The organism is Alphaproteobacteria bacterium, from assembly GCA_030740435.1.
Classification (GTDB): domain Bacteria; phylum Pseudomonadota; class Alphaproteobacteria; order UBA2966; family UBA2966.
The window spans coordinates 1-51,435 of the sequence record JASLXG010000149.1 but is presented as its reverse complement, the minus strand read 5'-3'; the positions used below and the strand labels follow the sequence as shown (position 1 = coordinate 51,435).

Sequence of the window (51,435 nt, the reverse complement as noted above, 5' to 3'; positions counted from 1 at the left end):
GCCTGCACCGCAGCGATGATCCGAGACCGAAGAGCGAGAGGATGACTGCACCCCATCTGGTAGCCTCCTTTGATACGAACACAACATCATGTGGAGACACCAGTGAATCAGCACATCCGATTCAATGCAATCTTGAAATGCTCTAGACCAGCAAACCGCCGACACCATCATCGACGACGCCATCCGCGAACTGGGCAAAAGCGCGCACTGAACCGATTTCGGGCTGGCGGCCGCAAGGCGAAAAAAACACCCCCTCCCTGCCCTCCCCCCTTGTGGGGGCGGCAGCCGCAATCGACGCGGGAATGGCACAAGAAAACCGCGCCCGTGGCGCCTACTCCGCCGCCTGGTCCGGCCCGGGCGGGCGCCAGCGCAGCACCGGGTGGCGGGCCGCCTGGGTCTCGTCGATGCGGCGGCGGGGGGCATGGCGGGGGGCTTGCTGAAAAAAGTCGACGTCGCCCGACTTGGCGCGCTGGGCCAGGCGGCGCATGGCGGCGATGAACTGGTCGAGGCTTTCCTTGCTTTCGCTTTCGGTGGGTTCGGTGAGAAGCGCGCCGTGCACCACCAGGGGAAAATAGATCGTCATGGGATGGAAGCCCTCGTCGATCAGGGCCTTGGCGTAATCCAGGGTGGTGACGCCGGTGTCTTTCAGGAATCGCTCATCAAACAGCACCTCGTGCATGCAGGGCCCGGGGAACGAGGGCGTGAGGTCGCCGTCGAGCTCGGCTTGCAGGTAGTTGGCGGCCAGCACGGCGTCCTCGGAGACCTGGCGCAGGCCCTCGGCGCCCAGGCTGAGCATGTAGGCATAAGCCCGCACGAACATGCCCATCTGGCCGTGGAAAGCGCGCATGCGGCCCAGCGACTGGGCGGCCTCGTCGGTGGCGTGTTCGCGGAGCGCATAGCCCTCGCCGTCCTCCACCACCCAAGGCAGCGGCGCAAAGGGCACCAGGGCCTGGGATAGCACCACCGGTCCGGCGCCCGGGCCGCCACCGCCGTGGGGCGTCGAGAAGGTCTTGTGCAAATTGATGTGCATGGCGTCGACACCGAGGTCGCCGGGCCGCACCCGGCCCATGATGGCGTTGAGGTTGGCGCCGTCGCAATAGAAAAAGCCGCCGGCCCCGTGGATGGCCTCGGCCACCTCCAGCACCTGGTCCTCGAAGAGGCCGCAGGTGTTGGGATTGGTCAGCATCACGGCCGCCACGTCGTCGCCCAGTTTGGCCTTGAGCGCCGCCACGTCGATGCGGCCGCGGTCGTTGCCGGGCACGGCATCGATGGCATAGCCGCACATGGCGGCGGTGGCGGGATTGGTGCCGTGGGCCGAATCGGGCACCAGCACCCGGGCCCGGCCGTCGCCCCGGGCCTCGAGGGCGCGGCGGATGGTCATCAGGCCGCAGAGCTCGCCATGGGCCCCGGCGGCCGGCGACATGGCGATGCCGGGAAGGCCGGTGATGACCTTGAGCCAGTGGCCGACGGCAGCGATCAGGGCCAGCGCGCCCTGGGTGGTGGCGGCCGGCTGCAGCGGATGCAGCTCGGCGAAGCCGGGCAGCCGGGCCAGTTTTTCGTTGAGCCGGGGGTTGTGCTTCATGGTGCACGAGCCCAGCGGGTAGAGCCCGGCATCGATGGAATAATTGTGCCGCGAAAGCCTGACGAAATGGCGCACCACCTGGGGCTCGGAAAGGCCGGGCAGGCCGATCTCGCGGCTGCGCCCGAGATCGCCGAGACGGTCGTTGAAGGGCTCTGGTTCCGCGAGGTCGACGCCCGTGCGTCCCGGCGCGCCGAGTTCGAAGATCAAGGGCTCCTCGTGGTCCAAGGCGCGGCGGCGGCCGGCGGTCATGACAACTCCTCCGCCAGGGCCCCGGCCAAGGCCTCGATCTCGTCCGCCGTGTTGGTTTCGGTGGCCGCCACCACGGCCAGGTTGGCCAGGCTTTCCCGCTCGGGATAGAGGCGTGAAAGCGCCACCCCGGCCAGAATGCCGCGTTCCGCCAAGGCCTCGACCACCGGGCTGGCCGGCCGCCCCAGGTCGATGGTGAACTCGTTGAAGAAGCGATCGTTCACCAGCGCCAACCCGGGCACCCCGGCCAGCCGCTCGGCCAGGTGCACCGCCGTGGCGTGGTTGAGGCGCGCCAGCCGCCTCAGTCCGTCCTCGCCGAGCAGCGTCAGGTGGATGCAGAAAGCCAGCGCGCAAAGGCCCGAATTGGTGCAGATGTTGCTGGTCGCCTTGTCGCGCCGGATGTGCTGCTCGCGCGTTGCCAGGGTCAGCGTGAAGGCCCGCAGGCCGTCGGCGTCGAGGCTTTCGCCGACCAGGCGCCCGGGCATCTGGCGGACGTACTTTTGGCGCACCGCCAGCAATCCCAGATAGGGCCCGCCGAAGCCCAGCGGGTTGCCCAGCGACTGGCCCTCGGCGGCGACGATGTCGACGCCCATCTCGCCCGGCGATCTGAGCGCCCCGAACGAGACGGCCTCGGTTACCACCACCAGCAGCAGCGCGCCCCCCTCGTGGCAGGCCGCGGCCAGCGGCGCCAGGTCGCCGATGCGGCCGAAGAAATCGGGATACTGCACCACGACGCAGGCGGTATCGCCGTCGATCCTGGCCGCCAGGTCCTCGTCGGCGCGCGGCTCGGGCGGGGCCAGGTCGAGCTCGAGGTCGATGAACTGGCTGGCCGTCTGGGCCACGGCGCGATAGTGGGGGTGCAGCCCGCCCGAGATCACGGCGCGGCGGCGCCGGGTCACACGGCCGGCCATCAGGATGGCCTCGGTGGTCGCCGTCGAGCCGTCGTAGAGCGAGGCGTTGGCCACCTCGAGGCCGCTGAGCAGCGCCACCTGGGTCTGGAATTCGAAGAGGAACTGCAGCGTGCCCTGGCTGACCTCGGGCTGGTAGGGCGTGTAGGCGGTGAGGAATTCGCTGCGTTGGATGAGGTGATCGACGCTGGCCGGCAGGTGATGGCGGTAGGCGCCGGCGCCGATGAAAGCAGCCAGGCTGTCGCTCGCCCGGTTTTGCGCCGCCAGCGTCGTGAGCGTCCGTTCGACGGCCATCTCGCCCTGGCCGGCGGGCAAGTCGAGCAAGCCTTCGAGCCGTGCCGCCGGCGGCACGTCGGCAAACAACTCGTCGACCGAGGCGGCGCCCGCGCGCTCCAGCATGGCGGCCCGGTCGGCTGGCGTCAGCGGCAGGTAGCGCATCAGTCGAGGCTGTCGACGTAGGTGGCGTAGGCGGCGCCGTCCATCAGGCCTTCGAGCTCGTCGGCGTCATCGAGGCGGAATTGGAAGAACCAGCCCTCAGCCTCGGCCGAGGCGTTGACCTTGCTGGGATCGTCGGCCAGGGCCTGGTTGACCGCCGTTACCTCGCCGGCCGCCGGGGCGTATATCTCACTGGCCGCCTTGACCGATTCGACCACCGCCGCCTCGTCGCCCTTGGCGAAGCGGGTGCCGGGGGCGGGAAGATCGACGAAGACGATGTCGCCGAGCTGTTCCTGGGCGTAGTTGCTGACGCCGACGGTACCGATATCGCCGTTCAGGCTGATCCACTCGTGGTCCACGCTGTATCGGGTCTCAGACATGATCGAACCTTTCCGATTGCAAACTCTTCAAGTCTTGACGTAGCGGTGCGGCACGAAGGGCAGCGCCACCACCCGGGCCGGCTGGCTTTTGCCGCGCACCATCAGGCCGAGTTCGCTGCCCACTTCGGCCCGCTCAGCGGCGACGCTTGCCATAGCGATGGGTCCATTGACGCTGGCCCCGAAGCCGCCGCTGGTAACCCGGCCGACGACGTCACCCCCGGCCACCACCTCGGCCCCTTCGCGGGCCAGGGCGCAGCCCTCGGGGCAGAGGCCGACGCGGCGGCGCGCCGGTCCCTGGGCCAACTGATCGAGGATCACCCGGGCTCCGGGAAAGCCGCCATCGCGCCGCCGGCGTTTGGCGATGGTCCAGGCCAGCCCGGCCTCGATCGGCGTCGTCTCGGCGTCGAGTTCGTGGCCATAGAGGCAGAGCCCGGCTTCCAGCCTCAGCGTGTCGCGGGCCCCCAGGCCGATGGCCTCGACCTCGGGCTCGGCCAGCAGCAGGCGCGCCAAGGTCTCGAGATCCCGGTTGGCCAGCGAGATCTCGAAGCCGTCCTCGCCGCTGTAGCCCGATCGTGAGACGCGGCAGGCCAGGCCGGCGATCTCCATCATCGCCGCCGTCATGAAGGTCATCCCGCCAACCGCCCCGTGGCGGGCCAGCACGGTGGCGGCGGCCGGGCCCTGCAGCGCCAGCAGGCCGCGATCCTCGAGCACCTCCAGCGGGCCGCCCAGGCCGTCGAGATGGGCCCTGAGATGGGCCACGTCGGCTTCCTTGCAGGCGGCGTTGACGATCAGAAAGAGATGATCGCCGGCATTCGTCACCATCAGGTCGTCGCGCACGCCGCCGGCCTCGTTGGTCAGCAGGGTATAGCGCTGGCCGCCCGGCACCAGGCCGGCGATGTCGCCCGGCACCAGGCGCTCCAGCGCCGCTGCCGCTGGGGCGAGCGGCCCGGGCAGCACGATCTGGCCCATGTGGGAGACGTCGAAAAGCCCGGCGCTGGCGCGTGTCTGGCGGTGCTCGGTGAGGATGCTGGCGGGGTACTGGACCGGCATCAAATAGCCGGCGAAGGGCACCATGCGGGCACCCAGCTCGAGGTGCAGGTCATGGAGCGCCGTCTTTTGTGGGTTCTCGCTCACCGGTCCCTCCGACCCAAGGTTACGCCAAGGCGCTGTCGACAATACTCGTTGCCGGAACGCGACCTTAGCCCCCTCTGTCCGGGACCTGAGAGATTAGCCAGCCGCCGCATATGCCGCCTGCCGGTTTACCCCTTCGGTGGGGCGCCGGGTCGAAGCCGGCGCCCGCTCTCCAGAGTGCCATCCGCCTGCGGTCCTTTTGCCTGAGAGTTTCCGGGGCGGTTGCTCCTTCGGCGCCGGCGAACCGATCTCTCCCGCAGGCCTCATCTGTCTGGTCACGAGGCACCGGAGGTGCCGCGCGATGTTGGTGATGATAGACGGCCGGGTGGCCAGGATCAATCTTGCGAAATTCCCGCCGCGCGGGCCGCCGTGCGGCTTGGCCGCCGCACGGCTTAGCGGCCGCGGCGGCGGCGGTTGTATTCGAGCTGGTCGGGGGCGAGTTGGAAACCGATCAGCACCTCGAAATCCTCGGCTTTCTGGCCTTTGGCCAGGGGGATGATTTCCTCGATCTGCTCGACCACGCCGGTGCGCCGGCGGTTGGAGCCGAATTCGAGGCGGCTGGAAAAGACCTCCTTGGCCATGACGCCGCCTTCGGGGCCGGTGACGGCGACGAAAAAGGGGAACTCACCGACCCGGCCGCGAGCCGCCGGGCCCCGCGTGGCCACCAGATCGAAGCTGGCGACAACCTCGACCCGGCCCTCCTTGAAGACGCACTGCAGTACCAGGTTGGAGATCGTCGCCTCGTAGCGCACGTCGATCAGGTCGCGGCCATCACCTTCCTTGAACTGGGTCAGCCGTTCGGCCTCGCCCAGCAGCATGATGGCGGGGCAGGGGATGTTGGTCTGCTTGGAGAGCAGCCCGTCCGGGCCGCAGCCGGCCAGCAGCAGCGCCAACAGCGGCGCGGCAAACACCCCCCGGTGCGGCCTCAGCATGCCCTTTCCTTTCGCTTCTCGAGGCTGGCGCCCGTCGCTTCGCCCTTTGCTCCCGGGGACTGTATGTGAGCCCCGGACGCCACGCAAGGAAAGCCAGCGCGGGCCATGACCCGGTGAGAAATCCGGGCCTAGCCCGCATTTCTCACCGGGTTACGGCCTGCGCGTCGCTGTCGCGCCGACAGGGTAGGCCCAGGGACCTTTGGCTGCGCCGCGCGATGTGGGACATCGGGCAAGCAGCGTGACACACCCTGTCGGTGCGACAGCGGCGCCCGAAGGGTCGCCCCCAGCCGCGCGTCCGCTTTGGCAAAAGACCGAAGCGCGTAGTCCCACTACGCTCTTCGGTCTTTTCCTTTCGGATCGCATCACCTGGGGGCGACGCAGGCCATGACCCGGTGAGAAATGCGGGCTAGAATGCTGCCTCAGTTCCCCGGGTTCGATCGCCATGCCCAAAGCGCCACTCACCGTATTGCTTGCCAGCCCCCGCGGCTTTTGTGCCGGCGTCGACCGGGCCATCCAGATCGTCGAGGCGGCGCTGGAGCGCCGGGGCGCCCCCGTCTACGTGCGCCACGAGATCGTGCACAACCGCACCGTGGTGGCCGGGCTCGAGCAAAAAGGCGCGGTCTTCGTCGACCAGCTTGACGAGGTGCCCGATGGTGCCGTGGTGATATTCTCTGCCCACGGCGTGGCCAAGACGGTGCCGGCCGAGGCGGCGCGGCGTGGTTTGGAATGGCTCGACGCCACCTGCCCGCTGGTCTCCAAGGTCCACCGCGAGGCCGAGGCCCACCATGGAGCCGGACGTCAGTGTCTGCTCATCGGTCACGCCGGCCATCCCGAGGTGATCGGCACCATGGGCCAGTTGCCCAATGGTGCCGTGCTGCTGGTTGAAAACGTGGCGGCGGCCGAAAGCCTGGTGCCGGGCTCGGCGGACTTGGCATACCTGACCCAGACGACGCTGTCGGTGGACGATGCGGCCGAGATCATCGCCGTGCTGGAGCGCCGCTTTCCGGGTATCCAGGCGCCGACCAAGGAGGACATCTGCTACGCCACCACCAACCGCCAGCAAGCCGTGCGGCAGGCGGCGGCGCGGGCCGACGTCTGCCTGGTGGTAGGTGCCCCCAACTCGTCGAATTCGCTGCGCCTGGTGGAGATGGCGAGGCGCCACGGCTGCCCCCGGGCCGAACTGGTGGAAAGTGCCGCCGATCTCGACTGGGCGTTGCTCGATGGTGCTGCGACGCTGGCCCTCAGCGCCGGTGCCTCGGCTCCCGAACACCTGGTCGAGGAGTTGCTGGCGGTGCTGGGCCAGCGTTTCGAGGTCAGCGTCGAGCTCCTCGAGGCGGTCCGCGAGGACGTCCGCTTCAAGCTCCCCCTGGCCCTCACGGCCTGAGCCATGGCCGTCTACACCGAGGTTTCCGACGAGGAGCTGGAGGCTTTCGTGGCCCAGTACGACATCGCCCGGGTGGTCTCGTGCAAGGGCATCGCCGAGGGTATCGAGAACTCCAACTACCTGCTGCAGACCGAGACCGGCAACTACATCCTGACGCTCTACGAAAAGCGCGTCGAACCGGCCGATCTACCTTTCTTCCTGGGCCTGATGGAGCATCTGGCGGGGCGCGGAGTACCTTGTCCGACGCCGCTGGTGGGTCGCGACGGCGAGGCCCTGCGCGAGCTCGCAGGACGGCCCGCCGCCATCGTCAGCTTTCTCAACGGTGTCTGGCCGCGCCGGCCGCGACCCGACCAGTGCGGCCAGCTCGGAGATGCCGTGGCACGCTTGCATATCGCCGGCAGCGATTTCGCCCTGAGCCGGCCCAACGCGCTCTCGGTGGCGGCCTGGCGGCCGCTCTTCGAAAGCTGCGCCGGGCGCGCCGACGAGGTGGCGCCGGGTCTGGCCGAGGAGATCGCCGCCGAGCTCGAGGTGCTGGAAAGGGACTGGCCCAGGGATCTGCCGGCCGGGGTTATCCACGCCGACCTCTTTCCCGACAACGTTTTCTTTTTGACCAACCAGCTGTCGGGGCTGATTGATTTCTATTTCGCCTGCAACGACAGCTTCGCCTACGAGCTGGCGATTTTGCTCAACGCCTGGTGCTTCGAGCCCGACCGCCAGTTCAACGTCACCAAGGCGCGGCTGATGCTGGCCGCCTACCGCCGCCGTCGGCCCTTTTCCGAGGCCGAGCTCGAGGCCCTGCCCCTGCTGACCCGCGGCGCCGCGCTGCGCTTTCTGTTGACCCGGCTCTACGACTGGCTCAACCACGTCGAGGGCGCCCTGGTGAAACCCAAGGACCCGCTGGAATACCTGCAGAAGCTGCGCTTTCACCAGAGCGTGCGCGGCCCCGCCGCCTATGGTCTGGAATGGCGACCGTGGGCAATCTAGTCGAGATCTACACCGACGGGGCCTGCTCGGGAAACCCGGGGCCGGGCGGCTGGGGGGCGCTGCTGCTTTACCAGGGGCACGAACGCGAGCTTTCGGGCGGCGAGCCCGAAACCACCAACAACCGCATGGAACTGATGGCCGCCATCCAGGCCCTGGAAAGCCTCAAACGGCCCTGCCGGGTGCGGCTCCATACCGACAGCACCTATGTGCGCAGCGGCATCACCGAATGGATCGGGCGCTGGCGCCAGAACGGCTGGCGCACGGCGGCCAAGAAGCCGGTCAAGAACGCCGATCTCTGGCAGCGCCTGGAGGCGGCGCTGGGCGAGCACCGGATCGACTGGCGCTGGGTCAAGGGCCACGCCGGCGATGCCGGCAACGAACGCGCCGACGCCCTCGCCCGCGAAGGCGCCCTAGCGGCAAAAAACCTATAGCTGCTCGAGGATTTTTTCCGCGCTGGAGACCTCGAAGGCACCGCCTTCCTCGATATTGAGGACGCTGACCACGCTGTCCTCGGCGATCAGCGAATAGCGCCGGCAACGCCGGCCCAGGCCGCGCTCCACAAGATCGAGCTCGATGCCCATGGCCTGGGTGAGCGCGGCCGAGCCGTCGGCCAGCATGACCACGTCGTCGCCGACGTTCTGCTCCTTGCCCCAGGCCGCCATGACGAAGACGTCGTTGACGGCGTGGCAGACGATGGTGTCGACGCCCTTGGCTTTCAGCGCCGCGGCGTGGCTCACGAAGCCGGGCAGGTGCTGGGCCGAACAGGTCGGCGTGAAGGCACCGGGCAGCCCGAACATCACCACCAATTTGGCGGCAAAGAGCTCGCGGCTTTTGACCGGCGCCGGTCCGCCATCCCGCATCACCGCCAGCGTGGCCTCGGGAATCCTGTCCCCCACCTTGATCGTCATACCCTTGGTCCTTCCCAGATAAGTGCGTGTGGCGTTCAACTCTTCACAGAGATTACTGAGATACGCCGATCGCGCCCGTTGTCCAGTGCCGGTTCAGGGTGCCACGAAAAGGCTTTTCTCGAGCGCCCGGGGGCCGTCGACCAGGGTCAAGGTGAGGCGCCCGCCGGCAAAGGGGAGGGCGCCCAGGTCGGGCTCGACGGTGAGGCGCAGGATGCCCCGGTTGGGCCCCAGCCGCTCCAGTGCCGGCGGTCCGAAGGCGTAGGCGGGCGCTCCCTCGACGAAAAGGTCGGGTTTTTTCAGGGCCCCTTGCGAGCGTACCGAGACGGCCAGCACGGGCGGCTTGCCGGCCTGCAGCTCGGCCCCCTCGATGGCCAGGCCGGTGTCCCCCGGCAGGCGTGCCTGGAAGCGTTCGATCAGCCGCCGGTGGACCTCTGAGGCTCCGGCCACCCTGTCGCCGCCGGCCCGGGCTGGCAGGTCGAGCACCAGCGTTGCCTCCAGGGGCACGCAGATCTCGCGGCAGACGGCATAGCTGACCTGGGCCCGCAGACCGAGCCCGGCGCCGGGCCGCTGGAGCTCGACGCGGATCGGCAGCACCACCTCGCCGGCATAGCCGAAGCTGGCGATGCCGGCCTGGGAAAAACGCTTGGGAGCCGGCCAGCCGAGTTCGGCCCGGGTCAGGTTCCGCGATCCCGCCCAGCTCACCCTGAGCGGGATGCCGGCAGCGCCCGGCGTGCGCCAGTAGGTCTTCCAGCCGCTCTCCAGGCGGATCTGGAAGCCGAAGTCGAGGATGCTTCGCCCGGCCACCGCCGGGCCGGCGCTGAGCAGACGAATCTGGGCCATATCGACGCTGATCCAGGGCGTCGCCTTGGCCAACGCCGGCCCGCCGCCGCACAGCAGCAGCCCCAGCAGGCCGAAAAACGCCGCGAATTTCCGATGGCAATCTGTTCCCCGCGAATCCATATCTAGAGATACAGCGGATGTTAAGGATTGGCCAGATATGCTAGGGTTCGTCGATCGACGGATACGGTCCTGACCGCGGTTGCGAGGCGCCATGAGCGAGGATGGATATCTTCCCGGCCAGTTGCTGGTGGCCATGCCCACGATGGGCGATAGCCGCTTCCAGCGCACGGTGATCTACATGTGCGCCCACTCCGCCCAGGGCGCCATGGGGCTGGTCATCAACAAGGTGCTGGACAACATCACTTTCCCCGATCTTTTGGAACAGCTGGGCATCAAGGCGCCGACGCTGGAGCAGCGCATCCAGGTCCATTTTGGCGGCCCGGTGGAGCAGACCCGCGGCTTCGTGCTGCATTCCAGCGACTATCTTCAGGATGCCTCTCTGGTGATCGACGAAAGCATTGCGCTGACCGCCTCGCTCGACGTGCTCAAGGCCATCGCCAACGGCGAGGGCCCGCGCCACTCCATCCTGGCGCTGGGCTACGCCGGCTGGGGGCCGGGCCAGCTCGACGCCGAAATCCAGGCCAACGGCTGGCTCCACGCCCCGGCCGACTTGCGCCTCATATTCGAGCCCGACCTGGAGCGCAAATGGCAGGCCGCTGTGGCCTCGGTGGGCGTCGATCTTTCGCTCTTGTCAGGCGAGTTCGGCCACGCCTGAAGGGCCGTTCCCAGAGATTCAGAATTGCGGGCTAATGCGCCCGGCTGATGGAGAAATCGATGACGTCGGTCAGCGCCCGCTTGCCCGGGCTGTCGGCGAAGATGCCCAGCGCGTCGCGGGCGATGGCGCCGTAGTGGCGGGCGCGCTCGATGGTGTCGGCCAGCGCGGTATGGTGCTCGAGCAACTGCACGGCGTGTTGCAGATCGCCTTCCGTGTGATCGCGGCGTTCCAGCGTGCGGCGCCAGAAGCTGCGCTCCTCTTCGTTGCCGCGGCGAAAGGCCAGCAGCACCGGCAGCGTGATCTTGCCCTCGCGGAAATCGTCGCCGACGGTCTTGCCCAAGGTCGCCTGGCGGGCCGAATAGTCGAGCACGTCATCGATCAGCTGGAAGGCGATGCCGAGATTGCGGCCGTAGGAATCCAGCGCCTGCTCTTCGGTCGGCGGACGTTCGCCGACCACGGCGCCGATGCGGCAGGCGGCGGCGAACAGCGCCGCCGTCTTGGCCGTGATAACCTCGAGGTAAGCCTCCTCGCTGGTTTCGGTGTCGTTCGAAGTGACCAGCTGCATGACCTCGCCCTCGGCGATCACGGCCGAGGCATTGGAGAGAATGCCCAGCACCCTGAGCGAGCCGTCCTCGACCATGAGCTGGAAGGCGCGGCTGAAAAGGAAGTCACCGACCAGCACGCTGGGTTGGTTGCCCCAGATCGCGTTGGCGGTGGCGTTGCCGCGCCTGAGATCGCTTTCGTCGACCACGTCGTCGTGCAAGAGCGTCGCCGTGTGGATGAATTCGACGCAGGCCGCCAGCTTGATGTGGCGCTCGCCCGGATATTCGCAGAGCCGGGCGCTGGCCAGCGTCAGCAAAGGACGCAGCCGCTTGCCGCCCGAAGCCACGATATAGCCCGCCAGTTCGGGGATCAGCGGCACCCGGCTTCCCATGCGGGATACAATGACCTTGTTGACCTGGGCCAAGTCGTCAGCCACCAGATTGAGCAGCGAATCGACGCCAGGCCGGATCTCCGGCGCGGCCGAGGTGGTGATGGGGATGACACTAGCCAACGGAAACCACTCGCTTGACCTGATTTCAGCGCGAGGCGAGCATAGAAGCCGGTTTCGCGGCCGGTCAAGCCCAAGGCGGCCGCTCCGGCTGCGTCCTATTGACGCGCCCCGGCGGGGCAGAGAGGCGCCATGGTCGAGCTTTTGCGTACCAACGATCCGATTTTGCTCTCGTGGCTGGGTGCGCTGCTGGCCGACCAGGGCATCCCGGCGGTGGTGTTCGACGGCCATACCGCGGTTCTCGAGGGCTCCGTCACGGCCATTCAGCGGCGCCTCATGGTAAGCCGTGACGATGCCGCTTCGGCGCGGCGCCTGATGGCCGAGGCGGGGGTCGGCGATGGCGGGGACTGAAAACCCGGTCGAGGCCGGCGTCAGGCGGAACAGCCTGCTCGACGGTCGCCTCGAGCTGTGGCAGCCGAGGCAGGGCTATCGCAGCGCCATCGATCCCATCGTGCTGGCCGCGGCCGTGGCGGCGGCGCCCGGCCAGCGCGTGCTCGATGTCGGCACCGGCGTCGGTACGGCGGCGCTGTGTCTGGCGCTGCGCCAGCCCGAATGCCATATCAGCGGCCTCGAGATCCAGCCCGATCTGGCGGCCCTGGCGCGGCGGAACGCCGAGGCCAACGGCTGCGCCGCGCGCTTTGCCGTCCATTGTGGCGACCTGGCGGCGCCACCGCCTGGCCTCGATCCCGGTTTCGACCACGTCATGGCCAATCCGCCCCACCAGGCGGCCGAACGCGGCCCGGCCTCACCTCATGCCGGCAAGGACTTGGCCAACCGCGAGGGCGCCAGCGGCCTGGCCGACTGGCTCGGTTTCTGCCTGACCATGGTGGCGGCGCGCGGTTCCGTCACCGTGATCCACCGCGCCGACCGCCTCGACGAGGTGCTGGCCGGGTTGGCCGGCCGGGCCGGTGCCGTGGTCGTCATCCCGCTTTGGCCCAAGGCCGGCGAGGCCGCCAAGCGCGTTGTGGTGCAGGCCCGCCGTGGTGCCAGAACGCCGCTCAGGCTGGCCCCGGGCGTGGTGCTGCACCAGGCCGACGGCAGCGCCACACCGGCCGCCCAGGCGCTGCTGCGCGACGGCCAGGCGCTGGTTGCATAGCCCGGCGCCCGTCCCTATTTTGATGCCATGCCGTTGCCTTCCTTCGTTGCCAGGCTACCGCTCGGATCCCTGTGGCCGCTCAGGCGTTGGCGCCGCCGTCCGGTGGTGGCCGTGGTCCGGCTTGATGGCGTCATCGGCCGGGGCGGGCGCTTTCGCGAGGGCCTCGACCTGGCCACGCTGGCCCGGCCGCTGGAGACCGCCTTCGGCCTCAGGCGGCTGGCCGCGATGGCGCTGGCCATCAACTCGCCGGGCGGCGCGGCGACGCAATCGAACCTGATCTACAAGCACATCCGGGCCCTGGCCGAGGAACACGAGGTGCCGGTTTTGGCCTTTGCCGAGGACCTGGCGGCCTCGGGCGGCTATTGGCTGGCCTGCGCCGGCGACGAAATATTCGCCGACGAGAATTCCATCGTGGGCTCGGTCGGCGTGATCTTTTCCGGCTTCGGTTTCACAGGGCTTATGGAGAAACTGGGCGTCGAGCGCCGGCTGCACACGGCGGGCGAGAAAAAATCACTGCTCGACCCCTTCAGCGAGGAGAAGGCGGCCGACGTGAAGCGCCTGGCGGCGTTGCAAAAGGATATCCACGAGAGCTTCAAGGAACTGGTCCGCCAGCGCCGCGGCGAACGCCTCAAGGGGGGCGCGCGAAAAATCTTCTCGGGCGATATCTGGAGCGGCCGTCAGGCCCTCGAGCTGGGCCTGATCGACGGCCTCGGCGATTTGCGCAGCGTCTGCCGTGAGCGCTTCGGCGAGGAGGTGAAATTCCGCCAGATCGGGGCAGAACGCCGGCTGTTGCGTAGGCTGCTGGGCCGCGGCAATCTGGGAGCGGCGCGTCCCCTGGCGAGAGCGCCGGCGGGCTGGGCCGACGAGCTCATCGCGGCCATCGAAGACCGGGCGCTGTGGGGCCGCTTCGGGCTTTAGGGCGAACGGGAGAGGAACGAAAAAAATGTTCGGTTTCGGCCTAACCAAGCTGTTGGTTCTGATCGTCATCATCGGCGGCGTCTGGTACGGCTTCAAGCTGATAAGCCGGCGCAACGAGGCCCGCGAGGGCCGCGGCCCGGGGCGGGTCGCCGGCCGGCGCAAGAAGTCCAAGGCCCGGGTCGATGCCGACAGTCAGGAAATGATCGAATGCGACGTCTGCGGCATCTTCGTGGCCGCCGTCGGCGCCACCTCGTGCGACCGCGCCGACTGCCCTTATTGATTGGGGCTTTCCCGAAAGGGTCTCTGCCAAAAGGGTCTCTGTCCCCGAAACTTCCTTCATCCTTTTAGGCGACCGCCTGTAACCCCTTCTTCGCGACCAACGTCAGGAGCTTCAAGGACGCGCCACGGGGATGCCTCTCACCCCGCTCCCACTGGCTGACAAGGCCCGTGGTGACATTCAGGTAGCGAGCGAAGACCGCTTGACTTGCCTTCTCACGTAGCCGGATGTCGCGGATTTCCTCCGGCGTCAGTTCTTCGACCGGAGTGAAGCACATCTCATCGAAGGCCTTCATGGTCTGTTTTGCCATGACGCCTGCCTCTGTCAGGCCGAGCGCCGTCTCGTGAACCGAAGCCAGCGGGTCACTTTTGTACTGCTTAACCATTGCGGAACAGCACAATGGAGCGGAAGCCACCGGACTTGCCTTGCCCCTTCCGCGCAATCCGCTGCTTAATCACGCAGCCGCCCAGATCGGCGTCGACCAGCCCTCGTTCCGCCCGCTGGATCGCATCGCATAACGCAGCATCATCGATGCCTTCGTGTTCGGCAAAACGCGCAAAGGGTTTCGTTTTGAAGATGCGCATCAAGCTCACCGCGCCACAGCTATCATACCTAGCATTATAGCACTAAGTATGATGATTTCAATTCTGCGAGTGCTGAAATGTCAGTAACAGATGATATGTCCGCATTAGGTAACACGTGATCTGTCCGCATTTCCCGCCTCCTGCGCAGCCACCCGATGCGCACCTCTTGGCGCCGACCTTGACCGGTTCTGGAGCCACGATTACTGTCCGGCGCAATTGACCGGGACGCCCGCGCCCCGGCGCCACAGGGAAATTCGCCACAAGGAAATTCGTCGATGGCGACCTCCGAGGCCCGCGCGCCGTCGTTTCAGCGCCTCATACTGACGTTGCAGGAGTTCTGGTCGGACCAGGGCTGCGTCTTGCTGCAGCCCTACGACCTGGAAGTGGGCGCCGGCACCTTCCACCCCGCCACGACCTTGCGGGCGCTGGGGCCCAAGCCCTGGAAGGCGGCCTACGTGCAGCCCTCGCGCCGGCCCAGCGACGGCCGCTACGGCGACAATCCCAACCGGTTGCAGCACTACTACCAGTTCCAGGTCATCCTCAAACCTTCTCCCGACGACATTCAGGAGATCTATCTGCAAAGCCTGGCCGCGCTGGGCATAGATGCGGCGCACCACGACATCCGTTTCGTCGAGGACGACTGGGAAAGCCCCACGCTGGGCGCCTGGGGGCTGGGCTGGGAGGTCTGGTGCGACGGCATGGAGGTGTCGCAGTTCACCTACTTCCAACAGGTCGGTGGCATCGACTGCAATCCGGTCTCGGGCGAGATCACCTACGGCCTCGAGCGCCTGGCCATGTATGTCCAGGGCGTCGAGAACGTCTATGACCTCGACTGGAACGGTGCCGAGGGCGAGGCGGGCATGACCTATGGCGAGGTTTTCCTGCGCAACGAACGCGAGTTCTCGGCCTACAACTTCGAGCACGCCAATACGGACGTCCTGCTGCGCCATTTCGAGGACGCCGAAAACGAATGCGAGAACCTGATCGCGGCCGAACTTGCGCTGCCGGCCTACGACCAGTGCATGAAGGCCAGCCACCTCTTCAATTTGCTCGAGGCCCGCGGCGTCATCAGCGTCACCGAACGGGCCGCCTACATCGGCCGCGTGCGGGCCCTGGCCAAGGCCTGTTGCGAAGCCTGGCTGGCCGGTGGGGAGGCCTGAACGGGTGGCCCGGTTCCTGCTCGAAATCCTCTCCGAGGAGGTGCCGTCGCGCATGCAGCGCCGCGCCGGCGAGGACCTCGAGCGGCTGATCTCCGCCGGCCTCGAGGCGGCCGGCATCGGCTATGACGAGGTTTTTGTCTTTGCCACGCCGCGGCGCCTGGCGCTGCTCGCCTATGGTCTGCCGCGGCGCCAGCCCGACGTCCGCGAGGAACGCAAAGGCCCAAAGGCCGACGCCCCGGAGAAGGCCATCGCCGGTTTTCTGCGCGCCACCGGGCTCGAGCGCGATCAGCTCGAGACGCGCGAGACGCCCAAGGGCCCGGCGCTGTTCGCCGTCATCGAGCGTCCCGGGCGGCCCACCGCAGACGTGCTGGCCGAGGTCGTGGGCCAGGCGCTGGCCGGCTTTCCCTGGCCCAAGTCGATGCGCTGGGGCAGCCACGACGTGCGCTGGGTGCGGCCCATCCACGGCATCGTGGCGCTCTTCGAGGGCCGTCTCGTGCCGCTCTCGTTCGGGCCCATCGTGGCCGGCCTGGAGAGCCGCGGCCACCGCTTTCTGGCGCCGGCTCCCTTCAGCGTCGACTCGCTGGCCGATTATCGCCAAAAGCTTGCGGCGGCCCGCGTCATGCTTGATGCCAATGAACGCCAGGCGCTGATCCGCCAACAGGCGACGGCGCTGGCCAGTGCCGAGGGCCTGGCGCTGGTGACGCACGAGGGATTGTTGCAGGAAGTCGTGGGCCTGGCCGAATGGCCGGTGGTGATGATGGGCCGCATCGATGCCGACTTCATGACTTTGCCGCCGGAGGTCCTGGCCACCGCCATGCGCACCCACCAGAAGTATTTTTCGCTGCTCGGTCCCGACGGCCAACTGGCAGCGCGCTTCATCTTCGTGGCCGACAACGAAAGCGCCGACCCCAGCGCCATCGTGGCCGGCAACGAGCGCGTCTTGCGGGCCCGCCTGGCCGACGCCAAGTTCTTCTGGGACCAGGACCGTCGGGTGACGCTGGAGAGCCGCCTGGCGGCGCTCGATGACATCGTCTTCCACGCCCGTCTCGGCAGCCTGGGGCAAAAGGCCGAACGCATTGCCGAACTGGCCCGTTTCGTGGCCCAGGCATTGGGCGACGCTGATCCGGACGCCGCAGCTCGCGCCGGGCTGCTGGCCAAGGCTGACCTGAGCACCGAGATGGTCGGCGAGTTTCCCGAACTGCAGGGAATAATGGGCAGATACTACGCCCTTCGGGGTGGCCAGCCTGAGACCGCGCACCAGTTAGCCATGAGCGGCGACACCGTCAAGGAGCCCGAGTCTGAGGACGTGGCGCAGGCCATCGGCGAGCACTACGCGCCGCAGGGGCCCGGCGATTCCTGCCCCACCGATTCACTGAGCGTGGCTGTCGCACTGGCCGACAAGGTCGACACCCTGATCGGCTTTTTCGCCATCGATGAGCGGCCCACCGGCTCGAAGGATCCTTTCGCGTTGCGGCGGGCGGCCCTGGGAATCATTCGTTTGATCCTGCAAAACGGCATCCGGCTCGATTTGCGCGGCGTGCTGGGGGAAGCATTGGCGCGATACGCCAACGCCCTCGATACGCTGCCCGATGCCGGCCAGGTGATCGAGATCGTCATGGCCTTCTTCGCCGACCGCCTGCAGGTCCACCTGCGCGCCGACGGCGTGCGCCACGATCTCATCGCCGCCGCCTTCGCGCTCAGGGAAAACGATCTGGTGCGGCTGCTGGCCCGGGTCGAGGCCTTGGCCGGTTTTCTCGCCAGCGACGACGGTAGCAATCTTTTGACCGCCTACCGCCGGGCCAACAATATCGTCGAGATTGAGGAAAAGAAGGACGGCTGCCGCTATGAAGGCGACGATCTAGAGGAAGATTCGCTGATCGAGCAAGCTGAACGCGACCTCTTGGCTCGGCTGAACAAGGTCAAGGAGCTCGTTCTCGAAGCCCTGGAGGAAGAGGATTTCGGCCGCGCCTGCCAAGCCTTTGCAACGCTGCGCCAGCCCATAGACAAGTTCTTCGATGATGTCACGGTCAACGTTGACGACCAGGAGCTGCGAAAAAACAGATTGCGCCTGTTGGACAAAGTAAGGGTTTGGTTCCTGCTGTTGGCTGATTTCTCGCAAATAGAGGGCTGAGTAGCGTCATGAGCAAGTGGGTCTACACGTTCGGCAACGAAGCCACCGAGGGCGGTGCCGAAATGCGTGATCTGCTCGGTGGCAAGGGTGCCAATCTGGCCGAGATGGCCGGGTTGGGGCTGCCGGTGCCGCCCGGTTTCACCATCACCACCGAGCTCTGCCGTGCCTTCTACGACGCCGAGCGCCACTACCCGGATGATCTCGAGGACCAGGTAAGGGCCGGCATCCGTCATATCGAGGCCAGCGTCGGTGCCCGTTTCGGCGAGGCCGAGAAGCCGCTTCTGGTCTCGGTGCGTTCGGGCGCCCGGGCCTCGATGCCGGGTATGATGGACACTGTGCTCAACCTGGGCCTCAACGATGCCACCGTCGAGGGCCTGGCGGCGGCCAGCGGCGACGTTCGCTTCGCCTACGATTCCTACCGCCGTTTCATCCAGATGTATGCCGCCGTGGTGCTTGGCGCCGATGCCTTCCAGTTCGAGGAGCTGCTGGAAACCCACAAGACCGGCCGTGGCCTGACCCTGGATACCGAGCTCACCGCCGAGGACTGGCGCACCATCGTCGAGATCTTCAAGCGCCAGGTCCGCCAGGACACCGGCGCCGACTTCCCCCAGGACCCTACGCTGCAGCTCTGGGGCGCCATCGATGCCGTCTTCGGCTCCTGGATGAACCGCCGTGCGGTGACCTACCGCAAGCTCAACGACATCCCCCAATCCTGGGGTACCGCGGTCAACGTCCAGGCCATGGTGTTCGGCAACATGGGCGAGGACTGCGCCACCGGCGTCGCCTTCACCCGCGATCCCTCGACCGGCGACAAGCGTTTTTTCGGCGAGTTCCTGCTCAACGCCCAGGGCGAGGACGTGGTCGCCGGCAGCCGCACACCGCAGCCCCTGACCATGGAGGCGCGAGAGGCCGAGGGCTCGCGCCTGGCCTCGATGGAAGAAGCCATGCCCGAGGTCTTCGCCGAACTGGTCGAGGTCTACCGCTCCCTCGAGGCCCACTACCGCGACATGCAGGACATCGAGTTCACGGTGCAGCGCGGCCGGCTGTGGATGTTGCAGACCCGCAGCGGCAAGCGCACCGCCGCGGCCGCCCTGAAGATCGCCGTCGACATGGCCGAGGAAGGCCTGATCGGCCAGGCGCAAGCGCTGGCCCGGGTCGAGCCGGCCTCGCTCGACCAGCTGCTGCACCCCACGCTCGACCCCGAGGCCGAGCGTGAGGTGCTGGCCAAGGGCCTGCCGGCCTCGCCCGGTGCCGCCTCGGGCCAGGTTGTGTTCAGCGCCGACGAGGCCGAGGCCCGGGCGGCTGATGGCGAGGACGTCATCCTGGTGCGCATCGAGACCAGCCCCGAGGACATCCACGGCATGCACGCCGCCCGCGGCATTCTGACCACGCGCGGCGGCATGACCAGCCACGCCGCCGTGGTGGCCCGGGGCATGGGCCGCGCTTGCGTCTCCGGGGCCGGGCTGATCCGGGTCGATTACGTGGCCCAGACGCTGAGCGCCGGCGACCACACGGTGGCCAAGGGTGATGTCATCACCATCGACGGCAGCTCGGGCGAGGTCATGTTGGGCCGTGTGCCGACGGTGCAACCCGAGCTCAGCGGCAGCTTCGACCGCCTCATGGAATGGGCCGACGAGGTGCGCCGGCTGGAGGTGCGCTGCAATGCCGACACGCCCGCCGATGCCCGCACGGCGCGCGAGTTCGGCGCCCAGGGCATCGGGCTCTGTCGCACCGAGCACATGTTCTTCGAGGCCGAGCGCATCGTCGCCATGCGCGAGATGATCGTGGCCGAGGACGAGGCCGGGCGCCAAGTGGCGCTGGACAAGCTGTTGCCCATGCAGCGCCAGGATTTTGTCGAGATTTTCCGCATCATGGCCGGTCTGCCGGTCACGGTGCGTTTGCTGGATCCGCCGCTGCACGAGTTCCTGCCGCACACCGACGAGGAGAAGGCAGCCGTCGCCGAGGCCGCCGGGGTGACGCTCGAGCATTTGCGCCAGCGCGTGCTGCGGCTCGAGGAGAGCAATCCCATGCTCGGCCACCGCGGCTGCCGCCTGGGTATCTCATACCCCGAGATCTACCGCATGCAGGCCCGCGCCATTTTCGAGGCGGCACTCGAGGTCGGCGCCGAGCTGGACCGGCCGGTGAACGCCGAGGTGATGATCCCGCTGGTCGCCAGCCGCCGCGAGTTCGAATTCCTCAAGGCCGAGATCGACGCCGTCGCCGAGGACGTGGCAGCGGCCCGGGGCCAGCGCCCGACCTACCTGGTGGGCACCATGATCGAGCTGCCGCGGGCGGCCCTGAGGGCAGCCGAGATCGCGAGTACGGCGGAGTTCTTCAGCTTCGGCACCAACGACCTGACGCAGACCACGTTCGGCATCAGCCGCGACGATTCGGCCCATTTCCTGGAGCATTACCTGGCCCAGGGCGTGATCGCCACGGATCCCTTCGTCAGCCTCGACCAGGACGGCGTCGGCGAGCTGGTGACCATCGCCGCGGCGCGGGGCCGCGGCGCCCGGCCCGACCTCAAGCTCGGCATCTGCGGCGAACACGGCGGCGATCCCGCCTCCATCGCCTTTTGCCACCGGGCCGGACTGGACTACGTCTCGTGCTCGCCCTACCGTGTCCCCATCGCCCGCCTGGCCGCGGCCCAGGCCGCCATCGGCACGGCCGGTCCCGACGGCGACTGAGGCGTCGCGAAAGGGTCCCTGTCCCCGAAACTCTAGCCCCTGAGGGCCCGCAACTGGTCGGGGTAGCCGCTGGGGTCGAGGCGGACGTCGATCAGTGAAGGCCCCTCGTGCACGGCGGCTGCCGTGAAGGCCGAGGCCAGGTCGGCGCTCTGCTCGACGCGCCAGGCGGCCAGGCCGAAGCCGCGCGCCACGGCGGCGAAGTCGGGGGGCTGCCAGGTCAGGCCGAGATCGGGTAGTTGGCGCCCGGCGCGCTTGATGTCGATCAGCGAGAGCCGGCCGTCGTTGCAAACTACGACGCAGATCCGGGCGCCGGTCTCGGCCGCCGTTTTTAGCTCGCCCAGGCACATCATCAAGCCGCCGTCGCCGGTGATCGCCAGGGCGCCGCGTTCGGGATCATATAGCGCCGCCGCGATGGCCGCGGGCACAGCAAACCCCATGCTGGCGAGGCCGTTGGAGATGAGCAGGTCCAGAGGCTGGGCCGAGTTCCAGAAGGCGCAAGCCGAGAACATGTGGGCCCCGGCATCGACCGCCAGCCGCGCTTTGGCGCCGAAGGCCCGGGCCGCTGCCTTGACCACCTCGACGGCGTTCAGGCCGCCGCCCGCGGCGATTTCCATGCCCCGCAGATAGTGCTGGCGATGGCCGGCGATCTCGATCGCCGTCCAGGAACTTTGCCGCGCCCCGGCGGTCATTGCTTCCAGGCTCTCGTCAAGCGGACCGGTCAGCCGCACTTCGGGCACCACATAGTGGGGCTCATGGGCGGCCTCGCAGAGATCCAACACCGGTGCCTGGTAGGCCCAGGGCTGGCGGATCAGCTCGATGGGGTCGAGGCCGACCAGAACGATCAGGTCGGCCTCGCCGACGCAAGGCCTTTCGACGGCGCCGCCGGTGAAGATGCCGGCGTAAAGCGGGTGCCCATCGGGCAGGCAACCCTTGGCCATGTAGCTGACCAGGGTGGGCGCGCCGAGCCGCTCGACGAAGGGGCGCAAGGCGGCCGCGGTGGCGGCGCAGGTGGCCTCCAGACCGACGATGACCACCGGCCGGCGGCTGGCGGCGAGCAGGGCCGCGGCCCGCTCTTGATCGCCGGCTGCGGGCGGCTCCGGGCTGGCTGTCCGCTCGGGCGCCGCGGCGCCGGGGAAGACCACCGCCGGCCGCCGCGGCGGCCGGCCGCTCGACGCGATCCAGGTCTCGACGCAGGCTTCATCGGGGGCCAGAACCTCGGCCCCGCCGACGCGCAGCAGCGGCGCCACCAGCTCGGCCTGGTCGAAGACCTGATGGCTGAGGAAGCCCAGCTCGGCGGCCTCGAAGGCCTCGGTCACCAGCAGCGCCGGCAGGCGATCGAGGGCGGCCGAGGCCAGGCCGTTGGCAGCCGCGGCCAGCCCCGGCCCCTTGGTCGTGAAGGCCAGGCCTGGTGTGCCGGCCAGGGCCCCCGTTACCCCGGCCATCATCACCGCGGCGTCTTCGCGCGCCGTGACGACGGTGGCGACGCCCTGGTGCCTGAGCGCCGCCATGAGATCGAGGCTGCTGCCGCCGCCGGGTACGCCGAAGCCGCGTGTCAGACCGGCCCGGGCCAGGCGCGCCGCCAGCCATTCGACGAATTGCCCGGCCGGCAGCGTCACGGCGGAGCCGTCAGGATCAGGTTGGCGGCGGCATCGACGGCGAGGGCAAAATCGGGCGGCACGACGACGGTCGATTCGACCTCTTCGACGATGGCCGGCCCGGCCAACCGCACCCCCGCCGCGAGCCGCCGACGCTGATAGACAGGCGTCTCGACGAAACCCCGGCCGAACCAGACCGGGCGCCGGCCGTCGGCTTCGGGAGCAGCAGCAGCCGCCGCCGCCGCCGGCTTCCGGGCCAGGGCCTGGGCCAGTGGCGAGTCCGGTCCGCTGACCACCAGCCGCCACGACAGCACCTCGACCGGCATCTTCTCGCTGCGCCCGTAGCGCCGATCATAGGCCGCCGTAAAGGCCGCCAGCAGCGCCTGCCGATCGCCGCCCGCCACCATATCGGCCGTCACCGGCGTTTCGATCTCGTAGCCCTGGCCGACGTAGCGCATCATGGCGCTGAAGTGCCGAGTCACTTCTGCCGCGGCGACGCCGGCGCCGGCCACCAGGGCCGAGGCCCCGGTGTTCATGTCGTCGAGCAATGCCTGCAGCCGGGGGAAATCCAACGCCGCCAGCACCGCCGGGGCGGCCCGCGAGATCTCGAAGGAAATGGCCGAGGCCAGCATGCCGATGGCCGAGGCGACGCCGGCCCCGGGGGGCGAGATGAGCTTGGTGATGGCCATCTTGCGGGCCATGGCGCAGGCGTGCAGCGGTCCCGCCCCGCCGATCGGCAGCATGCTGAAGCGGCTGGTGTCGAGGCCGCGCTCGATGGCGTGGATGGTGGCGGCCTGGGCCATGTTGGCGGTTACCGTCTCATGCACGCCCCAGGCCGCCTCGGAGATGTCGATGCCCAGCGGCTGGGCCAGGTGCTCGGCCACCGCCCTTTCGGCCGCCGCCCGGTCCAGCGCCATGCGCCCGCCCAGGAACGAGGCTTCGTCCAGGTAGCCCAGCAGGAGATCGCAGTCCGTCACCGTGGGACGGAGGTTGCCCTGGCCGTAGCACACCGGTCCCGGATCGGCCCCGGCGCTCTCCGGCCCCACCTGCAGCAGCCCGCGTTCGTCGAGCCGCGCGATGGAGCCGCCGCCGGCACCGATCTCGATCATGTCGATGGCGGGGATCTGCAAGGGCAGCCCGCTGCCCGCGGCGAAGCGGGTTTCGCGGGCCACCTCGAATTCCGTCGTGCGTTCGGGCCGGCCGTCCTTGATCAGGCAGGCCTTGGCCGTGGTGCCGCCCATGTCGAAGCAGAGCACGTCGGGGGTTGCCGAAAGCTCGCCAAAGAGGCGCGCCGCCTCGGCCCCCGCGGCCGGTCCCGATTGTACCAGGCGGACGGGGTAGCGTCGGGCCACCTCGGCGGCCACGCAGCGGCCGTCGGAGAGCACCAACAGCAGGTCGCGGCGGTAACCCAGCGCACCCAAGGCGCCGACCAGGCGCTCGACGTAGTGCTCGAAGAGGGGATGGACGTAGGCATTGGCCGCCGTCGTCGAGCTGCGTTCGTATTCGCCGAGCTCGGGACTGACGTCCGACGAGAGCGACACCGATACCCCGGGCAGCTCGGCCCTGAGCCTCCCGCCGAGCGCGCGTTCGTGCTCGGGGTTGAGGTAGGCGTGCAGCAGGCAGACCGCGACCGAACGCACCCCGGCCTGGCGCAGCGTTGCGATGATGCGGCCCACTTCGTGCTGGTCGCAGGGCACCAGGATCCGCCCTGCGGCGTCGATGCGTTCGTTGAGCTCGAAGCGCAGAGGCCGCGGCACCAGTGGTGGCGGCATTTCGATATGGAGATCGAAAAGATCGTAGCGCCACTCGCGGCCGATCTCCAGCACGTCGCGAAAGCCCCGCGTGGTGATCAGCGCCGTCTTCACGCCCTTGCGTTCGATCAGGGCGTTGGCCACCAGGGTGGTGCCGTGGATCACCGAGTTCAGTTGCCCACCGCCGATGCCGGCATCGGCCAAGGCTTGCTCGACGCCTTCGAGCACCGCCCGCGAGGGATCATCCGGCGTGGTCAGCAGTTTTTTCTGAATCAGACGGTCGCCACCTTCCTGCCACAGCACGACGTCGGTGAAGGTGCCGCCGATGTCGACGCCCAGCCGCCAGGAGGCGCTCGCGGTCATGGCTCCGCACTCACCAGGCCGCTCTCGATGTCAGCGGCGATGTCTTCAGCGGCGCGTTCGGCGGGGGCAAAAAGCCCGCCGCCGCCCGGCGTCTGAAACGTCACCTCGTCGCCCAACTGCAGCTCCGTGCGCGATTTGGCTGGGATGGTCTGGCCATTGACCAGATCCCGGCCGGCGCTGCCGACCTTGCCGCCCAGCAGGCCGCGCGGCGGAAAGCGCGTTCGTTCGTGGCGGATGGTCATGGTCACGGGGTGCTCGGAGCGCGAGCGGAATCCGATGCGTTGGGCGTTGCCGCCGCGCCAACGCCCGGCACCGCCCGTGTCGGGCACCAGGCACTTTTCCGTCACCAGCAGCGGCACCTGGTGCTCGAAGGCCTCGATGGGCTGGTTGGAGACGTTGCTGGGGAAGCTCAAACATCCCGGACCGTCACCGCTGGCCCGGGCGCCGTGACCGCCGTTCATGAAGAACATCTTGACGAAGGCCTGGTCGTGGTGGTCTCGGCCGCTGAAATAGACATTCCACAGCGGCGAGCCCGATTCGGCCACGATACGGTCCGGCAGCAGCGGCGCCAGGGCGCCGAAGACGGCCGGCGGCACGTAGTGGCCGGAAAGATGGCGCCCCCAGACCGGCGCCGGCGAAGTGGCGTTGAGCAGCGAGCCCTGAGGTGCGCTGACACTGATCGGGGCCAGGGTGCCCCCATTGTTGGGGGCGCCCGGATCGAGCAGGCATTTGACGGCATAGCTGGCGTAGGCCTGGGTGTAGTTGAGGACGCTGTTGATGGGCCAGCGCACCTGGGCCGAGGTGCCGGCGAAGTCGATGGCCAAGGCGTCGCCGCTGATGTCCACGACGCATTGGATGCGCAGCGTTTCGTCGACACCGTCGATCTCGAAGGCGTCTTGGTAGCGGCCGTCGGGCAGCTCGGCGACGGCGCGGCGCATGCTTTGTTCGGAACGGTCGATGATCTCTTCGGCCACCGGCTCGAGGCTGTCGAGGCCTTCTTCCTCCATCAGCGCCAGCAGTTTTTCGCCGCAGTCGCGGTAGGCGGCGAACTGGGCCCGGATGTCGCCCAGCGTCTCGTCGGGCTGGCGCAGGTTCTGGCTGAGGAAGTCGATGACGGTGGCGCTCTCCCGGCCGCCCTCGACGATCTTGCAGATGGGGATGCACAGCCCTTCCTCGTATCGATCGTGGGCGCTGGGCGAAGGCGCTCCGCCGATGTCGACGCTGTGGGCCGTGCTGGCGGCGAAGGCCACCAGGCGCCGGCCGGGCCCGGTGCTGAAGATCGGGTGCAGCATCGAGATGTCGTTGAGGTGGCCTGTGCCGATCCAGGGATCGTTGCTGATGATGGTGTCGCCAGGCGCCAGTTGGTCGGCCGAAAAGCGCTCGAGCACGGCCGCCAAGGTGCGGGGCAGGGTGCCCATGAAGCTCGGGATACTGCGCTTCGATTGGGTCAATTGCCGGCCGCGTCCGTCGAACAGACTGAACGCCATGTCGAAATTGTCGCGCACCACCACGGAAAAGGCGGCCCGTACGAAGGTCTCGGCCACCTGGTCGACAATGCCGTCGAGGCGGTGCCAAATCAGGCCCAGGCGTACCGGGTCGAGGGGAGTGGTTGCCATGCCCGGGGCCTACTCGTAAACCGGCGTCAGCCAGTGCCGGAAGCGTTCGTCGCGGCCGCGCACGACGTCGTCATAGGCGGTTTGGAGCTTTCGTGTCAGTGGCCCAGGCGCACCATCCGCCAAGTTTTTGCCGTCGACCGAGAGTATCGGCACGATCTCCTGTCCGGTGCCGCAATAGAAGGCCTCGTCGGCGAGATAAAGCTCGGTGCGGTCGACCTCGCGTTCCTGGCAATCGAGGCCCAGCCCGGCGGCCAACTCCAAGAGCGTCAGCCGGGTGATGCTTTCCAGGATACCGGCCGTCAGCGGCGGCGTGATCAGGCGGCCGGCGCGAACCATGAAGAGGCAGCCGCCCGGTCCCTCGCTGAGGCTGCCGTCGCGATTGAGGATAATGGCGCCGCCGGCGCCCGCGCGCCGCGCCTCGAGCCCGGCCAGGCGGCTGTTGAGATAATTCGCCGCCGCCTTGAGGCGCGGCGGGCTGGCGTCATCGGCGTTGCGCCGCCAACTGCTGACCGCGAAATGCTTGCCCGTCTCGAAGCCCGCGACGCGAGGTCGGGAGCGGCAGATGACGGAGGAGCCGACCGGGCCGGTGGCCGTCATTTCGCCCCAGTCGTCGACATAGGTCTGCACCCGGACGTAGCTGTCCTGGCGCAAATCGTTGGCCCGCAGCAGGTCCAGAATCTGGGCCGCCAGATCGGCCGAGGCCGGCGGCGGCTCGATCTCGATAACCCGCATCGAGAATTGCAAGCGCGCCAGGTGCTCGGCCAGCCGGAAGACGAAAAGTTGCTCCTGTTCGCCGTTCCAATAGGCGCGCAGGCCCTCGAAAACGGTGACGGCAAAGGTCAGACCCGGCGCCATGATCGAGATCTTGGCCTCGGCAAAGGGCACGATGCGGCCGTCTATGGTGGCGAATTCGGGTCTTTCGTCGGTTCCGTTTTGGGCGCTCATGTCTCTCGTCCGATGATCAGGAATCCGCGGGCGGCAGGGCGGCACGGCGTATACGAATGCGGCGCCAGGCGAACAGGGCAATGGCCAGCACGATCAAGCCGGTCAGCGAAAGAAAGGCCGGGCGGCTGAATACGAAAAGAATATTTTCGTCGTAGGTCGAGGCCAGCAGCAACACGGTACGCAGGTTCTCTTCCAGCAGCGGCATCAGGATGAAGCCGATCAGCAGCGGCACCGTGGGAAAGCCGTAGCGGATCATGACGAAGCCCAGCACGCCGAAGACGAAGACCAGTTGTACGTCGAAGAGCGATCCTCGCAAGGCGTAACTGCCGGCCGAGGCGATCACCAGGACGCTGGACAGCAGCAGCCGTCGGGGAATGGCGAAGGCGAACCGCGCCACGTGGACCAGCCCCTGGCCCAGCACCAGATTGACCAGGTTGGCCATCAACAGCGCGCCGTAAATGGCGTAAAGCGGCACCGGGTTTTCCGAAAAAGCCAGCGGCCCGACGTTGATGCCCTGGATCATGAAGGCGCTGAGGATCAGCGCGGCGGCAATATCGCCGGGAATGCCGAAGGCCAGCAGCGGAATGAGATTTGCCCCCGAAACGGCGTTGTTGGCGGCCTCGGGCGCCGCCACGCCCTCCAGCACGCCCGTGCCGAAGCGTTCGGGGTGGGGCGAGGTGCGCCGGGCCTCGCCATAGGCCAGGAAAGCGGCCACCGTCGAGCCCAGCCCGGGCAATGCACCGATCACCGTACCCAGGGCCGAGGAGCGGAAAAGCACCGGGATGCATCCCCGGAATTCGGCCCAGGAGACCCGGTTGTCCTCGCGCTTTGGCGAATAGCGGATGGCCCGTCCCGAGAGATCGGCGAGCGATGAGTCCATCTGGCGAAAGACCTCGGAGACGGCGAGAAAGCCGATCAGCATGGGGATCAGGCCGATGCCTTCTTCCAGCTCCAGGCTGCCGAAGGTCAGGCGTTCGCTGGCGGTGATGGGATCGAGGCCGATGATGCCGATGGAGACGCCCATCAGCATCGATATCAGGCCCTTCCAGGCCGGCTTGCTCGACAGCATGCCCAACGAGCCGAGCGCCACGGCGATCAGCACGGTGTATTCGGCCGGCCCGAAGCTGAGCGCCACGATGGCCAGCAGGCTGGCGAAGAAGATCAGGCAGATGTCGCTGAAGCTGTCGCCGAAGACCGAGGCATAAAGCGCCATCTTGATGGCCTTGGCGCCCTTGCCCTGCTGGGCCAGGGGATAGCCGTCGAGGATCGTGGCTGAGGCCGCGGGCGTTCCCGGCGTGCGGATCAAAATCGCCGTGGTGCTGCTGCCGAAGAGCGAGCCCTTGAACATGCCCAGCAGCATGGGAATGCCCACCCAGGGGCTGAAATAGAAGCTGTAGGGAATCAGCAGCGCCACCGCCATCGAGGCCGTGAGGCCGGGAATGGCTCCCAGGATCTGGCCCGCCGCCACGCCCAGGATGATGGCGATCAGGCTTTCCCAGGTCAGCGCCAGGCTGAGGCCTTCGAGGATCTGCTCCATGGCCGGCTCAGCTCCCGAACAGCGTGCCCGAGGGCAGCCGGATCGACAGCAACTGGGCAAACAGCCCCCAGACCAGCAGCGTAACGATCGCCGGATAGAGCACCAGCCTGGGCCAACTTCGCTCACCCAGAACCAGCAGCAGAACCACGGCGCCGGCATAAAACCCCACCAGCGGCACCAGTACGATGGAAAATGCCAGGGCCACGACCATGCCCGTGAGGCCGCGCAGCGGCAGGCCCGCGGGGTTATCCGTGTCGCTATCCGCGAAGGCGGCCGGCGCTACCTCGCTGGCCGAGCCCCAGCGCAGCTGCGCCAGGCGCAACAGCATCAACGCCGCCGCCAGCAGCGCCGCCAGGCGGGCCGAGAAGCTGGGCGGCAGGCCCTGGTCGATGCCGAAGCCCTCGGGGTCCTGGATGCCAAGCGGAATGATCACGAAGAGATACACGGCGTCGGCCAGCAGCAGCACAATGAGCTGCCAAAATTCGGACTTTGCGACGGCCAACGGCACGGATTTCACCCCTCGTCATCCGGCCTCAGGATAGCGCAGATGGGGTGCCGGTGGGTGCCGACACGTCTCATCGGCACCCCTTACGGCACTAAGTTCGGCACTAAGTTCGAGCTGCCGTCTACTTCATGCCGATGTCGGCCACCGCCTTCTTGGCGGCGTTGTAATCGGCAATCACGGTTTTCGTGAAAGCCTTGTGGCCGGCGAAATCCAGGCTCCACTTGCGCTGGCTGGCCAGGGCCTTGAACTCGGGGCTCTGGACCACCTTGGCCAGCACTTCGTCCCACTTCTGGAGGACCTCGTCGGAGAGACCGGCAGGGCCGGCGACGCCGAAGAAGATGGCCGGTGCCAGGGGGTAGCCGCGGTCGGTAAGGATCGGCGCGTTGGGGGCCACCGGGTTCTTGTTGGGCGTGCCCTCGGCCAGGATGCGGGTCTGGCCGTCAAGGGTGGCTTTGTTGCCTTCGGAGATCATGGCCACGTCGATGGTCTTGCCGAGCAGCGCCGCCAGTACCTTGGAGCCGCCCTTAAAGGGTATGAAGGTGGCCTTGGCGCCTTCCGCCTTGAACATCGCTTCGACCGCCACGTGGGGCCCGCCGCGCTGTACCGAGGTCGACCAGCGCAGCTTGCCGGGATTGGCTTTGGCATAGGCGATGACGTCGTCGAGGGTCTTGTGGGGGCTCCCTTTCAGCACCACCAGCGGCTGGCTCGAAGCCACGAACTGGCCGATGTAGCTGAAGTCCTTGAGCGGATGGTAGGGCGCCTTCATCATGTGCGGGCGGATGGTGATGGGGCTGGTCGAGACGAAGCCGACGGTGTAGCCGTCGGGTTTCGACTTGGCCACCGCGCCGATGCCGATGGTGGCGCCGCCGCCGGTCTTGTTCTCGACGTTGATTTTGACGCCCATCATGTCGCCCGCCAGCTTGGCGATCATGCGCGAGGCGGTGTCGCCGCCGCCGCCCGCCGAATAGGGGCAGATGAAGGTGATGGACTTTTCGGGGTAGCTGCCGGCCTGGGCCATGAAGGGGAGCAATATCGCTGCCGCCGCCAGGGCAATAATACGCGCTGCGCTGATCATCTTGCTTGCCTCCCATGTTTGTTGATTGGGAAAAAACTAGCGCTGGGTCTCCCATGATGTAAATTTCTATTATCTCATCCTTCCATGCGATTTAGTCATAGACTAAGGAATCTCCATGAATCTCAGAGGCCTGAAGGCATTCCTGGCTGTAGCCGACAGCGGCAGCGTGACCGAGGCGGCCGGCCGCCTGGCCCTGACGCAGTCCGGTGTCAGCCGGCAGATAGCGGCCCTGGAATCGGAGCTTGGATTTTCTCTCTTCGACCGGCTGCGCGGCCGTCTGGTGCTCAATCGCAAGGGCGAGGTTTTCCTGCGCCAGGTGCGGCGCACCGTCGAGGCCGTGGATCACCTGCCGCGGGCCGCCCGGGCCATCGCCTCGGGCGCCATCGACCGCGTCGTCATGGCCGCCACCAGCGGCATCGTGCACGGCCTGCTGCCGCCGGCGGTGGCGCGTTACGTGGCCGCTCGGCCGGGCCTGGCGCCCAACGTCGTCATGCGCAGCCTGCAGGAGCTCAACGACCTCGGCCCGGAAAGCCGCTATGACCTCGTGTTGGCGCCCCTGCCCTTCCGTCCGCCGCATTTCGAACTGGTCGAAAGCATCGCCTTCGATCTCCGCCTGGTGCTCCCTCGGGGTTTGCTGCCGGGGTTGGGCGAGGTCGTCGCCCTGGAGCGGCTCGGCGATCTGCCCTTCATCTCGCTCGATCCCTTCGCCAGCTATCAGGAAAGCGTCGAGCGAAACCTCGAGGCGGCCGGAGTGGCGGTGCAATTCGTCTGCGAGACCAGTTCCACCCTGACGGCGGCCAGGCTGGTCGAACTCGGCACCGGTTGCGCCTTTCTCGATCCCTTCGTGGCCCGCTCGTTGGCCGCCGGCTCCGTCGTCACCTGCCGTGCCGAGCCCGCCTTCGGCCACAGCTACGGTGTCTTCGCGCCGCGCAGCCTGGCGCTCAGCGACGAGGCCGGGCAGGCGCTCGACTTCATCCGCGAGGTGGCGGCGGAGTTCAGCTAGGCCATTTATGCCCCATCAGCCCAACCACCGTGCCCAGGCCGCTGCCTTGATGGCGGATCTGAAACCGAAACTAGAAAAACTGGTCTCTGTCCCCGAAATTATGTCAATGATTTCAATCGCTTAAGCGCCCCTGCCCCCGAAACTCGAAACTCCGAAACTGGTTTTCGTTCAGTTCGTTTGCCGCACGATCAGGCCGTCCACGGCGACCACGCCGGCGCCTTCATGGCCGACCAAAAGGGGGTTGATCTCCGCCTCCCGCACCTCTTCGTGCCAGGCCAGTTGCGAGAAGGCGGCGATGGCCCGGGCCAGGGCCACAACGTCGCCGGGCGGCAGGTTGCGATAGCCCCGCAGCGGCGCCAGGCCCGCCACCTCTTCGATCATGGCCCGGGCCTGATCGGCGCTGACCGGCGCCAGGCGCAGGCTGGTGTCCTGGGTGAGCTCGGCCAGGATGCCGCCCAGGCCCAACACCAGCGTCGGCCCGACCACGCCGTCGTGCTTCAGGCCGAGCAGGACCTCGGCCCGGCCCTGGTGCATTTTCTGCACCAACACCCCCGCGATCTCGGCCTGCGGCTCGGCCGCCCTGGCGTTCTTCAGGATCCGCTCATAGGCTTCGACCAGGGCGCTGTCATCGGCGATACCGACGGCGACGCCGCCGCACTCGGTTTTGTGGGCGATCTGGGGCGAGGCGATCTTCAGTACCACCGGGTAGCCCAGCCGCCGGGCCGCCGCCAGGGCGGCTTCGCAGCTCTCGGCAATCTCGCCCGCCGCCACCGCGATCCCCAGTCCGGCAAACACAGCCAAAGCCTCGGTTTCGTCGAGCAAGGACCGATCGCTCGGGCCGGGCAACGGCGGCGGCAATGAGCTTGGCGGCTCGGCCTCTACCGCCGGCGCCGGCCAGGTCAACAGCGCCTGCAGGGCATCGGCGCAGGATTCCGGGGTGCGGAAGACGGCCATGCCGGCCTGAGCCAGGCGGCGGCGCGAAGCCTCGGCATCCGGCGCCAGGTAGATGGCGAAGGGCTTCGGCGCCTGGCGCCATTCGAGCAGCGGGTCGATCACCAACTGCGGCGAAAAGCGGGCCGTCGATCCCACCACCATGGCCACGGCGTCGATGTCCTCATCGGCCATCAAATCGCCGATCACGCCGGCCACGATCTCGGGCCGGGCGCCGGCCATGGTCAGGTCTATCAGGCGGCCGCCATCCTGGGCGATGCCCTCGGCGGCCAGGCGCTCGACGACCTGGGCCGGGGCCGGGGCGACGTCGATGCCGGAGAGTCCCAAATTGTCGACCACCATGGCGCCGCCGCCGCCGGTGGTGGTGACCACGGCCGTCCGCGGCGAGGGCTGTCGCTGATCGGCGGCCCTGGCACGGCGGCCGCTAAACAGCGCCGGCGCCTCGATCAGCGCTTCGAATACGTTTACCCGGGCGATGCCGTGATGGTCGAGGAAGGCTGCCAGGGTGCGGGCGCTGCCGATGATGGCGCCGGTGTGCGATCGCGCCAGTTCCTGGCCCTGGACCGAGCGCCCAAGCTGGTAGGCGATGACCGGCTTGCCGGCCTGCTGGGCGCGGCGCGCGAAGGCCGCCACGCGCCGGCGCTGGCGCAGCGTCTCGAGGAACAGCACGATGACCTCGGTGGCCTCGTCGTCGAGCAGTAATTCGCCGATCTCGCCCAGCGTGATGTCGGCCTCGTTGCCCACCGAGATCAGTTTGGAGTAGCCCTCGTCGCGGGCCTCGGCGTGCGACAGCAGCGCCCCGATCAAGCTGCCGCTTTGCGAAATCACGGCCGTGCGGCCCACTTTCAGCTCGGGCAACTCGAGCATGGCGTTGGCACTCAGGGCCAGGCCTGTGGCGCTATTTATGACCCCGATGCTGTTGGGGCCAAGCAGGCGAACGCCCGCGGATCTGGCCACCTCGAGCAAGGTGTCCTGGCGCTGGCGGCCGGCCTCGCCGGCCTCGGCGAAGCCGCCGGCCAGAATCGTGGCGCAGCCGATGCCGGCCTCGGCACAGTCGCGAAGGGCGGCCGAGGCGGCCTCGCCCGGCAGCGTGATGAAGGCCTGATCGGCCGGCCCCGGCAGCGACTTCAAGTCGGCGAAACAAGGCAGGCCGGAGATCTCTTCGGCGCCGGGGTTTACCGGATAGATGGCACCCGAATAGCCATGCTTCCGCATATAACGCAGCGGTCGGGCGCTGGTTTTCGCCGGGTCCGACGAAGCCCCGACCAGGGCCACGCCGCGCGGTGCGAACAGCGCCCGGTAGAGGTCCGGGCCGCTAATCATGCGCTTTGGGAGGGCGTTGCGAAAAGCGCCGTTCGAAGACGCCCTCGGCGATGCGGTTCTTCATCATCTCGCTGGAGCCGCCGGCGATTTGCCAGCCCCGCGATTTGCGAAAGCAGTATTCGACCAGCGATTCCTGGGAATAACCGGTGCCGCCCATGATCTGCATGGCCTCGTTGCAGAGCTCGAAACCGGCCTGGTTGCAGAAGGCCTTGGCGATGCTGGTTTCCTGGACCAAAGGCAGGCCGCGGTCGGCGTTCACGGCGGCCCGATAGAGCAACAGCCGGCCGGCATCGAGCTTGATTTGCATGTCGGCGAATTTCCATTGGATGCCCTGAAACTCACACAGCGGCCGGCCGAACTGTTGGCGGGTCATGGCGTGTTCGCGGGCCCGTTCGAAGGCAAACTGGCCCAGCGCCAGCGAACGCGCGGTGTTGCCGATGCGCTCGGCGTTGAAGCCGGCGATCTGCCGCTTGAAGCCACCCGGCCCCAGCAGCACGGTTTCCGGCGGCACGTAGACTTCGTCGAAATAGAGCGCGCACCAAGTCTCGCCGTTCATGTAGCGTGACGGCTGGCCCAGCTCGAAGCCGTCGGCGCCGCGTTCCAGCAGCACCGAGCCGATACCCTCGAGGCCCTCGGCGAAGCGCAGGTAAACCAGAAAGAGATCGGCATCGGGCGAGTTGCTGGTGAAGACTTTGCCGCCGCTGACGCGAAAGCCCTCGCCGTCGGGCCGCGCCCGGGTGGTGAGGTCGGTGACCGCCGAGCCCGCTTCGGCCTCGGTCATGCCCAGCGCGATAATGGCCTCGCCGGCCAGCAGCTTGGCGAAGTAGCGCTGCTTCTGCCAGGGGCTGGCGTATTCGGCGAAGGTGCGAAAGGGGCCGAAGTTGCCCGACTGCACGACGTCGGCACTGCGGGGACAAACCAGGGCCACCTGTTCGATGGCCAGCACGGCATCCATCAGCGAACCACCCTGGCCGCCGTCGGCCTCGGCAATGGTGATGCCGGTCAAGCCCTGCGCCGCGAACAGCTTGGCGACATCGAAGGGGAAGCCCGGCGCATGCGCACGTTCCAGGGCACCGGCCGCCAGGTGACGCTGGGCCAGCCCACGCACAGAGTCGCGGAACATGCGCTGTTCTTCCGTCAACTCGAAATCCATGCCGCAACTCCTCAAGAACCATTGCCCGGGCCTGGCAGCCGGGCGGCCCGGCTCAATCCTGGCGCACTCTAGCGACCCAGGCGCTGCCGGGCCAATTCGGCTCCCGCCACCAGGGCCCGCAATTTGGCCCGCGCCACGTCCATCGATAGCGGCACCAGGCCGCAGTCGGGCGCCGCCTGGATTTGCTCGGGCGGCAGGTGCTGGGCGGCGGCCAGCAGCTTTTCGGCGATCTGCTCGGGTGCTTCGACGGCGTCCGTGCCATTGTCGATGCAGCCGAACATCACCGTCTTGGAGGGACAGAGCCGCAGCAGTTCGGGATCGAGTTTGGAGGCTTCGAACTCCAGCGAAAGCTGGTCGATTTTGGATTTCTCGAGCTCGACCAGGATCACCGGGTAGCTGTCGACGATGGGCCTGGGCACACCCGGCATGGGATAGCTGTAGCAGATGTGGACCGCCGTTTTGGCCTGGTCGACCCCTTCCAGGCAACGGTCCAGCACTTCGATCCCCCAGTCCGCCACCTTTTCCGGGTAGCGCGAGAAAACCGGCTCGTCAAACTGGATGACGGCGGCGCCCAGGGCGTCGAGCTCGCGGGCTTCGGCGTTGAGCGCCGCGGCCACGGCCAGGGCGAACTCGCGTTCGTCGCCGTAGTGTTCATCAGCCGTCGAATCGACCACGGTCATGGGGCCAGGGAGCGTGATCTTGGTCGGCCGTTCGGTTTCGGCCAGGATAAATCGCAAGTCGTCGACGACGATGGGCGCGCGGCGTTCTACCGGGCCCGTGCAGCGGCCGACCTCGGCCAGGCGGCGGCGGTTGCGCGTCCATTTCTTGGCCGTGGTCTGGTAGTCGAAACCCTCGAGCCGCCCGGTGACATAGGTGACGTAGGATTTGCGACGCTGTTCGCCGTCGCTGACGATGTCGATGCCGGCCCGGCCCTGGTCGTGCAGCGTGAGCCGCACGGCATCGTCCTGGGCCGCCTCGAGGTCCTCGTCCGACAGCCTCCAGTCGGCGCCCTTGCCATGGACCTGTTTGTTGTCGGCATTGAGGGGCAGTTTTTCCTGCAGCCAGGTGGGCTTGGGCATGGAGCCGACGACGGTGGTGAGGAAAGCTTGCTCGGTCATGGTCTGGGTTCCCGGAGGCAGTTGAGCGCGAGGTGGAAGGCGTCGAAATTCCGGAGCTCGTTGGGTTCGGCAATATGGCAGGGCCGATTGAGCAGCAGCGGTACCGCTTGCTCCGAAAGGCCGCCGTGCGAGCGCAGCGGAACATCTAGGCCCGAGAGGTCGTGGTCGCGCTCACGCGTGCCCAAGACCTTGCCGGCGGCCGAGATCACGACCAGATCGCCCAAGCGGTCCGGCGGCAACTCGAAACGTGCCGCCGCCCTCTCGCGCTCAAGCACCAGATCGATGCCCATAAGCTGCGACAAGAAATCGGCCACCGCCGGCCCGTCGGCGTTTTCGAGGTAGACCACGGCATAGGAGCCCAGGGCGCCATGGTGCACCACGTAGGGATCGGTGATGGGCAGGATCACCCGGCTCCGCCCGGCGCCCAGGCGTTGGTCCAGCTCCTCCGCCAGATAGATGACGTCGGGCCGGCCCCGTTCGTCGTGCTTCGGCTTCATGCCGTGGTCGGCGGTCACGGCGATGACGGCGCCCAGGGCGTCGAGCTCACCCAGGTAATGGTCCAGCATGGCGTAGAAATCGTTGGCCTCGGGGCTGCCGGGGGCGTGCTTGTGCTGAATGTAGTCGGTGGTCGAGAGGTACATCAGCTCGGGCCGGCGTTCTCGCATCAGCGCCACCCCGGCGGCCAGGACGAACTCCGAGAGCTCGGCGCTGTAGACATCGGGCAAGGGCTGGCCGACGAAATCGAGGGTCGCCTGGTCGGCCTTCTCGGCCGAAAAGCAGACGGCATCGGGCCCCGGCTCGAGGCCGTGGGCCAAAAGCCCCCTGAGCTTGTCCTTGGCGGTGACGGTGGCCAGCGTCGCCCCCGCGGCTTGCGCCGCGGCGAAGATCGTCGGCGCGCGCAAAAACCGGGGGTCGTTCATCATGACCTCTTCGCCGCTTTCGGGATCGAGGAAATAGTTGCCCGAGATACCGTGCCGGTCGGGCGGCGCGCCCGTGACGATGGAGAGATTGTTGGGATTGGTGAAGCTGGGCATCACGCCCTGGGCCAAGGCCTCGGTGCCGCGTTTCGCCAGGGCCGTGAAGAAGGGCGCGAGATCCGCCGCCACGGCGGCTTCGATGTATCCGGGCTCGCTACCGTCGAGGCAAACCACGACGGTGGGCGCGGCGGGGCGATGGTAAGAGCGGCCGTTGAGTTCGATCCAGGACATGCCGCGCCGCCACCCTTGCGAACCTGCGTTCGAGCGACTGTAGCAACGCGCCCCGTGCCCAGCAATACAGTGGCGGCATTTCCCCTCCGGTCACGTCCTGCTTTGGGACAAGGGGCCGTGGGGATTGGCGCCGCTGCCGAATGGGGCGGCAAGTTTCAGCGGCTACCGCCGCCACCACCACCGTCACCACCGCTGGCACCGGCAAAGCCATCAGAGGCATCATTCTTTTGCGCAAGCGGGTACCAGGTTCAAGGTCCCGGAAAGTCAACGTTTTCTTTGCTTTTGACGCCTCGGGAGACTATGACTATGGGCCCTAATTTCCGCACGCCGGACCGACCTGGATGAGCAGCAAATCAAAGGCGCTCGACGATCTTCGCCGTCGCATCGACGCGATCGACGATGCCGTTCACGACCTCCTGATCGAGCGTAGCGAGTTGGCGACCGAGATCCTCGCCGCCAAGCCGCCAGAGCGCGACCGGGGGAGCGCCATGCATCCGGGCCGCGAGGCCGAGGTGCTGCGCCGGCTTTTGGACCGCCATCGCGGCGTTCTGCCGGCCATCGTGGTGGCCGATCTGTGGCGTGGCTTGATGAGCGCCTTCGTGCGCCTGCAGGGGCCGCTCGAGGTGGCGGTCTGCGCGCCCGAAAAGTCGGTCGGCTACTGGGATCTGGCGCGGGCCCACTTCGGCACCGACGCCGCCATGACGCTGCACCGCTCGCCCACCGTCGTGTTGCGTGCCGTGACCGAGGGCGAGGGCACCGTGGCGGTGCTGCCGCTGCCCCAGGAGGACGATCCCGCGCCCTGGTGGCAGCAACTTGCCGCCGACGCCCCCAAGGCACCCCGCATCATCGCCAAGCTGCCCTTCGTCGAGAACCGCTCGAGCCGCTTCGAGGATCTCGGTGCCTTCGTCGTCGCCCCCCTCGACCGCCAGCAGACGGGCCAGGACCGCAGCCTGCTGGTGTTGGCCACCGAGACCCCGGTCAGCCGTGCCAGGCTAGTCGAACAACTGACCTCGATCGGGCTCGAAGGCGGTGCCCTGGCCGTCAGCGAACGCGACAGCGACCAGCCCGAGGCACTTTACCTGATCGAGATCGACGATTTCGTGGCCAAGGACGACGCCCGCGTCGCCGACTTCCTGGAAGCCAGCGACGGCAGCATCGACCGCATGGTGTCGCTGGGCGGCTACGCCGTCCCCTACCGCAACGAGGAATAGCCGTGACGCAAAACCAGAGCGGGGGCACCGAGGCAGGTGCCCCAGATCCCGAAGCCGATAGCGATCCCGGGCCGCCGGCGCCGGGCCCGGGCATTCTCGATATCGCGGCTTACGTGCCGGGCTCATCCCAGGTGCCCGGCCTCAACCGCAGCTACAAGCTCTCCTCCAACGAGGCGGCGCTGGGGGCCAGCCCGGCCGCCATCGAGGCCTACCAGGCCCTGGCCGGAGAGCTGCACCGCTATCCCGACGGCGGCGCCGTGGCGCTGCGCCAGGCGCTGGCGGCGCACTTCGGCATCGCGGCCGAGCGCATCGTCTGCGGCGACGGCTCGGACGAGTTGCTGGGGCTTTTGGTGTCGGCCTACGCCGGCCCGGGCGACGAGGTGCTCTACAGCCGGCATGGCTTCGTGGTCTACAAGATCGCCGCTCTGGGCGTCGGGGCGACGCCGCTGACGGCGCCCGAGCAAGACTATACCGCCGACGTCGACGCCCTGCTGGAGATGGTCAACGAACGCACCCGCATTGTTTTTCTTTCCAATCCCAACTGCACCGGCACCTACATCACGGCCGACGAGGTGCGCCGGCTGCACGCCGGCCTGCCGAGCAACGTGCTGTTCGTTGTCGATTCGGCCTATGCCGAGTTCGTCGGCGCCGAGGATTACAGCGCCGGCCTGGAGTTGGTCGGGGCGGCCGAGAATGTGGTCATGACGCGGACCTTCTCCAAGGCCTACGGCCTGGCGGCGCTGAGGCTGGGCTGGTGTTACGGCCCGGCGGCGGTGATCGACGTGCTTAACCGGGTGCGCGGGCCCTTCAACGTCACGGCGCCGGCCCAGGCCGCCGGCATCGCGGCGCTCGGCGATCAGGAATTCCTCGAACGTGCCCGGCGGCACAACGACCAGTGGCGGCCCTGGCTGGAAAACGAGGCCAAGGCGCTGGGCTTTCGCGTCATCCCCAGCGTCGCCAACTTCGTCATGGTGGGCAGCCGTGACGGCGGCGCCGCCGACGACCTCAACCGCCACCTGATCGGCCGCGGCGTGCTGGTGCGCGGCATGGGGGGCTACGGGCTGGGCGATTTCCTGCGCGTCTCGGTGGGCTCGGAGGAAGAAACCCGGGCCGTGCTCGAGGCGCTGGCCAGCTACCCGGCCAGCAACCCGGATTAAGCCGGTGAGCGATCCCGCCTCGCCGGTGCCGCTGTTTGAACGCGTCGCCCTGATCGGCGTCGGCCTGATCGGCTCCTCCTTGGCCCGGCTGATCAAGCGCGATGGCCTGGCCGGCCATGTCGTGGGCTGCGCCAAAAGCCAGGCGTCGCTGGACACGGTAACCGAGCTCGGCATCGTCGACAGCACCAGCGACGATCCGGCCCAAGCCGCGGCCGGCGCCGATCTGGTGGTCATCTGCACGCCCGTAGGCGTTTGCGGCGATATCGCCCGGCAATTGGCGCCCGGCCTGGCAGCCGGTGCCATCGTCAGCGACGTGGGTTCGGTCAAGCAGGCCGTAATCGACGCCGTGGCGCCGCACATGCCCGAAGGCGTGCATTTCGTGCCCGCCCACCCGGTGGCCGGCACCGAACATTCCGGGCCCGAGGCGGGGTTTGCCTCGCTTTTCGAGAATCACTGGTGCATCCTGACGCCGACGCCGGGCTGCGACGAAGCGGCGGTGGACAAGGTCGCCGAATTCTGGCGCCGGGCCGGCTCCAACGTCGAGATCATGGACGCCAAGCACCACGACCTGGTGCTGGCGGTAACCTCGCACCTGCCCCACCTGATCGCCTACAACATCGTCGGCACGGCCGATGACCTGGGCTCGGTCTCGGGCTCCGAGGTGGTCAAGTACGCCGGCGGTGGCTTTCACGACTTCACCCGCATCGCCGCCTCGGACCCGGTCATGTGGCGCGACGTCTTCGTCAACAACAAGGACGCCGTGCTGGAGGTGCTGGGCCGCTTCAACGAGGACCTGGCGGCGCTGCAGCGCGCCATCCGCTGGGGCGAGGGCGAGGTGCTGGAAAAGCTCTTTATTCGTACCCGGCGCATCCGCCGAGAGGTCATCGCCGCCGGCCAGGCCGAGGTGCCCAAGCCCAAGCCCGATGAGAACGGCGGGATTTGAGAAGGAGATCGGAACCATGAAATTCTATGACTGCAGTACCGCCCCCTCGCCGCGCCGCGCCCGCATCTTCATCGCCGAGAAGGGTTTGGACACCGAGACGGTGGAAATCAGCATCCGCGACGGTGAGCAGATGGCGCCCGAGTTCCAGGCCATCAACCCCTATTGCACGCTGCCGGTACTGGTGCTCGACGACGGCACCACGCTTACCAACACGGTGGCCATCTGGCACTACCTCGAGGCGGCGCACCCGGAACCGCCGCTGATGGGCAGCACGCCCCTGGAAAAAGGCCTGATCGCCAACTGGCAGTGGCGCATCGAGACGGACGGCATGGCGGCCATGGGCGAGGCCTTGCGCAACGTCGCCAAGCCCATGGCGGGGCGGGCGCTGACGGGCCCCCACGGCTACCAACAAATCCCCGAACTGGCCGAGCGCGGCAGGCTGCGGGTAGAGCGCTTCCTGGATACCGTCGACGACATGATCGGAACAAAACCCTTCGTCGCCGGCGACAGTTTCTCGGTGGCCGATATCGACCTCTTGGTGGTGGTCGACTTCGCCCGCTGGCTCAAGATGGGCATCCCCGACGGTGCCGCCAACGCCCAGCGCTGGTATGAAGCGGTGAGTGCGCGGCCGAGTGCGGCGCTTTAGCCGCCAATCAGGCCAAATCCGCCTCGTCGACCACGCAGTTCTTCAAGGTTCCGATGCCAGTGATCTCGACCTCGATGGTGTCGCCGGCCTTCATCCAGACCTGTGGGTCGAGGGCCAGGCCGACGCCGCTGGGGGTTCCGGTGCTGATGATGTCGCCGGGGTAGAGGGGCGCCACGGTGGAAAGATAGGCGATCAGTTCCGGCACGTCGAAGATCAGGTCGGCGACGCCGCTTTGCTGCATCACTTCGCCATTGAGGCGCGTCGTCAGGGTGAGCTCAGGCGGTTCGGGCATGGCCTCGCGGGTTACCATCCAGGGGCCGCAGGCGCCCGAGCGCCAGAAGTTCTTGCTGGCGTGGGGGGTCGGCGTGTGGAACTGGAAGTCGCGGATCGAGCCGTCGAGGAAGCAGGTATAGCCGGCCACATGGTCGTAGGCCTTTTCGGCCGGGATGTGGCGCCCGCCGCTGCCTATGACGATGGCGAATTCGCCCTCGAAATCGTATTGCCTGGAGGCTGTCGGGCGCACCAGGTCGGCGCCGTGGCCGACGATGCTGTCGAGGCAACGGGCGAAGATGGAAGGATAGTCCGGCACCTCGTGGCCCACTTCCTCGACGTGCTTACGGTAGTTGACGCCGATGCACAGCAGCCTGTGGGGGTCGGGGATCGGCGGCAGGAGTTGGACGTCGGCGAGGGCGAAGTCGGCGGCCTCGCCGGCCAGCGCGGGCACTTGGTCGAGGTCCCCGAGGGCTTGGCGCAGCGTCGGCAGGTTCGCTCCCAGCCGCCGCCCGGCATCGACGATGCCGTCGTCTCTGACGATGCCGTAGGAAGCGGTGTCGTCCTTGATGAATGAGGCAAGACGCATTTTGCGGTTCCTTTCGTGTCAGTCGGCAAAGGTTTCGCGGGCCTGGATGGCGTCCTGGAAGCCGGCCGTCAACTGACTCAGGTCGGCGTCGGCGTAGGCCGAGACGTGATTGAGCGCGTTGGCCGTGGCGTTGACCGCCTCCTTGATCATGCAGACGGTGGCGTGGGGCATGCTGGCGGCCGCCTCGGCCAGGGCGAGCGCGCCTTCGGTGCTGGCGCCGGGGTCGCTCAACTCGTCCACCAGGCCCCAGTCGAGGGCCTGTTCGGCGCCCATGCGCTCACAGAGAATAACGATGCGCTTGGCCCGGGCCGGGCCGACCAGGGTGATCAGGCGGGGCAGCGCGCTCCATTGCAGATTGAGGCCGATCTTAACCTCGGGCACATACAAAAATGCGTCACGCGCCAGCACCCGCCAGTCGCAGGCCAGCGCCAGGGCCACGCCGGCACCGACGCTCAACTTTTCCATGGCCGCCACGGTGATCTGGGGCAACTCTTCCCAGGCCTTGCAAAGCTTGACGCCGCGGTAGAAGCGCTGGCGCAGCGCCACGTCGTTGTCGAGCTTCTCCCAGCTCTTGGCGTCGCGCAGATCGGCTCCGGCGGAAAAGCCGTCGGCGGCGCCCGAGAGCACGATGGCCCTGGTCTCGGTGTCGTCCTGGAAGCTCCGCGCCACGTCGGTGAGCTCGAGGATCAGTTCCTGGTTGAAGGCGTTGAGGTTCTGCTTGCGGTCGAAGCGCACGATGGCGACAGTGCCGCGGGATTCGATTTCGACATTGGCATAACTCACGGGGGGGCTCCTTGCTGGTACGGAACGGGGTCGGGCTATGATAGGCGCAGTATCCCTAATCGCCCAGGACGATCAAATCGACGGGCTCGGTCAAGCCTTCGATGGTGCTGCCCGGAAGTTCCGCCTTGGCGGCCGGTGGCCGATACCCTTGGGCCTGGGCCTGGGCATACGAATTCTTGGTCGTCAGCGCCCTCACGCTGGCGGTCTTGTTGTGTTTCTCGAGCTTGGCCGCCAGGTTCACCGGCTCGCCGATGACGGTGTACTCCAGCCGGCGCTCGTCGCCGACGGCGCCGAAGATCACCGGCCCCACGGCCAGGGCGGCGTTGATGCCCAAGGGCGGGTGGCCCAACGCGGCGCGCTCGGCCTGCCAGTCGGCGGCCACCGCCAGCAGCTCGTCGACCGCCCGCACGGCGTCGGCGGCGTAAGCGTCGGTGCGCGGCGCGGCCCCGAAAGTGGCCATGATGCCGTCGCCCAGGAACTTGTCGATGCTTCCCTGGTGGCGCCGGATGACCGGTGCCAAGCGGCGCTGGTATTCGGCCAGCAGCGCCATCACGTCGTCCGCCGCGGCGGCGGCGGCGGAGAACGCCGTGAAGCCGCGGATGTCGATCATCAAGACGGCGATCTCGAGCTCGCTGCCGTGGCCCGGCTCGATGCGTTCCTCGGCCTCGGTGATCTGGCGCGCCACGTCGGGGGCGAAAAAGCGCGACAAGTCCGCGGCCGCCGCCTGTTGGCTGGCGGCCCGGGCCAACAACCGGTTGGCACGCTCGATGGCCAGCGCCAGGATCAGTGTCACGGCGGCGATCGAGATCACCTTGTCGAACTCGGCGCCCACCAGCACGCTATTCGAGGTCAGGTAATGGACGTAATCCCGCGTCACCTCGCTGCCGCTCCCTAGCACCGCCAGCACCAGCCCGAGCCAGCCCACTGCCCCGGCGGCACCGGCCAGCAGCACCAGGCCGGGCTCGAAACGCAGCGCCCGGAGCGCTATGAAAATGAAAACGTAAAGCAGCGTCGGCGCCTTGAGGAAGATCGCCGCCGGCTGCATGTACTGGATGTGGAAGCTCCAGATCAGGCCCATCAGCAAGGCCATGTCGATGATTACCGAGAGCGCCAGGAACCAGCCCGGCAGGGTACGGCGATAAGCCAACGCCAAGCGCAGCAGCGTGAATCCCAGATAGAGGCCCAGCGCCCAGGGTACCGGCACGAACTCGGCGTCGGGCTCGAAGGTCTTGGGCGCCAGGGCATAGAGCGTGCCGAAGGCGGCCACGACGCCGAGCTGTACCCAGCCGATCAGGATCTCGCTCTGGCCGCGGGCCGCCGCGATGGCCTGGAGCACGCGTTCGGGAGGCTGGCCGGCAAGCTGGGGGCCGAACAGAAAATGGCTGAGCCGGCCGGTCATGAGGGGGCGCCCCGGAGCCGCAGCCAGAGGCTGCTCTCAAAGGCGCCTGGCACCAGCTCCAGGCCGCTAATCGCCGGCCGTTCGGCGGCGGCCAAGTGGCCCAGCGCAAAATGACTGGCGAACAGCACCTCATGGGCCGCCATCAGCGGCGCCACGGCGTTTTGTTCGTTATAGCCCCGCCAGGCCCAGTCGGCGGGATAGTCGTCGGGCAAAAAGACGTCATGGAAATGAAGCACGACGCCAGCCGGCAGCAGCGGCAGGATGCGGCCCAGCAGCGCATCGACGTCGCTGCCCGGCATCAGAATGTGGCTCGAATCGACGACCAGGAAATCGCCGGGCTCGAGCGCCTCGAAGGGCGCCAGACCGGCGTCTTGCAAGGTGGAGCGCAAAAGCTCGATTTCCAGTCCCCGCAGCACCGCCCGCGGCGCCGGGTCGATGGCGAGGTGCCGCGTCGCCAGGCCCTGGTCGGCGATGGCCCGGGCCAGGAAGCGGCTGGAATGGCCCGAGCCCACCTCGACGATGCGCCCGGGCCGCAGCTGGCGCACCAGGGCGTAGGCGGCGGCGGCGTCGAGGCGGGGGAACCAGTCCTGGTCCCAACGTGGTGCCGGCGGCGGCTGGCCGCCGATGGCCGCGAGATCGGCAGCATAGCCGTTGATCCAGTCGAGTACCTGGGTCATGGCCGGGCTGCACCGGGCCAGCCTCGCCGCCATGGCGGCGTAGGGCGGCAGCCGGCCGGGCGCGGGCAATTGGTCGGCATAGCGATAGGGAATGAAAAAGCCCTGGCGCCGGATGCCCAGCAGGGTGGCCAGCCCGAGCGCCAGGCGGCGCCCCCTCATGGCCGGCTCAAATCTCGAGCACCAGCCCCTCGCGGGCGACTACCGAGCCCGGGGCCAGGCGCTCGAGTTCTTCGCCGATGGCATCGAGGAAGTCGTCGTCGTGGTTGGGTTCGTGGTGAAACAGCACGTACTTTTTTACCTCCGCGGCCTGGCACAGCCTGAGCCCCTCCTGCCAGGTCGAGTGGCCGAAGGAGATGAACTTGGGGAATTCGTCGTCGGTGTACATGCCGTCGTAGGCGACGACGTCGGCGTCCTTGATGAATTCCAGGATGTTCTCGTCGGTTTCGCCCTGCACGTGCTCGGTGTCGGTGACGTAACAGAATGAGCGCCCGGCGAACTCGACGCGGTAGCCGGTGGCCCGGTTGGGATGGTTGAGCGGCAAGGTCTTCAAGGTGATGCCGGGCCTGGGTTCCATGGTCTCACCGGCCTTGAAGTCGCAAAACTCGACATTGGCGGCGAAGATCTCCGGCGGCACCGGAAACAGCGGCGCGATCATCATGTCCGAGATCACCTGCTGGATGGTGTGCTCGGGCACCAAGTGGCCGGCCCAGACCTTGAAATGGTTGGCCGGGTTGAAGAAGGGGCCGAAGAAGGGCAGGCCGCAGACGTGGTCGAAGTGGGTGTGGGTGAGGAAGACGTCGGCCTCGATGGGCTTGGACTGGTCCAGCCCCTGGCCGAGATAGCGCATGCCGGTGCCGGCATCGAGCAGCAATACCTGATCGCCACACCAAACCTCGAGCGACGAGGTATTGCCGCCGTAGCGCGTTATCGAGGGATCGAAACACGCCACGCTTCCTCGAACGCCCCAGAAGCGCACGGAAAATTCCTGCGATGAGGTCAAAAGGCCCCCCTTGTGCGAGGTCTGCGAGACCGACCGGTTTGCATTCTGCCCCAGAGATATAGGCCGTGAAAGGCCTAAGTCCGCCGCTCAGGGCACCAGGCGGTAGCCGCCGGGTTCGGTTACCAGCAGCACGGCCTCGGAAGGATTGCGCTCGATCTTCTGGCGCAGGCGATAAATATGGGTCTCCAGGGTGTGGGTGGTGACGCCGGCGTTGTAGCCCCAGACCTCGGCCAGCAGGGTATCGCGGGCCACCACCTTGGGGCCGGTGCGGTAGAGGTACTTGAGGATGGCGGTTTCCTTCTCGGTCAGCCGTACCTTGCCCCGGCCTCCAGCACCGTCATTGTCGACGTCGACGTCGACGAGCAGCTTGGCGGCCGGCCGGAAGGAATAGGGGCCGATGGTGAAGACGGCGTCCTCGGACCGCTCGTGCTGGCGCAACTGGGCCCGCATGCGGGCCACCAGGACGCCCAGCCGGAAAGGCTTGGTGATGTAATCGTTGGCCCCCGATTCCAGCCCCAGGATGGTATCGGCGTCGGAATCGGATCCCGTCAGCATGATGATCGGGGCCCGCACGCCGCCCCGCCGCATCATGCGGCAGACCTCGCGGCCGTCGAGGTCGGGCAGGCCGACGTCGAGCAGGATCAGGTCGTAGTGCTCGCTCTTGGCCAACTCCAGCCCCTCGCCGCCGGTGGCCGCCTGGGCGCAAACGAATTCCTCGTGCAGATCCAACTGCTCGGCCAGCGACTGGCGCAGGGCCTCGTCGTCGTCAACCAGCAAAACGTTCTTGGCCGCTGTCATCGCGCCCTTCCGAGACTTGGCTTCGTGCCCCCTCGTAACCCGATACTGCTACAAATTTCAAGCACTTACAACTGACGCGCCGGGGCGATCTGAGCTCATCCGGTGAGGCCCATCTGGCGGCAAGCCGCGGCACATAACGTGCCGTCGTTGTCGGCCAGCAGGTTCATGATGGTGAAATGGTTGTGGCCCGGCGGCACCAATTCCTCCAGCGTGGCGCCGGCCTGGCGCCAGCGCTCGGCGAAGCTCGATGATTGGCGCAGGAACTCGTCCGTCTCGCCGCCGCCCACGGCGACGATGCACGCGCCGCTGCCCGGCGCCATGTCGAGGGGGCTGAGGCGGGCGGCCGCGGCGGCGTCCATGCCCAGCACCTCGTTGAGATAGCAAAGCCGGATGGCTTCGAGATCGTAAAGACCGCTGATGGCCAGGCCACCCTTGACGGTGTCAGCCGGTAGACCATCGAAGGCGGGCCAGTCGGTGGCCAGCAGCATCGCCGTCAGGTGGCCGCCGGCGGAATGACCCGAGACGTAAAGGCGTTCTTCATCGCCGCCGAAGTCGCCGGCGTGGCGCCGGGTCCAGGCTACGGCGGCCCGGTTCTGGCGCACGATCTCGTCCATCCCGACCGTGGGCGCCAGGGCATAGTTGACCACCACGACGATGGCCCCGGCGGCCACCAGGCCGTCGGCCACGAAGGAAAAGTCGTGCTTGTCGCGGGACTGCCAGTAACCGCCGTGGATGAAGACGTGAAGCGGTGCATCTGAGGCGCCGGCCGGCACGAATACGTCCAGTGTTTCCGCCATCGAGGAGCCATAAGCCAGGTCGAGACGGGCATCCAGGCGCCCTCGCGTGGCGGCGTTGCGTTCGGCCCAGGCGTCTAAATGGTCCTGAAAGTCGGGATTTTGCAGGCGCATGTTATATTGGGCGTCGAGCCCGGCTTGATCGTAATCGCGATAGAGCATGTTTCGTCCCCTTGACTGGAGCGGATTGTGTCTCCTGGCGAGTACCCGGGCAAGGGGCGCTCTTTTTCTTGCGGCCAGACGCCAGAGAGCGTTTATTGAGCGCCGAAAAGGACACAGGACGAAGCATGCCAAGGACAGCCAGCGATGACCCGCAAGCGGGCCGCGGCCGGCGCGGCCGCCGTGCGGTCGAGCGCGCCGTCGGTGAACTCAGGCGCGGACTGGCCGTGGTGGTCGGCGGCGACCAGCCTTACGTGGTGCTGGCGGCTGAACAGGCCAGCGAAGAGGGCCTGGCCGAACTGACCCGGCTGGGCGAGGTGCAACTGGCGTTGACCGCCGAACGGGCCCAGGTGCTGAAAATCAGGCCGCAGGTGGCGCCGGTGGTGCTGGTCGAGTACGAGCCGCGCTTCGATGCCGCCCTGGTCAGCGCCCTGGCCGATCCCGCCGCCGATCTCGACCACCCCTTGCGCGGCCCCTTCAAGGTGATCCGCCGGACCCCGGCGACGGCGCTGGCGGCGATCGCGCTGATCAAGCTGGCGAGACTGCTGCCGGCGGCGCTGCTGGTGCCGCTCGACAAGGTCGACCCGGCCTGGCTGGTGCAGCACGATCTGCTGGCGGTGGCGGCCGGAGAGATCGAGGCCTACGAGGCGGGCACGGCCCGGGCGCTGCGCCAGGTGAGCTCGGCCCGGGTGCCGTTGGCAGCGGCCGAGGACTGCCGCGTGGTGGCCTTCCGGCCGCCCGACGGCGGCGCCGAGCACCTGGCCATCGTGGTCGGCGAGCCGCCGCGCGACCAGCCGGTGCTGGTCAGGCTGCATTCCGAATGCTTTACCGGCGATCTGCTGGAATCGCTGCGCTGCGATTGTGGCCAGCAGTTGCGCGGTGCCCTCGAGGCCTTGGCCAAGGAGGGCGGTGTTCTGCTCTACCTGCCGCAGGAAGGCCGCGGCATCGGGCTGGTCAACAAGCTGCGCGCCTACCGCCTGCAGGATCAGGGTTATGATACCGTCGAGGCGAACCTGAGGCTCGGTTTCGAGGCCGACGAGCGGCTCTTTTTGGCGGCTGCCGAAATGCTGCGCGGGCTGGGGTACGAACGCGTGCGCCTGCTCACCAACAACCCGCAAAAGGTCTTGGGCCTGGAGAATTTCGGCATCGAAGTCAGCGAACGCGTGTCCCACGCCTTTCCCGCCAACGCCCACAACGAACGCTACCTGGCCACCAAACGCCAGCGTTCGGGGCATCTGCTGTAAAGGCCGAAAAAGCGGCCCGCCACCGGCTTTGCCGGGTGGGGCGGAAGAACTTGCCGGAAAGGGACTTTCTGCCCTCCTGAAGCAATCTTAATCCATTGATATTACACAAAAATTCTTGGCGCGGGGATTGCGCACCAAAACCCGAGGAGCGCCATGACCGTCGACCCCGCCAGCACCAGCTACGTCTTTCCGGCCGAGACCGATGTCTTCGCCCACGCCGCCAACAACGCCCCCGATGCCTTCGCCAGTCTCGACGACACCCCGGACGGTGCCGAAACGGGCCTCTGGGGCGAGGACGGCTTCACCTTTGGCGACCTGGTCGATCTGGTCAATCCGCTGCAGCACGTGCCCATCCTGTCCTCGCTCTACCGTGCCGTCACCGGCGACGACATCGCCCCGGCCTCGCGTATGCTGGGCGGCGGTCTCTATGGCGGGCCGCTCGGCCTGGTCGCGGCCCTGATCAACACGGCGGTCGACGAGACCACCGGCAGCGACCTGGGCGGCCATCTGATCGCGCTGCTCGACAGCGACAGCAGCGCCACCACGGCCCTGGCCCGGGCCATCAACAACGGCGATGCCACCAGCCCGACGACCGTGGCCGGCGCTTGGCCCGATGCCGATCCGGCCCAGCCGCCGACCGCCACGGGCGGTTCCACCGCCGTCGCAGTGGCTGCCAAGACACCCCCGCCAGCGCCTGCTCAGGCTGCTGCCGCGCCCGCTCCGGCAGCCGCTCCGGCCGCCGTCTATTCCGAGGACGACCTGGCCAAGGCGGCCCGCCTGGCCAAGCTGACCGGCGACGACCCGCGGATTATTGCCGAGCGCCTGGCCCACCTGCGCCGCGCCCAAAGCGCCCCCGGCGGCCCCGGCAGCGCCAAGCAGTCCGGCCAGGCCGTCGCCGCCCTGGCCGGCGGCGCACCATCGGCTGCCAGCTACGTCAACGACGACCTGGCCAAGGCGGCCCGCCTGGCCAAGCTGACCGGCGAGGACCCGCGTGTCATCGCCGAGCGCCTGGCGCGGTTGCGCCGCTCCCAGGCCTTGAATGGTGCTCCGGCCGGGGCCACGGCCGGGGCCGAAAGCATCACCACCTCGGCCCTGCCGCCCCCAGGCCGGGCGCCGAGTTTCGTCTCCTACCTGCCCAACCTGCGCCAGCCGGCCGCGCCCGTGGCGGCGCCACCGGCTGCCCTTCCGGCCGCCCCTGTGGCCGCCCCTGTGGCCGCCGCCGGTCCCGGGCCGCGCCTCCATGAAGGCCACGAGGCCTACCGCAGCAACCAGCGTCTGCGCGGCCTTTTTGCCGCCCCCCAGGCGGGCGGCGCGTAGCAACAGCCCACACCAGGCGCTAAACTCCGTCGATGATCCTGGTTCGAGACGAGGTGCTGGAGTGCGCCGGCCGGCGCTATCGCTGTGCGCTGGGACGCGGCGGCATAGCCACGAAAAAGCGTGAGGGCGACGGCATCACGCCGGCCGGCACCTGGCCGCTGCGCCGGCTGCTCTACCGGCCCGACCGCCTGGCCGCTCCGGCCGGCGGCCTGGCAGCCGTCCCGCTCAGCCCCCAAGACGGCTGGTGCGACGCTGCCGACGATGGGGCCTACAATTGCCAGGTGAGGCTGCCCTACGCGGCAAGCTGCGAGGAACTCTGGCGCGAAGACGGGCTTTACGATGTCATCGTGGTGCTGGGTTTCAACGACGATCCCGTGGTGCCGGGCCTGGGCAGCGCCATCTTCCTGCATGTCGCCCGCCCCGATTGGGGCCCCACCGAGGGCTGCGTCGCCCTGGCGTCGGCTGACTTGTTGGCGGTGTTGACGCATTGCGGCCCGCGGACGGTGATGACGGTCGAGCCCGGCCAACCCCAAAGCACAGCAGTGAAGCCCTAAATTGAGACAGCACGAAAAGGCGCTGGCGGCGCTGCTGCTGGGGCTGCTGGCACTGCCGGCGGCGGGCGCTGAATTGCAGCTCAAGCAGGAGAGCGCGCCGCTGCCTTTTGCCGTCGCCGGCCTGGAAAGCGATCTTGACGGGCTGGCGCTGATCGGCAGGGCTGGCGACGGGGGCGCCGGCTGGGCCCGGCTGCGTCTCGACCAGGGAAAAATCTCCTTCGAAAGCCAGGACCAGCCCCGCGCCCCAGCGCCCGGGCGCCCCGGCATGCTGCCCCAGGGCAGCGTCAGCCAGGGCCCGGGCCGCATCCGCGCGGCCTGGCTGAGCCGGCCCACGGGGCGCTACGACCACGGTGTGCTGGGCGATGCCATCGAGGCCGGCGGCCTGATGGTGGAACTGGCCGACGGCCGCCGGCTGGAGACCGTGCTGGGTCCGAGCTCAGTCTTCGAGGACCTGGCGCCCAGGCTGCTCGACGTCGACGGCAACGGCCAGGACGACCTCGTCGTGGTGCGCTCCTACCTGGCGCGCGGCGCCGCCCTGGCGGCCTACACGGTGGGCGTCGGCGGCCTCAGGCTGCTGGGCCAGTCGCCGCCCATCGGCCGGCCCCGGCGCTGGCTCAATCCCATAGGCGCCGGCGACTTCGACGGCGACGGACGCATCGAGGTGGCAGCCGTGGTGACGCCCCACATCGGCGGCGAACTCACGCTCTACCGTCTCGAAGCCGGGCTGCTCAGGCCGGTGGCGCGGCAAGGCGGCTTTTCCAACCACGCCATGGGCTCGCGCCAGCTCGGCATGGCCGCCATCCTCGACGTCAACGGCGACAGCGTCGATGACCTGTTGGTGCCGGCGAGCCACAGGCGCAGCCTGCGCATCGTCAGTTTTGCCCGTCGCTTCGCCGAACTGGCACGAGTCGACCACGAAACCGAAATCGCTTCCGAAATCGTCGTGTTTGCCAGCGAGATCGATCCGACGCCGCGCGTCGCATATGTTTTGGCCGACGGCAATCTCGTGCTGCTGTCGTTCAACGTCACGCCCTAGAGCATCGCCCGGTTAGATTTACCCATTCTGACGGAGGCATTTTGCTCCGAGGGTAGGAGGTGGGCTCAGCGTGTAGTGGGACTACACGCAAGCCCGCCGACGCCGCCTCGGATCAAAAGGACCCGCCGCAGGGTATCAGAATGGGTAAATCTAACCGGGCGCTGCTCTAGGGTCCGTTGACAATTAACGCAAATCAATGATGGTGGCGACGAGGCTCAAGTTTGCGGCATAGCTTGTGTCGGTTTTGTCGTAGCGCGTAGCAATGCCCCGGAATTCCTTGATCTTGGCGAAATAGTTCTCGACCAA

General features: G+C 67.8%; 48 protein-coding genes, 1 pseudogene and 2 riboswitches. Of the genes and pseudogenes, 20 read left to right on the top strand and 29 right to left on the bottom strand.

Annotation, left to right across the window (positions count from 1 at the left end):
- Window positions 1–331 precede the first annotated feature (331 nt).
- The 5 genes from gcvPB to QGG75_15325 all read right to left on the bottom strand — a co-directional run bounded on the left by gcvPB (window position 332) and on the right by QGG75_15325 (window position 5,614).
- Entirely contained in the window at window positions 332–1,831 is a 1,500-nt protein-coding gene (gene gcvPB, locus QGG75_15345) for an aminomethyl-transferring glycine dehydrogenase subunit GcvPB (GenBank protein ID MDP6068608.1), read from the bottom strand.
- Window positions 1,828–3,174 (bottom strand): aminomethyl-transferring glycine dehydrogenase subunit GcvPA, encoded by a 1,347-nt coding sequence (gcvPA, locus tag QGG75_15340; protein ID MDP6068607.1) that lies wholly within the window; start codon window positions 3,172–3,174, stop codon window positions 1,828–1,830. Before gcvPA ends, gcvPB begins: the two co-directional genes overlap by 4 nt.
- The gene (gene gcvH / locus QGG75_15335) at window positions 3,174–3,551 is read right to left on the bottom strand and encodes a glycine cleavage system protein GcvH (protein MDP6068606.1); all 378 of its coding nucleotides are present in this window, start codon (window positions 3,549–3,551) and stop codon (window positions 3,174–3,176) included. Before gcvH ends, gcvPA begins: the two co-directional genes overlap by 1 nt.
- Before the next feature lie 27 nt (window positions 3,552–3,578).
- Window positions 3,579–4,685 carry a glycine cleavage system aminomethyltransferase GcvT gene (gene gcvT, locus QGG75_15330; GenBank protein ID MDP6068605.1) on the bottom strand — a complete coding sequence of 369 codons (1,107 nt, stop codon included), beginning with the start codon at window positions 4,683–4,685 and terminating at the stop codon, window positions 3,579–3,581.
- Between the two features lie 70 nt (window positions 4,686–4,755).
- Window positions 4,756–4,862: riboswitch (glycine riboswitch) on the bottom strand.
- 1 nt (window position 4,863) lies between these two features.
- Window positions 4,864–4,949, bottom strand: a riboswitch (glycine riboswitch).
- 125 nt (window positions 4,950–5,074) lie between these two features.
- Window positions 5,075–5,614 (bottom strand): hypothetical protein, encoded by a 540-nt coding sequence (locus QGG75_15325; protein ID MDP6068604.1) that lies wholly within the window; start codon window positions 5,612–5,614, stop codon window positions 5,075–5,077.
- A 442-nt stretch (window positions 5,615–6,056) separates the two neighbouring features.
- On the opposite strand from QGG75_15325, the gene ispH reads away from it, so the two are divergent.
- From ispH to rnhA, 3 genes are read left to right on the top strand one after another with little or no spacing between them, the layout of a single operon-like run.
- Window positions 6,057–6,998: a 4-hydroxy-3-methylbut-2-enyl diphosphate reductase gene (gene ispH, locus QGG75_15320; protein MDP6068603.1), complete on the top strand. Its 942-nt coding sequence runs from the start codon at window positions 6,057–6,059 to the stop codon at window positions 6,996–6,998.
- A 3-nt stretch (window positions 6,999–7,001) separates the two neighbouring features.
- Window positions 7,002–7,982, top strand: a complete 981-nt coding sequence (locus QGG75_15315) for a homoserine kinase (protein ID MDP6068602.1) — start codon at window positions 7,002–7,004, stop codon at window positions 7,980–7,982.
- The gene (rnhA, locus tag QGG75_15310; GenBank protein MDP6068601.1) at window positions 7,961–8,413 is read left to right on the top strand and encodes a ribonuclease HI; all 453 of its coding nucleotides are present in this window, start codon (window positions 7,961–7,963) and stop codon (window positions 8,411–8,413) included. Before QGG75_15315 ends, rnhA begins: the two co-directional genes overlap by 22 nt.
- On the opposite strand, the gene QGG75_15305 is transcribed toward rnhA, so the two are convergent.
- Window positions 8,408–8,890 (bottom strand): peroxiredoxin, encoded by a 483-nt coding sequence (locus QGG75_15305; protein ID MDP6068600.1) that lies wholly within the window; start codon window positions 8,888–8,890, stop codon window positions 8,408–8,410. The two genes, rnhA and QGG75_15305, sit on opposite strands and share 6 nt — an antisense overlap.
- Before the next feature lie 93 nt (window positions 8,891–8,983).
- The gene (locus tag QGG75_15300; protein MDP6068599.1) at window positions 8,984–9,850 is read right to left on the bottom strand and encodes a protein-disulfide reductase DsbD family protein; all 867 of its coding nucleotides are present in this window, start codon (window positions 9,848–9,850) and stop codon (window positions 8,984–8,986) included.
- Between the two features lie 91 nt (window positions 9,851–9,941).
- Between QGG75_15300 and QGG75_15295 the strand changes: the two genes are divergently transcribed.
- Window positions 9,942–10,505 (top strand): YqgE/AlgH family protein, encoded by a 564-nt coding sequence (locus tag QGG75_15295; GenBank protein MDP6068598.1) that lies wholly within the window; start codon window positions 9,942–9,944, stop codon window positions 10,503–10,505.
- Between the two features lie 31 nt (window positions 10,506–10,536).
- Here the strand turns inward: QGG75_15295 and QGG75_15290 are convergent, their stop codons facing one another.
- A complete protein-coding gene (locus QGG75_15290) occupies window positions 10,537–11,559 on the bottom strand; it encodes a polyprenyl synthetase family protein (protein ID MDP6068597.1) in 1,023 nt (340 codons plus the stop codon).
- A gap of 129 nt (window positions 11,560–11,688) precedes the next feature.
- Between QGG75_15290 and QGG75_15285 the strand changes: the two genes are divergently transcribed.
- The 4 genes from QGG75_15285 to QGG75_15270 are packed head-to-tail and all read left to right on the top strand — an operon-like array spanning window position 11,689 to window position 13,850.
- Complete coding sequence (locus QGG75_15285) at window positions 11,689–11,907, top strand: DUF2007 domain-containing protein (protein MDP6068596.1); 219 nt, start codon at window positions 11,689–11,691, stop codon at window positions 11,905–11,907.
- Window positions 11,894–12,652, top strand: a complete 759-nt coding sequence (locus tag QGG75_15280) for a methyltransferase (GenBank protein ID MDP6068595.1) — start codon at window positions 11,894–11,896, stop codon at window positions 12,650–12,652. Before QGG75_15285 ends, QGG75_15280 begins: the two co-directional genes overlap by 14 nt.
- Window positions 12,653–12,679: 27 nt before the next feature.
- Window positions 12,680–13,570, top strand: coding sequence for a S49 family peptidase (locus QGG75_15275; protein MDP6068594.1), 891 nt, complete (start codon window positions 12,680–12,682; stop codon window positions 13,568–13,570).
- Between the two features lie 25 nt (window positions 13,571–13,595).
- Complete coding sequence (locus QGG75_15270) at window positions 13,596–13,850, top strand: hypothetical protein (GenBank protein ID MDP6068593.1); 255 nt, start codon at window positions 13,596–13,598, stop codon at window positions 13,848–13,850.
- A 64-nt stretch (window positions 13,851–13,914) separates the two neighbouring features.
- On the opposite strand, the gene QGG75_15265 is transcribed toward QGG75_15270, so the two are convergent.
- Window positions 13,915–14,232 (bottom strand): DNA-binding transcriptional regulator, encoded by a 318-nt coding sequence (locus QGG75_15265; protein ID MDP6068592.1) that lies wholly within the window; start codon window positions 14,230–14,232, stop codon window positions 13,915–13,917.
- Between the two features lies 1 nt (window position 14,233).
- Window positions 14,234–14,431 (bottom strand): annotated as a pseudogene (locus QGG75_15260) (type II toxin-antitoxin system RelE/ParE family toxin).
- Between the two features lie 275 nt (window positions 14,432–14,706).
- On the opposite strand from QGG75_15260, the gene QGG75_15255 reads away from it, so the two are divergent.
- The 3 genes from QGG75_15255 to ppdK are packed head-to-tail and all read left to right on the top strand — an operon-like array spanning window position 14,707 to window position 20,409.
- Window positions 14,707–15,591, top strand: a complete 885-nt coding sequence (locus tag QGG75_15255) for a glycine--tRNA ligase subunit alpha (protein ID MDP6068591.1) — start codon at window positions 14,707–14,709, stop codon at window positions 15,589–15,591.
- Between the two features lie 4 nt (window positions 15,592–15,595).
- Entirely contained in the window at window positions 15,596–17,722 is a 2,127-nt protein-coding gene (glyS, locus tag QGG75_15250) for a glycine--tRNA ligase subunit beta (GenBank protein ID MDP6068590.1), read from the top strand.
- Window positions 17,723–17,730: 8 nt separating this feature from the next.
- On the top strand, window positions 17,731–20,409 hold the full coding sequence (gene ppdK, locus QGG75_15245; GenBank protein ID MDP6068589.1) for a pyruvate, phosphate dikinase: 2,679 nt from the start codon (window positions 17,731–17,733) through the stop codon (window positions 20,407–20,409).
- A gap of 32 nt (window positions 20,410–20,441) precedes the next feature.
- Here ppdK and QGG75_15240 read toward each other — a convergent pair whose 3' ends face one another.
- The 7 genes from QGG75_15240 to QGG75_15210 all read right to left on the bottom strand — a co-directional run bounded on the left by QGG75_15240 (window position 20,442) and on the right by QGG75_15210 (window position 29,796).
- Window positions 20,442–22,025, bottom strand: coding sequence for a thiamine pyrophosphate-dependent enzyme (locus QGG75_15240; protein ID MDP6068588.1), 1,584 nt, complete (start codon window positions 22,023–22,025; stop codon window positions 20,442–20,444).
- Window positions 22,022–24,118 (bottom strand): hydantoinase/oxoprolinase family protein, encoded by a 2,097-nt coding sequence (locus QGG75_15235; GenBank protein MDP6068587.1) that lies wholly within the window; start codon window positions 24,116–24,118, stop codon window positions 22,022–22,024. The genes QGG75_15240 and QGG75_15235 overlap by 4 nt, the downstream gene beginning before the upstream one ends.
- Complete coding sequence (locus tag QGG75_15230; protein MDP6068586.1) at window positions 24,115–25,734, bottom strand: hydantoinase B/oxoprolinase family protein; 1,620 nt, start codon at window positions 25,732–25,734, stop codon at window positions 24,115–24,117. Before QGG75_15230 ends, QGG75_15235 begins: the two co-directional genes overlap by 4 nt.
- 9 nt (window positions 25,735–25,743) lie before the next feature.
- Window positions 25,744–26,679: a branched-chain-amino-acid transaminase gene (gene ilvE, locus QGG75_15225; GenBank protein MDP6068585.1), complete on the bottom strand. Its 936-nt coding sequence runs from the start codon at window positions 26,677–26,679 to the stop codon at window positions 25,744–25,746.
- A gap of 16 nt (window positions 26,680–26,695) precedes the next feature.
- On the bottom strand, window positions 26,696–28,216 hold the full coding sequence (locus QGG75_15220; GenBank protein ID MDP6068584.1) for a tripartite tricarboxylate transporter permease: 1,521 nt from the start codon (window positions 28,214–28,216) through the stop codon (window positions 26,696–26,698).
- A gap of 7 nt (window positions 28,217–28,223) precedes the next feature.
- Window positions 28,224–28,724 carry a tripartite tricarboxylate transporter TctB family protein gene (locus QGG75_15215; protein MDP6068583.1) on the bottom strand — a complete coding sequence of 167 codons (501 nt, stop codon included), beginning with the start codon at window positions 28,722–28,724 and terminating at the stop codon, window positions 28,224–28,226.
- Between the two features lie 118 nt (window positions 28,725–28,842).
- The gene (locus tag QGG75_15210) at window positions 28,843–29,796 is read right to left on the bottom strand and encodes a tripartite tricarboxylate transporter substrate binding protein (protein ID MDP6068582.1); all 954 of its coding nucleotides are present in this window, start codon (window positions 29,794–29,796) and stop codon (window positions 28,843–28,845) included.
- 115 nt (window positions 29,797–29,911) lie between these two features.
- Between QGG75_15210 and QGG75_15205 the strand changes: the two genes are divergently transcribed.
- On the top strand, window positions 29,912–30,799 hold the full coding sequence (locus QGG75_15205) for a LysR family transcriptional regulator (GenBank protein MDP6068581.1): 888 nt from the start codon (window positions 29,912–29,914) through the stop codon (window positions 30,797–30,799).
- Window positions 30,800–30,967: 168 nt separating this feature from the next.
- Here QGG75_15205 and QGG75_15200 read toward each other — a convergent pair whose 3' ends face one another.
- The 4 genes from QGG75_15200 to phnA all read right to left on the bottom strand — a co-directional run bounded on the left by QGG75_15200 (window position 30,968) and on the right by phnA (window position 36,552).
- The gene (locus QGG75_15200; GenBank protein MDP6068580.1) at window positions 30,968–33,073 is read right to left on the bottom strand and encodes an acetate--CoA ligase family protein; all 2,106 of its coding nucleotides are present in this window, start codon (window positions 33,071–33,073) and stop codon (window positions 30,968–30,970) included.
- Window positions 33,066–34,226, bottom strand: a complete 1,161-nt coding sequence (locus QGG75_15195; GenBank protein ID MDP6068579.1) for an acyl-CoA dehydrogenase — start codon at window positions 34,224–34,226, stop codon at window positions 33,066–33,068. The genes QGG75_15200 and QGG75_15195 overlap by 8 nt, the downstream gene beginning before the upstream one ends.
- A 68-nt stretch (window positions 34,227–34,294) precedes the next feature.
- Complete coding sequence (locus tag QGG75_15190; GenBank protein ID MDP6068578.1) at window positions 34,295–35,344, bottom strand: methionine synthase; 1,050 nt, start codon at window positions 35,342–35,344, stop codon at window positions 34,295–34,297.
- Entirely contained in the window at window positions 35,341–36,552 is a 1,212-nt protein-coding gene (phnA, locus tag QGG75_15185) for a phosphonoacetate hydrolase (protein ID MDP6068577.1), read from the bottom strand. Before phnA ends, QGG75_15190 begins: the two co-directional genes overlap by 4 nt.
- A 341-nt stretch (window positions 36,553–36,893) precedes the next feature.
- On the opposite strand from phnA, the gene QGG75_15180 reads away from it, so the two are divergent.
- From QGG75_15180 to QGG75_15165, 4 genes are all read left to right on the top strand, one after another.
- Window positions 36,894–37,763 (top strand): chorismate mutase, encoded by an 870-nt coding sequence (locus tag QGG75_15180; protein MDP6068576.1) that lies wholly within the window; start codon window positions 36,894–36,896, stop codon window positions 37,761–37,763.
- 92 nt (window positions 37,764–37,855) lie between these two features.
- Window positions 37,856–38,920, top strand: coding sequence for a histidinol-phosphate transaminase (gene hisC / locus QGG75_15175; protein MDP6068575.1), 1,065 nt, complete (start codon window positions 37,856–37,858; stop codon window positions 38,918–38,920).
- Window positions 38,921–38,924: 4 nt separating this feature from the next.
- Window positions 38,925–39,863: a prephenate/arogenate dehydrogenase family protein gene (locus QGG75_15170; GenBank protein ID MDP6068574.1), complete on the top strand. Its 939-nt coding sequence runs from the start codon at window positions 38,925–38,927 to the stop codon at window positions 39,861–39,863.
- A 16-nt stretch (window positions 39,864–39,879) separates the two neighbouring features.
- Entirely contained in the window at window positions 39,880–40,509 is a 630-nt protein-coding gene (locus QGG75_15165) for a glutathione S-transferase family protein (protein ID MDP6068573.1), read from the top strand.
- 7 nt (window positions 40,510–40,516) lie between these two features.
- Here QGG75_15165 and QGG75_15160 read toward each other — a convergent pair whose 3' ends face one another.
- The 7 genes from QGG75_15160 to QGG75_15130 all read right to left on the bottom strand — a co-directional run bounded on the left by QGG75_15160 (window position 40,517) and on the right by QGG75_15130 (window position 46,981).
- Window positions 40,517–41,368: a fumarylacetoacetate hydrolase family protein gene (locus QGG75_15160; GenBank protein ID MDP6068572.1), complete on the bottom strand. Its 852-nt coding sequence runs from the start codon at window positions 41,366–41,368 to the stop codon at window positions 40,517–40,519.
- A gap of 18 nt (window positions 41,369–41,386) precedes the next feature.
- The gene (locus tag QGG75_15155) at window positions 41,387–42,151 is read right to left on the bottom strand and encodes an enoyl-CoA hydratase/isomerase family protein (protein ID MDP6068571.1); all 765 of its coding nucleotides are present in this window, start codon (window positions 42,149–42,151) and stop codon (window positions 41,387–41,389) included.
- A 55-nt stretch (window positions 42,152–42,206) separates the two neighbouring features.
- Entirely contained in the window at window positions 42,207–43,550 is a 1,344-nt protein-coding gene (locus QGG75_15150) for an adenylate/guanylate cyclase domain-containing protein (protein ID MDP6068570.1), read from the bottom strand.
- Window positions 43,547–44,386 (bottom strand): class I SAM-dependent methyltransferase, encoded by an 840-nt coding sequence (locus QGG75_15145; GenBank protein ID MDP6068569.1) that lies wholly within the window; start codon window positions 44,384–44,386, stop codon window positions 43,547–43,549. Before QGG75_15145 ends, QGG75_15150 begins: the two co-directional genes overlap by 4 nt.
- 7 nt (window positions 44,387–44,393) lie before the next feature.
- On the bottom strand, window positions 44,394–45,203 hold the full coding sequence (locus QGG75_15140) for an MBL fold metallo-hydrolase (GenBank protein ID MDP6068568.1): 810 nt from the start codon (window positions 45,201–45,203) through the stop codon (window positions 44,394–44,396).
- Between the two features lie 111 nt (window positions 45,204–45,314).
- Window positions 45,315–46,025, bottom strand: a complete 711-nt coding sequence (locus QGG75_15135) for a response regulator transcription factor (GenBank protein MDP6068567.1) — start codon at window positions 46,023–46,025, stop codon at window positions 45,315–45,317.
- Window positions 46,026–46,120: 95 nt separating this feature from the next.
- Entirely contained in the window at window positions 46,121–46,981 is an 861-nt protein-coding gene (locus QGG75_15130) for an alpha/beta hydrolase (protein MDP6068566.1), read from the bottom strand.
- Between the two features lie 125 nt (window positions 46,982–47,106).
- On the opposite strand from QGG75_15130, the gene ribA reads away from it, so the two are divergent.
- The 4 genes from ribA (at window position 47,107) to QGG75_15110 (ending at window position 51,129) form a co-directional block, all read left to right on the top strand.
- The gene (ribA, locus tag QGG75_15125; GenBank protein ID MDP6068565.1) at window positions 47,107–48,222 is read left to right on the top strand and encodes a GTP cyclohydrolase II; all 1,116 of its coding nucleotides are present in this window, start codon (window positions 47,107–47,109) and stop codon (window positions 48,220–48,222) included.
- 153 nt (window positions 48,223–48,375) lie between these two features.
- Window positions 48,376–49,539, top strand: a complete 1,164-nt coding sequence (locus QGG75_15120; GenBank protein ID MDP6068564.1) for a hypothetical protein — start codon at window positions 48,376–48,378, stop codon at window positions 49,537–49,539.
- A 32-nt stretch (window positions 49,540–49,571) separates the two neighbouring features.
- Window positions 49,572–50,093 (top strand): L,D-transpeptidase family protein, encoded by a 522-nt coding sequence (locus QGG75_15115; protein MDP6068563.1) that lies wholly within the window; start codon window positions 49,572–49,574, stop codon window positions 50,091–50,093.
- A 1-nt stretch (window position 50,094) separates the two neighbouring features.
- The gene (locus tag QGG75_15110; GenBank protein MDP6068562.1) at window positions 50,095–51,129 is read left to right on the top strand and encodes a VCBS repeat-containing protein; all 1,035 of its coding nucleotides are present in this window, start codon (window positions 50,095–50,097) and stop codon (window positions 51,127–51,129) included.
- Between the two features lie 183 nt (window positions 51,130–51,312).
- Here QGG75_15110 and QGG75_15105 read toward each other — a convergent pair.
- Window positions 51,313–51,435, bottom strand: a 123-nt coding sequence (locus QGG75_15105) for an IS5/IS1182 family transposase (protein MDP6068561.1), incomplete at its 5' end; no start/stop codon positions are given.

What these genes read in the sequence shown, in the direction of transcription:
- gcvPB (MDP6068608.1), bottom strand. Translation starts at nt 1,831, where the DNA reads ATGACCGCCGGCCGCCGCCGCGCCTTGGACCACGAGGAGCCCTTGATC.
- gcvPA (MDP6068607.1), bottom strand. Translation starts at nt 3,174, where the DNA reads ATGCGCTACCTGCCGCTGACGCCAGCCGACCGGGCCGCCATGCTGGAG.
- gcvH (MDP6068606.1), bottom strand. Translation starts at nt 3,551, where the DNA reads ATGTCTGAGACCCGATACAGCGTGGACCACGAGTGGATCAGCCTGAAC.
- QGG75_15325 (MDP6068604.1), bottom strand. Translation starts at nt 5,614, where the DNA reads ATGCTGAGGCCGCACCGGGGGGTGTTTGCCGCGCCGCTGTTGGCGCTG.
- ispH (MDP6068603.1), top strand. Translation starts at nt 6,057, where the DNA reads ATGCCCAAAGCGCCACTCACCGTATTGCTTGCCAGCCCCCGCGGCTTT.
- QGG75_15315 (MDP6068602.1), top strand. Translation starts at nt 7,002, where the DNA reads ATGGCCGTCTACACCGAGGTTTCCGACGAGGAGCTGGAGGCTTTCGTG.
- rnhA (MDP6068601.1), top strand. Translation starts at nt 7,961, where the DNA reads ATGGCGACCGTGGGCAATCTAGTCGAGATCTACACCGACGGGGCCTGC.
- QGG75_15305 (MDP6068600.1), bottom strand. Translation starts at nt 8,890, where the DNA reads ATGACGATCAAGGTGGGGGACAGGATTCCCGAGGCCACGCTGGCGGTG.
- QGG75_15300 (MDP6068599.1), bottom strand. Translation starts at nt 9,850, where the DNA reads ATGGATTCGCGGGGAACAGATTGCCATCGGAAATTCGCGGCGTTTTTC.
- QGG75_15295 (MDP6068598.1), top strand. Translation starts at nt 9,942, where the DNA reads ATGAGCGAGGATGGATATCTTCCCGGCCAGTTGCTGGTGGCCATGCCC.
- QGG75_15285 (MDP6068596.1), top strand. Translation starts at nt 11,689, where the DNA reads ATGGTCGAGCTTTTGCGTACCAACGATCCGATTTTGCTCTCGTGGCTG.
- QGG75_15280 (MDP6068595.1), top strand. Translation starts at nt 11,894, where the DNA reads ATGGCGGGGACTGAAAACCCGGTCGAGGCCGGCGTCAGGCGGAACAGC.
- QGG75_15275 (MDP6068594.1), top strand. Translation starts at nt 12,680, where the DNA reads ATGCCGTTGCCTTCCTTCGTTGCCAGGCTACCGCTCGGATCCCTGTGG.
- QGG75_15270 (MDP6068593.1), top strand. Translation starts at nt 13,596, where the DNA reads ATGTTCGGTTTCGGCCTAACCAAGCTGTTGGTTCTGATCGTCATCATC.
- QGG75_15265 (MDP6068592.1), bottom strand. Translation starts at nt 14,232, where the DNA reads ATGGTTAAGCAGTACAAAAGTGACCCGCTGGCTTCGGTTCACGAGACG.
- QGG75_15255 (MDP6068591.1), top strand. Translation starts at nt 14,707, where the DNA reads ATGGCGACCTCCGAGGCCCGCGCGCCGTCGTTTCAGCGCCTCATACTG.
- ppdK (MDP6068589.1), top strand. Translation starts at nt 17,731, where the DNA reads ATGAGCAAGTGGGTCTACACGTTCGGCAACGAAGCCACCGAGGGCGGT.
- QGG75_15235 (MDP6068587.1), bottom strand. Translation starts at nt 24,118, where the DNA reads ATGACCGCGAGCGCCTCCTGGCGGCTGGGCGTCGACATCGGCGGCACC.
- QGG75_15230 (MDP6068586.1), bottom strand. Translation starts at nt 25,734, where the DNA reads ATGGCAACCACTCCCCTCGACCCGGTACGCCTGGGCCTGATTTGGCAC.
- ilvE (MDP6068585.1), bottom strand. Translation starts at nt 26,679, where the DNA reads ATGAGCGCCCAAAACGGAACCGACGAAAGACCCGAATTCGCCACCATA.
- QGG75_15220 (MDP6068584.1), bottom strand. Translation starts at nt 28,216, where the DNA reads ATGGAGCAGATCCTCGAAGGCCTCAGCCTGGCGCTGACCTGGGAAAGC.
- QGG75_15210 (MDP6068582.1), bottom strand. Translation starts at nt 29,796, where the DNA reads ATGATCAGCGCAGCGCGTATTATTGCCCTGGCGGCGGCAGCGATATTG.
- QGG75_15205 (MDP6068581.1), top strand. Translation starts at nt 29,912, where the DNA reads ATGAATCTCAGAGGCCTGAAGGCATTCCTGGCTGTAGCCGACAGCGGC.
- QGG75_15200 (MDP6068580.1), bottom strand. Translation starts at nt 33,073, where the DNA reads ATGATTAGCGGCCCGGACCTCTACCGGGCGCTGTTCGCACCGCGCGGC.
- QGG75_15195 (MDP6068579.1), bottom strand. Translation starts at nt 34,226, where the DNA reads ATGGATTTCGAGTTGACGGAAGAACAGCGCATGTTCCGCGACTCTGTG.
- QGG75_15190 (MDP6068578.1), bottom strand. Translation starts at nt 35,344, where the DNA reads ATGACCGAGCAAGCTTTCCTCACCACCGTCGTCGGCTCCATGCCCAAG.
- phnA (MDP6068577.1), bottom strand. Translation starts at nt 36,552, where the DNA reads ATGTCCTGGATCGAACTCAACGGCCGCTCTTACCATCGCCCCGCCGCG.
- QGG75_15180 (MDP6068576.1), top strand. Translation starts at nt 36,894, where the DNA reads ATGAGCAGCAAATCAAAGGCGCTCGACGATCTTCGCCGTCGCATCGAC.
- QGG75_15165 (MDP6068573.1), top strand. Translation starts at nt 39,880, where the DNA reads ATGAAATTCTATGACTGCAGTACCGCCCCCTCGCCGCGCCGCGCCCGC.
- QGG75_15160 (MDP6068572.1), bottom strand. Translation starts at nt 41,368, where the DNA reads ATGCGTCTTGCCTCATTCATCAAGGACGACACCGCTTCCTACGGCATC.
- QGG75_15150 (MDP6068570.1), bottom strand. Translation starts at nt 43,550, where the DNA reads ATGACCGGCCGGCTCAGCCATTTTCTGTTCGGCCCCCAGCTTGCCGGC.
- QGG75_15145 (MDP6068569.1), bottom strand. Translation starts at nt 44,386, where the DNA reads ATGAGGGGGCGCCGCCTGGCGCTCGGGCTGGCCACCCTGCTGGGCATC.
- QGG75_15135 (MDP6068567.1), bottom strand. Translation starts at nt 46,025, where the DNA reads ATGACAGCGGCCAAGAACGTTTTGCTGGTTGACGACGACGAGGCCCTG.
- QGG75_15130 (MDP6068566.1), bottom strand. Translation starts at nt 46,981, where the DNA reads ATGCTCTATCGCGATTACGATCAAGCCGGGCTCGACGCCCAATATAAC.
- ribA (MDP6068565.1), top strand. Translation starts at nt 47,107, where the DNA reads ATGCCAAGGACAGCCAGCGATGACCCGCAAGCGGGCCGCGGCCGGCGC.
- QGG75_15120 (MDP6068564.1), top strand. Translation starts at nt 48,376, where the DNA reads ATGACCGTCGACCCCGCCAGCACCAGCTACGTCTTTCCGGCCGAGACC.
- QGG75_15115 (MDP6068563.1), top strand. Translation starts at nt 49,572, where the DNA reads ATGATCCTGGTTCGAGACGAGGTGCTGGAGTGCGCCGGCCGGCGCTAT.